The 57671-nt window shown below is 38.9% G+C and carries 50 protein-coding genes (1 of these 50 running past the window's edge); 27 read left to right on the top strand and 23 right to left on the bottom strand.

Annotated features, from left to right (window positions below; translation table 11 throughout):
* Both tdh and C9J45_RS18275 read right to left on the bottom strand, forming a co-directional pair.
* Window positions 1-988, bottom strand: partial view of an L-threonine 3-dehydrogenase gene (gene tdh, locus C9J45_RS18280; RefSeq protein ID WP_107292845.1) — the 5' portion only. It extends 44 nt beyond the left edge of the window; 988 of the gene's 1032 nt are visible here — the first part of the coding sequence; its start codon is at window positions 986-988; the stop codon falls past the left edge of the window.
* A gap of 135 nt (window positions 989-1123) precedes the next feature.
* Entirely contained in the window at window positions 1124-2317 is a 1194-nt protein-coding gene (locus tag C9J45_RS18275; protein WP_107205912.1) for a glycine C-acetyltransferase, read from the bottom strand.
* A 265-nt stretch (window positions 2318-2582) separates the two neighbouring features.
* On the opposite strand from C9J45_RS18275, the gene C9J45_RS18270 reads away from it, so the two are divergent.
* The 5 genes from C9J45_RS18270 to C9J45_RS18250 all read left to right on the top strand — a co-directional run bounded on the left by C9J45_RS18270 (window position 2583) and on the right by C9J45_RS18250 (window position 8318).
* Entirely contained in the window at window positions 2583-3494 is a 912-nt protein-coding gene (locus C9J45_RS18270) for a LysR family transcriptional regulator (RefSeq protein WP_107205911.1), read from the top strand.
* Between the two features lie 187 nt (window positions 3495-3681).
* Window positions 3682-3969, top strand: a complete 288-nt coding sequence (locus C9J45_RS18265) for a hypothetical protein (RefSeq protein WP_107205910.1) — start codon at window positions 3682-3684, stop codon at window positions 3967-3969.
* 166 nt (window positions 3970-4135) lie between these two features.
* A complete protein-coding gene (locus C9J45_RS18260; protein ID WP_107292844.1) occupies window positions 4136-5896 on the top strand; it encodes an ABC transporter ATP-binding protein/permease in 1761 nt (586 codons plus the stop codon).
* A 218-nt stretch (window positions 5897-6114) separates the two neighbouring features.
* On the top strand, window positions 6115-7230 hold the full coding sequence (locus tag C9J45_RS18255; RefSeq protein WP_107205906.1) for an anhydro-N-acetylmuramic acid kinase: 1116 nt from the start codon (window positions 6115-6117) through the stop codon (window positions 7228-7230).
* A 119-nt stretch (window positions 7231-7349) separates the two neighbouring features.
* On the top strand, window positions 7350-8318 hold the full coding sequence (locus C9J45_RS18250; RefSeq protein ID WP_107292843.1) for an LD-carboxypeptidase: 969 nt from the start codon (window positions 7350-7352) through the stop codon (window positions 8316-8318).
* Between the two features lie 60 nt (window positions 8319-8378).
* Here C9J45_RS18250 and def read toward each other — a convergent pair whose 3' ends face one another.
* From def to C9J45_RS18235, 3 genes are all read right to left on the bottom strand, one after another.
* On the bottom strand, window positions 8379-8891 hold the full coding sequence (gene def, locus C9J45_RS18245; RefSeq protein ID WP_005367524.1) for a peptide deformylase: 513 nt from the start codon (window positions 8889-8891) through the stop codon (window positions 8379-8381).
* Between the two features lie 187 nt (window positions 8892-9078).
* Window positions 9079-11088, bottom strand: a complete 2010-nt coding sequence (locus tag C9J45_RS18240; RefSeq protein WP_107292842.1) for an ATP-binding protein — start codon at window positions 11086-11088, stop codon at window positions 9079-9081.
* Window positions 11089-11108: 20 nt separating this feature from the next.
* Entirely contained in the window at window positions 11109-11999 is an 891-nt protein-coding gene (locus C9J45_RS18235; protein ID WP_233217601.1) for a sulfurtransferase, read from the bottom strand.
* Between the two features lie 342 nt (window positions 12000-12341).
* On the opposite strand from C9J45_RS18235, the gene C9J45_RS18230 reads away from it, so the two are divergent.
* Complete coding sequence (locus tag C9J45_RS18230; RefSeq protein WP_173425657.1) at window positions 12342-12623, top strand: hypothetical protein; 282 nt, start codon at window positions 12342-12344, stop codon at window positions 12621-12623.
* Between the two features lie 121 nt (window positions 12624-12744).
* Window positions 12745-14112 carry a DEAD/DEAH box helicase gene (locus C9J45_RS18225; RefSeq protein ID WP_107245295.1) on the top strand — a complete coding sequence of 456 codons (1368 nt, stop codon included), beginning with the start codon at window positions 12745-12747 and terminating at the stop codon, window positions 14110-14112.
* Window positions 14113-14215: 103 nt separating this feature from the next.
* Here the strand turns inward: C9J45_RS18225 and fruA are convergent, their stop codons facing one another.
* Genes fruA through fruB form a run of 3 tightly spaced genes read right to left on the bottom strand, consistent with a single transcriptional unit; the run spans window position 14216 to window position 18076 of the window.
* A complete protein-coding gene (fruA, locus tag C9J45_RS18220) occupies window positions 14216-15955 on the bottom strand; it encodes a PTS fructose transporter subunit IIBC (protein ID WP_107292841.1) in 1740 nt (579 codons plus the stop codon).
* Window positions 15956-15995: 40 nt separating this feature from the next.
* A complete protein-coding gene (gene pfkB, locus C9J45_RS18215) occupies window positions 15996-16946 on the bottom strand; it encodes a 1-phosphofructokinase (RefSeq protein WP_107292840.1) in 951 nt (316 codons plus the stop codon).
* Window positions 16947-16957: 11 nt separating this feature from the next.
* Window positions 16958-18076: a fused PTS fructose transporter subunit IIA/HPr protein gene (gene fruB, locus C9J45_RS18210; protein ID WP_107205899.1), complete on the bottom strand. Its 1119-nt coding sequence runs from the start codon at window positions 18074-18076 to the stop codon at window positions 16958-16960.
* A gap of 306 nt (window positions 18077-18382) precedes the next feature.
* Here fruB and cra point away from each other — a divergent pair, with 306 nt between their 5' ends.
* From cra to C9J45_RS18195, 3 genes are all read left to right on the top strand, one after another.
* Window positions 18383-19366, top strand: coding sequence for a catabolite repressor/activator (gene cra / locus C9J45_RS18205; RefSeq protein ID WP_107261542.1), 984 nt, complete (start codon window positions 18383-18385; stop codon window positions 19364-19366).
* Between the two features lie 140 nt (window positions 19367-19506).
* A complete protein-coding gene (locus C9J45_RS18200) occupies window positions 19507-20556 on the top strand; it encodes an FUSC family protein (RefSeq protein WP_107205897.1) in 1050 nt (349 codons plus the stop codon).
* Window positions 20557-20674: 118 nt separating this feature from the next.
* Window positions 20675-21049 (top strand): hypothetical protein, encoded by a 375-nt coding sequence (locus C9J45_RS18195; protein ID WP_107205896.1) that lies wholly within the window; start codon window positions 20675-20677, stop codon window positions 21047-21049.
* A 97-nt stretch (window positions 21050-21146) separates the two neighbouring features.
* On the opposite strand, the gene C9J45_RS18190 is transcribed toward C9J45_RS18195, so the two are convergent.
* A complete protein-coding gene (locus C9J45_RS18190; protein WP_107205895.1) occupies window positions 21147-22031 on the bottom strand; it encodes a putative PEP-binding protein in 885 nt (294 codons plus the stop codon).
* 339 nt (window positions 22032-22370) lie between these two features.
* Here C9J45_RS18190 and C9J45_RS18185 point away from each other — a divergent pair, with 339 nt between their 5' ends.
* The 5 genes from C9J45_RS18185 (at window position 22371) to C9J45_RS18165 (ending at window position 27574) form a co-directional block, all read left to right on the top strand.
* Window positions 22371-23429: a 3-deoxy-7-phosphoheptulonate synthase gene (locus tag C9J45_RS18185; protein WP_107205894.1), complete on the top strand. Its 1059-nt coding sequence runs from the start codon at window positions 22371-22373 to the stop codon at window positions 23427-23429.
* Window positions 23430-23576: 147 nt separating this feature from the next.
* Window positions 23577-24059 carry a YajQ family cyclic di-GMP-binding protein gene (locus tag C9J45_RS18180; RefSeq protein WP_005367504.1) on the top strand — a complete coding sequence of 161 codons (483 nt, stop codon included), beginning with the start codon at window positions 23577-23579 and terminating at the stop codon, window positions 24057-24059.
* A gap of 593 nt (window positions 24060-24652) precedes the next feature.
* Window positions 24653-25942, top strand: a complete 1290-nt coding sequence (locus C9J45_RS18175) for an HAAAP family serine/threonine permease (RefSeq protein WP_107292839.1) — start codon at window positions 24653-24655, stop codon at window positions 25940-25942.
* A 138-nt stretch (window positions 25943-26080) separates the two neighbouring features.
* The gene (locus C9J45_RS18170; RefSeq protein ID WP_107205892.1) at window positions 26081-26707 is read left to right on the top strand and encodes a DNA-J related domain-containing protein; all 627 of its coding nucleotides are present in this window, start codon (window positions 26081-26083) and stop codon (window positions 26705-26707) included.
* Between the two features lie 114 nt (window positions 26708-26821).
* Entirely contained in the window at window positions 26822-27574 is a 753-nt protein-coding gene (locus C9J45_RS18165) for a YdiY family protein (RefSeq protein ID WP_107205891.1), read from the top strand.
* Window positions 27575-27676: 102 nt separating this feature from the next.
* Here the strand turns inward: C9J45_RS18165 and lpxL are convergent, their stop codons facing one another.
* The gene (gene lpxL / locus C9J45_RS18160) at window positions 27677-28609 is read right to left on the bottom strand and encodes an LpxL/LpxP family Kdo(2)-lipid IV(A) lauroyl/palmitoleoyl acyltransferase (RefSeq protein WP_107205890.1); all 933 of its coding nucleotides are present in this window, start codon (window positions 28607-28609) and stop codon (window positions 27677-27679) included.
* A 227-nt stretch (window positions 28610-28836) separates the two neighbouring features.
* A complete protein-coding gene (locus C9J45_RS18155; RefSeq protein WP_107261550.1) occupies window positions 28837-29763 on the bottom strand; it encodes an LpxL/LpxP family Kdo(2)-lipid IV(A) lauroyl/palmitoleoyl acyltransferase in 927 nt (308 codons plus the stop codon).
* Between the two features lie 364 nt (window positions 29764-30127).
* Between C9J45_RS18155 and C9J45_RS18150 the strand changes: the two genes are divergently transcribed.
* Together C9J45_RS18150 and C9J45_RS18145 are read left to right on the top strand one after the other, a co-directional pair.
* On the top strand, window positions 30128-30421 hold the full coding sequence (locus tag C9J45_RS18150) for a helix-turn-helix domain-containing protein (RefSeq protein ID WP_107205888.1): 294 nt from the start codon (window positions 30128-30130) through the stop codon (window positions 30419-30421).
* A 79-nt stretch (window positions 30422-30500) separates the two neighbouring features.
* The gene (locus tag C9J45_RS18145) at window positions 30501-31586 is read left to right on the top strand and encodes a site-2 protease family protein (RefSeq protein WP_107205887.1); all 1086 of its coding nucleotides are present in this window, start codon (window positions 30501-30503) and stop codon (window positions 31584-31586) included.
* A gap of 79 nt (window positions 31587-31665) precedes the next feature.
* Here C9J45_RS18145 and C9J45_RS18140 read toward each other — a convergent pair whose 3' ends face one another.
* On the bottom strand, window positions 31666-32022 hold the full coding sequence (locus C9J45_RS18140; RefSeq protein ID WP_005367488.1) for a YajD family HNH nuclease: 357 nt from the start codon (window positions 32020-32022) through the stop codon (window positions 31666-31668).
* 455 nt (window positions 32023-32477) lie between these two features.
* On the opposite strand from C9J45_RS18140, the gene C9J45_RS18135 reads away from it, so the two are divergent.
* The 4 genes from C9J45_RS18135 (at window position 32478) to C9J45_RS18120 (ending at window position 38516) form a co-directional block, all read left to right on the top strand.
* Window positions 32478-33146: a DUF2760 domain-containing protein gene (locus C9J45_RS18135; RefSeq protein ID WP_045127347.1), complete on the top strand. Its 669-nt coding sequence runs from the start codon at window positions 32478-32480 to the stop codon at window positions 33144-33146.
* Window positions 33146-34981, top strand: a complete 1836-nt coding sequence (locus C9J45_RS18130; RefSeq protein ID WP_107261554.1) for an Hsp70 family protein — start codon at window positions 33146-33148, stop codon at window positions 34979-34981. Before C9J45_RS18135 ends, C9J45_RS18130 begins: the two co-directional genes overlap by 1 nt.
* Before the next feature lie 151 nt (window positions 34982-35132).
* Window positions 35133-37985 carry an Hsp70 family protein gene (locus tag C9J45_RS18125; RefSeq protein ID WP_107292838.1) on the top strand — a complete coding sequence of 951 codons (2853 nt, stop codon included), beginning with the start codon at window positions 35133-35135 and terminating at the stop codon, window positions 37983-37985.
* Between the two features lie 327 nt (window positions 37986-38312).
* Window positions 38313-38516: a hypothetical protein gene (locus tag C9J45_RS18120; RefSeq protein ID WP_005367479.1), complete on the top strand. Its 204-nt coding sequence runs from the start codon at window positions 38313-38315 to the stop codon at window positions 38514-38516.
* A gap of 126 nt (window positions 38517-38642) precedes the next feature.
* On the opposite strand, the gene C9J45_RS18115 is transcribed toward C9J45_RS18120, so the two are convergent.
* From C9J45_RS18115 to C9J45_RS18105, 3 genes are all read right to left on the bottom strand, one after another.
* A complete protein-coding gene (locus tag C9J45_RS18115) occupies window positions 38643-39476 on the bottom strand; it encodes an ABC transporter (RefSeq protein WP_107245310.1) in 834 nt (277 codons plus the stop codon).
* Complete coding sequence (locus tag C9J45_RS18110) at window positions 39473-40345, bottom strand: ABC transporter ATP-binding protein (RefSeq protein WP_107205882.1); 873 nt, start codon at window positions 40343-40345, stop codon at window positions 39473-39475. Before C9J45_RS18110 ends, C9J45_RS18115 begins: the two co-directional genes overlap by 4 nt.
* Window positions 40346-40910: 565 nt before the next feature.
* Complete coding sequence (locus tag C9J45_RS18105; RefSeq protein WP_107205881.1) at window positions 40911-41216, bottom strand: hypothetical protein; 306 nt, start codon at window positions 41214-41216, stop codon at window positions 40911-40913.
* 555 nt (window positions 41217-41771) lie between these two features.
* Here C9J45_RS18105 and C9J45_RS18100 point away from each other — a divergent pair.
* Window positions 41772-42785, top strand: a complete 1014-nt coding sequence (locus tag C9J45_RS18100) for a ribonuclease T2 (protein ID WP_107290348.1) — start codon at window positions 41772-41774, stop codon at window positions 42783-42785.
* A gap of 564 nt (window positions 42786-43349) precedes the next feature.
* Window positions 43350-44852 (top strand): sodium:alanine symporter family protein, encoded by a 1503-nt coding sequence (locus C9J45_RS18095; RefSeq protein WP_107261560.1) that lies wholly within the window; start codon window positions 43350-43352, stop codon window positions 44850-44852.
* Window positions 44853-44920: 68 nt separating this feature from the next.
* On the opposite strand, the gene C9J45_RS18090 is transcribed toward C9J45_RS18095, so the two are convergent.
* Both C9J45_RS18090 and C9J45_RS18085 read right to left on the bottom strand, forming a co-directional pair.
* A complete protein-coding gene (locus tag C9J45_RS18090) occupies window positions 44921-45502 on the bottom strand; it encodes a glutathione peroxidase (RefSeq protein WP_107261562.1) in 582 nt (193 codons plus the stop codon).
* Window positions 45503-45610: 108 nt separating this feature from the next.
* Window positions 45611-45892, bottom strand: coding sequence for a hypothetical protein (locus C9J45_RS18085; RefSeq protein WP_005367462.1), 282 nt, complete (start codon window positions 45890-45892; stop codon window positions 45611-45613).
* Window positions 45893-46182: 290 nt separating this feature from the next.
* Between C9J45_RS18085 and C9J45_RS18080 the strand changes: the two genes are divergently transcribed.
* A complete protein-coding gene (locus C9J45_RS18080; RefSeq protein WP_107205877.1) occupies window positions 46183-46548 on the top strand; it encodes a hypothetical protein in 366 nt (121 codons plus the stop codon).
* A gap of 221 nt (window positions 46549-46769) precedes the next feature.
* Window positions 46770-48710 (top strand): FUSC family protein, encoded by a 1941-nt coding sequence (locus C9J45_RS18075; RefSeq protein WP_107205876.1) that lies wholly within the window; start codon window positions 46770-46772, stop codon window positions 48708-48710.
* Window positions 48711-48740: 30 nt separating this feature from the next.
* Here C9J45_RS18075 and C9J45_RS18070 read toward each other — a convergent pair whose 3' ends face one another.
* The 4 genes from C9J45_RS18070 to C9J45_RS18055 all read right to left on the bottom strand — a co-directional run bounded on the left by C9J45_RS18070 (window position 48741) and on the right by C9J45_RS18055 (window position 51297).
* A complete protein-coding gene (locus tag C9J45_RS18070) occupies window positions 48741-49439 on the bottom strand; it encodes a hypothetical protein (protein WP_107205875.1) in 699 nt (232 codons plus the stop codon).
* Between the two features lie 95 nt (window positions 49440-49534).
* Window positions 49535-50002: a hypothetical protein gene (locus C9J45_RS18065; RefSeq protein ID WP_107205874.1), complete on the bottom strand. Its 468-nt coding sequence runs from the start codon at window positions 50000-50002 to the stop codon at window positions 49535-49537.
* 54 nt (window positions 50003-50056) lie between these two features.
* Entirely contained in the window at window positions 50057-50659 is a 603-nt protein-coding gene (locus C9J45_RS18060) for an HAD family phosphatase (protein ID WP_107245317.1), read from the bottom strand.
* Between the two features lie 29 nt (window positions 50660-50688).
* Window positions 50689-51297, bottom strand: coding sequence for a TetR/AcrR family transcriptional regulator (locus tag C9J45_RS18055; protein ID WP_107205872.1), 609 nt, complete (start codon window positions 51295-51297; stop codon window positions 50689-50691).
* 134 nt (window positions 51298-51431) lie between these two features.
* Here C9J45_RS18055 and C9J45_RS18050 point away from each other — a divergent pair, with 134 nt between their 5' ends.
* Both C9J45_RS18050 and C9J45_RS18045 read left to right on the top strand, forming a co-directional pair.
* A complete protein-coding gene (locus C9J45_RS18050) occupies window positions 51432-52583 on the top strand; it encodes an efflux RND transporter periplasmic adaptor subunit (RefSeq protein WP_107292837.1) in 1152 nt (383 codons plus the stop codon).
* A 1-nt stretch (window position 52584) separates the two neighbouring features.
* The gene (locus C9J45_RS18045) at window positions 52585-55677 is read left to right on the top strand and encodes an efflux RND transporter permease subunit (protein WP_107292836.1); all 3093 of its coding nucleotides are present in this window, start codon (window positions 52585-52587) and stop codon (window positions 55675-55677) included.
* Window positions 55678-55727: 50 nt separating this feature from the next.
* Here the strand turns inward: C9J45_RS18045 and C9J45_RS18040 are convergent, their stop codons facing one another.
* Together C9J45_RS18040 and C9J45_RS18035 are read right to left on the bottom strand one after the other, a co-directional pair.
* Window positions 55728-56711, bottom strand: coding sequence for a DnaJ domain-containing protein (locus C9J45_RS18040; RefSeq protein ID WP_233217828.1), 984 nt, complete (start codon window positions 56709-56711; stop codon window positions 55728-55730).
* An 87-nt stretch (window positions 56712-56798) separates the two neighbouring features.
* Window positions 56799-57500, bottom strand: coding sequence for a DNA-binding response regulator (locus C9J45_RS18035; protein ID WP_107205868.1), 702 nt, complete (start codon window positions 57498-57500; stop codon window positions 56799-56801).
* Window positions 57501-57671 lie beyond the last annotated feature (171 nt).

Genomic DNA, 57671 nt, shown 5'->3' with positions numbered 1-57671 from the left:
TAACATCAAAGCCCTGTTGGAAATCATCAATCTTGTAATGGTGAGTAATGATTGGTGATAGATCTAAACCTGATTGGATCAAGGTTGCCATCTTGTACCATGTTTCAAACATTTCACGGCCATAGATACCTTTGATGATCAAACCTTTGAAGATCACTTGGTTCCAATCGATTGCCATGTCTGATGGTGGAATACCTAACAGGGAAATTTTACCGCCGTGGTTCATGCTTGATAGCATGCTGTTAAATGCCGCAGGGTTACCCGACATTTCCATGCCCACGTCAAAGCCTTCTTTCATGCCAAGCTCTGCCATCACATCCGTCAGGCTTTCTTTAGCTACGTTAACCGCACGGGTCACGCCCATTTTACGAGCAAGCTCTAAGCGGTATTCGTTCACATCCGTGATCACAACATAACGCGCACCCACATGTTTTGCTACAGCCGCAGCCATAATACCAATTGGGCCTGCACCTGTGATCAGCACATCTTCACCCACTAAGTCGAACGACAGTGCGGTGTGAACAGCATTACCAAACGGGTCGAAAATAGACGCAACATCATCTGAAATATCATCAGGAATTTTGAATGCGTTAAATGCCGGGATCACTAAGTATTCCGCAAATGCACCTTCACGGTTTACACCCACACCAATGGTGTTACGGCATAAGTGAGTACGGCCACCACGACAGTTTCGGCAGTGACCACACGTGATATGGCCTTCACCCGAAACGCGATCGCCAAGAGCAAAGCCACGCACTTCCTGCCCCATCCCAACCACTTCACCGACATACTCATGACCAACAACCATAGGTACAGGGATCGTTTTTTGTGACCACTCATCCCAGTTGTAGATATGAACGTCAGTACCACAAATTGCTGTTTTCTTGATGCGGATAAGCAGATCGTTATGACCGACCTCAGGCTTATCTACTTCAGTCATCCAGATGCCTTCTTCAGGCTTTAATTTAGAAAGAGCTTTGATTTTCATTATATTAATCGCTTATTTCTTTAGGATACAACATGCTTTTCAGCGTCCATCTACCACTGCATGTTATTTAACCTTTGCCTTACCATGCAGTAGTAGCAATATGTTTTCGTCACATTGAATAACGTAAAGCTTTAATTAGATAATGCCCATCTCTTTACCCACTTCGATAAAGGCATCAATCGCTTTATCCAGTTGTTCTGGTGTGTGTGCTGCTGACATTTGCGTACGAATACGTGCTTTGCCTTTTGGTACAACAGGGAATGAGAAACCAACCACGTAAATGCCTTTTTCTAGGGCGCGCTCGGCAAACTCTGCCGCAATTTTTGCATCACCTAACATGATAGGAATGATCGCGTGATCAGCCCCTGCCATCGTAAAGCCAGCTTCTGTCATGCGAGTACGGAAATGCGCCGAGTTTTCCCATAAACGATCGCGAAGTTCGCCGCTTTCCGCTAATAAATCAATAACGCGATTTGAAGCAGAAACAATTGCAGGTGCTACTGAGTTAGAGAACAGGTATGGACGTGAACGTTGACGTAACCAGTCAATCACTTCTTTCTTACCTGCGGTATAACCGCCTGATGCACCACCCATCGCTTTACCTAATGTGCCGGTAATAATGTCGATACGATCCATAACGTTATGGTATTCATGCGTACCACGACCATTTTCACCCATAAAGCCAACTGCGTGAGAGTCATCAACCATCACTAGTGCGCCGTATTTATCCGCTAAATCACAAATCGCAGGTAGGTTCGCTACAACACCGTCCATTGAGAACACGCCATCAGTTACGATTAATGTATTACGCGCACCTGCTTCTTTTGCTGCAATTAATTGTTGCTCTAATTCTGCCATATCATTGTTGGCATAACGGAAACGCATCGCTTTACATAAACGTACACCGTCAATGATTGACGCGTGATTTAATGCATCAGAAATAATCGCATCTTCTGCACCTAAAATCGTTTCAAATAAACCCGTATTTGCATCAAAGCATGAGGTATAAAGAATCGTATCTTCCATACCAAGGAAATCAGACAGCTTACGCTCTAACTCTTTGTGCGCATCTTGCGTACCACAAATAAAACGTACAGACGCCATACCAAAACCGTGCTCATCCATCCCCTCTTTAGCCGCTTTGATCAACTCAGGGTGGTTGGCTAAACCAAGGTAATTGTTGGCACAGAAATTTAAGACTTCTTGACCCGATTGGATATATACCGCTGCTTTTTGCGGTGATGTGATCACACGCTCAGATTTGTATAACCCTTCACTTTTTACATCTTCAATTTGTTTTTGGATTTGGGTATAGAATGCAGAAGTCATGATGTCCCTCACAGTATTATTATGGTTAATGTTGGTTAGCGAAAATTAGCTCACAACATTCTCGTCACATGATATAAACAACTATCATAGCAACTATATCTGAATAAAAATCGTAGCTAGACCTTGTTTTAAGCTATTTGTATTCCTAAATCACAATTAATCCAATACAGATAACTACAAGCTAATATTGCCATTCTAAATCATGCTAAAAACAACTATTATCCCCTGCGATGGAAAATGATTAATGAACTGTAGGCACAAATAAATGGATACACATAAGCTCATCGCACTAATGCCAGATTTAGCCACCTTCATCGTTATTGTAGATGAAGGCAGTTATACTGCCGCTTCACGCAAATTAGGTGTTACGCCATCCGCACTCAGTAAACAAATCGCACGGTTAGAAAAAGCCTTATCGGTAAAGCTGTTAGAACGTACAACACGCAAATTGATGATCAGTGAGTCGGGTAATCGTATTTATAAACAATGTACTCAGATGATTGATGCGGCTAAACAAGCAATTGAAATATCAAGCTCTGAGCATACTGTGCCCTCTGGGACTGTCACAATTGCAGCACCAAAAGCCTTTATGAACATTCTTCTTCAACCTTTAGTTAAACCTTTCTTAACACAATATCCGGAAGTAAATTTAAAACTAAAAGCCTGTGATGGTGATATTGATATTATCGCTGAAGGTATTGATGTGGTATTTCGTTTAACAGAAAGACCCTCTGAAGGCTTAGTACTAAAGAAAATTGGCAAAGTGAATCTGACGTTGTGTGCCAGCCCTAACTATATTGCCCAGCGTGGGATGCCAATACATCCGCGCGATTTGAAACATCACGATTGTTTATACCTTGGTGAAAATAACATCGATCACATATGGGATTTTGATAAGAACGGAGAACAAATAACCGTTGCTGTTTCTGGTCGATATGCCGTCAATCACTCTCAAATGCGATTGAAAGGCGTAATAGATGATTTGGGTATTGGGATATTTCCTGACTTTGTGATTAAACACGATCTTGTTGCTGGTAAGGTGATCCAAGTGTTACCAGATTGGACTATTCGAGGCAATTATCACGGTGATATTGCACTGCAATACGCGCAAAGTAAGTTTATGCCAGCAAGAATTCGTGCAGTCATTGACTATTTTACGGCTCATTTGACTCTTTAATGAAAATTGAAGTTGAGTAATTTGCTCAATCTCTCCTTTTTGGCGTTAGAGTAATTATTTTAATAACAATTCATCGATTATTTTTTCGTGATGGTTGATACTCTATCATCACTAAGTAATTATAAATAAAAGCATTTTTATACAATTAGACGTTAGAAAATGCACTAATACATCAAGGATAGAGCATATGAATGCTAAAATTATCGAAAACCACGATGAGTTGATGTACTGGATGAATTTAGTTGAAAAAGAGTATGGACACTCAATTTTGATTAATACTTCGATTCATTTTGTATCTGGTACATATGAAGATGGCACGACAGGCCATGCGATTGAAATCACTAATGATCAAGAAGAGCTGATTGCACGCTCTCCAGTTAGCCTTGAACTAATGAATTTTGCCAATAAGATGCAATCAGTCGTTTCGGATCAAGGCGTACAAAGTTTAAAAGGCAATACGACTAGATTACATTAAAGATAAAATCCTATTTCCTTTTCTAAAGAATTCTAAAAAGCCACTAACCCAGTGGCTTTTTTGTTAGATGTAAAGCATGATTCAATGACTGATATAAAGTGATTACGATCTTTCAATTAGAAAAGTACGTATTAAGTGATTTGTAGCAAGGGGTCTTTCCAACACTATGAGTAAGAATAACAACAAAAGGCTCAGTATCCTTTTAAAGCTTAAGACCTACATTACACCGTATAAGTGGCGTGTGGTTGCTGCTTTAGCTTCTCTTCTCACCACAGCCAGTCTTACACTTTCAATTGGTTACGGGGTTCGTATTTTGATTGATCAGGGGTTTGCCCAACAATCACTGACCGACCTTAGCCATGCCATTCAATTTATTATTGGCGTGACTATCTGTATCTCAGTTGGCACATATTTTCGTTTTTATCTCGTCTCTTCCGTTGGTGAGAGAGTGAGTGCTGATATCCGTCTTGCCGTATTTAACCATGTTATCTCACTACACCCTAGTTACTTTGAAACTAACAGTAGTGGCGACATTATGTCACGACTAACGACTGATACCACTTTATTGCAAAATATAATTGGCTCCTCATTTTCAATGGCCATGCGCAGTGCATTATTATGTTTCGGCGCCATAATCATGTTATTTGCGACCAACTTTAAACTGACATTTATCGTTCTTGCTTCTGTTCCTTTTATCTTGATACCTATTTTATTTTTCGGACGACGTGTACGCGCATTATCAAGAAAAAGCCAAGATACGATGGCTGATATTGGTAGCTATGCAGGAGAAGCCATTGAGCATATTAAAACAGTACAAAGTTTTAGTGCTGAGCAATATGAAAAGCAAGCTTTTGCGCAGGAAGTAGAAAAAGCCTATGAGGTGGGCCGACAACGAGTAAAACAACGCGCTATTTTAATAGCCGGTGTCATTGCCATCGTTTTTAGCGCAATTGCAGGCATGCTATATGTTGGTGGCAGTGATGTAATAAAGGGTGAAATGTCAGCTGGTGATTTAGGGGCTTTCGTTTTTTATGCCATCATGGCTGCATCTTCAATGGCAAATATCTCAGAAGTGCTTGGTGAGTTACAAAGAGCAGCTGGCGCAACGGAAAGACTCATAGAAATCCTGCAAGTAAAAAGTGATATTTGTACGCCACATGATCACGAATCAATTGACTGTTCTCAGCCATCAGACATTCGTTTTAACAATGTGAGCTTTCACTATCCTTCTCGCTTAAATCATCCTGCTATCAATCAATTAAACTTAGTTGCTGAACAGGGTAAAGTGTTAGCTCTTGTAGGGCCTTCAGGTGCCGGTAAAACAACGCTTTTTGAATTACTTCAACGCTTTTACGATCCACAACAAGGTCAAGTTTTAATTGGTAATAAAGATATTCGTCAATTTGCTCCAAATGAACTTCGTCAACACATGGCACTCGTTCCTCAGCAACCTGCATTATTTAGTAATGATGTATTCCATAACATTCGTTACGGCAACCCAGATGCAACAGATGAAGAAGTGATTGAAGCGGCAAAAAAAGCCCATGCCCATGCGTTTATTGAAAAACTACCTAATGGTTATCATAGCTTCTTAGGCGAGCGAGGCGTGCGTTTATCTGGTGGTCAAAAACAAAGAATTGCGATTGCACGGGCTATCCTTAAAAACCCTAAAATTCTTCTACTTGATGAAGCAACCAGTGCGCTAGACAGTGAGAGCGAACACTATGTACAGCAAGCACTTGAAGAACTAATGAAAGATCGTACTACATTAATCATTGCTCACCGACTATCAACGATACAGCACGCAGATAAAATCGCTGTATTAGAGGGTGGCGAACTTATTGATGAAGGCGATCATGAATCATTACTTAAAAGCTGCGAACTCTACCAGCGCTTAGTCCATCTTCAGTTCAAGCATTTAAAATAAGACTATCTCGATATTACTTATTCACTCGTAATATCACTTCAATAGCCGACACTCCGTCGGCTGTTTCTTAGATCAATTTCAAAACCTTTTGGGCTATTCGCCTATATTTTGGCTTCACTTTTAAAATATATGCAAAGCACTTCGTTAAAATCTATTTAATTATGAAACAGTAAGCTCTAAAGTATGGCTACAGCCTTGTAATATGTATGGAATTTGCGATGGAAAAGTATATTGGCCTAATGTCTGGCACTAGCATGGACGGTGTTGATGCTGTGTTGGTTGAAATAGATAACACTAAAATCACCCTATTAGGCAATTATGACCACCCAATGCCGAGTGATTTAAAGCAAGCATTACTCGACGTTTGTATTGGACAGTCAACCAATCTCCTAGCCATTGGCGAGCTTGATCACCGTTTAGGCCATTTATTTGCAGATGCAGTAAATGGATTACTTGAGAAAACAGCTACCTCAGCAGAGAGTATCAAAGCCGTTGCCAGTCACGGTCAAACCGTTTTCCATGCTCCCGATTCACCCTATCCTTTTACCATGCAATTAGGTGACGCCAATATCATCGCTGCTAACACAGGGATTACTACCGTTGCTGATTTTCGCCGTAAAGACATGGCATTTGGCGGTCAAGGTGCGCCATTAGTGCCTGCATTCCACCAGCAACTATTTAGCGATAAAAACATTAATCGTGTCATTTTAAACATTGGCGGTATTTCCAATATAACCGTTCTGACACCGAATAAACCCGTAATAGGTTTTGATACTGGTGTTGGCAACATGTTAATGGATGCATGGATCAACCTACACCTTCAACAAAGCTATGATAAAAATGCACAGTGGGCATTATCAGGAAAGGTTAACTCAAAGCTATTAGCTAACCTACTCAGCGAACCTTACCTATCACTATCTGCACCGAAAAGTACTGGACGAGAATTGTTTAACTTGCCTTGGTTAGAGCAACATTTATCAGGTTTAACCATTAAGCCTGAAGATGTACAGGCAACCTTAGCGGAATACACTGCAGTAACCATTGCCAACGATGTAAGAAAAACAGCGCAAGATACGCCCGATAACATGCCTAATGAGTTATTAGTGTGTGGTGGCGGAGCCCATAACCCATTAATAATGCGTCGTTTAACAGAACTGCTAATTGATTGGACAGTGACGACCACCAATGAGCGTGGTGTCGATAGCGATAACATGGAAGCAATGGCATTTGCATGGCTTGGCTATCGCACGCTACATGGATTATCAGGTAATTTACCCGAAGTAACTGGCGCATCACGATTAACCACATTAGGTGCAATTTACCCTGCGCCGTGATTTCTGACGCTGACCTAAAATAACGAAGAAACAATCTGTTATACTCATTGCCATCTTTAAAAACCACGCTTTTCAGTGGTTTTTAACATGGCACACGCTAAATTGAAGACAGATCTAATATGAATACAATGAACAATAATGCGTTAGATTCCGATCATATTTGCGCAAAAGATTTGAACCAAATCGCCCTAATTTCATGTTCAACTCAATATGATGAACAAAGCGTCAATAACGTGGTTGATACTTTTATTGCCCATGGTTACATGGTTACCACCAAATATTTAAACCAAGTGATTTCCGACATCGGTTATGTGAATACAGATCAAGAACGAGCAAATAACCTTATTGCCGCTTTACTGGATCCTACGATTGATGTCCTATGGTTCTTCCGTGGTGGTGGTGGCGCGTTAAACCTCTTGCCCTTTTTGCACGCTTACAAGACACAGTTGCAGGAAATAAAACCAAAAATGATTGTTGGTTTTAGCGATGTTACAGCTATCCATAGTTTTATTAATAACGAATTAGGCTGGCAATCAGTCCATGCTGTGAACGCCTCAACCAATCAAGCGACTAACAACGGTAATGAGCAACCTATTCCTGATTTAAAAACCTTAATAAATGACGGGGTGAGCTACAACAACGTATTGCCTCTCAATGATTTAGCTAAGAGCGCATCTGTATCGGGTCAGCTTATCGGTGGTAATCACACATTAGTTTCAGCCACCTTTGGCACACATTACCAACCTGATTTTTCAAATAAAGTCTTACTGCTGGAAGATATTGGCGTTACTTACCGCCAGCTTGATCGCTATCTTCAGCAATTACTGTTCTTAAAAGACTTTGACGTTAATGCGATTGTGTTTGGTCAGTACTACAACATGGATCCTAACGATCAAGACCGTCTAATGTATAAACATGTGCTTGAACAATTTGCTAAACAACTTGGCAAACCCGTGTATTACTTCCCTTTTATCGGTCACGGTAAATATAACCAACCGGTTATTTTTGGTCGTCAAGTTTCGTTACAGCGTCACGAATTAAACGAGCATGGTATGCCATCTGATTACTGTAATTTGACGCAAAATTAAGACATAAAAAAACGGTGAGAGGCTATCAACCTTTCACCGTTTTTTTTAAGCGAGAATGAATTACTTCGCTTGTGCCTTCAAGAATTTCTTCACTTTCTTCATTGCCATTTGGCGCTTAAGAGGTGATAGATAATCAATGAAAAGAATACCTTTCAGGTGATCAATTTCATGCTGTAATGCAATAGCAAGGAAATCATCACGCTCAAGGTGAATATCATTACCATCACGATCAAGCGCTGTTAATTCGATTTTTTCAAAACGCTCTACATCTGCGTAGTAATCAGGAACAGATAGACAACCTTCTTGACCAACAACAGGATTTTCACCACGAACAATCTTAGGGTTTACGAATACCTGTGGCTCGTTGCGCTCTTCAGATAAGTCGATAACAATGATAGATTCTTTACGGCCAACTTGAGGTGCCGCTAAACCGATACCATTACCCGTTTCGTACATGGTATGAAGCATGTCATCAATCAGCGTTTGAATGTGCTCAGCTTTCACGTCTACAACATCTTCTGCTTGAACGCGTAGCTTTGGATTTGGTTCGGTTAAAATTTCTAAAACTGCCATTTTCTCTCTACTTACTTAATGGTGTTAAATACCTTGCTGGGTCGTAACTTATCAGATAGGCGCTAACTCTCAAAGTGATAATTCATATCGATACTTTATGACTAATAAATTACAGAAAATAGCGTGTAAAAAACAATCGTTTTTTTCAATTAGACTGATAGGCAGTATTAATAGGTAGGATAATTTTTTAAATATTGGCAGCCCAATATTCACCATGTTCATTATCAAATGCACGTAGTAAGCTTTTATAAAGCATGATTTTTTCAATCGGTTTCGATACATAATCATCCATACCGACACTTAAACAACGTTTCTTCTCTTCCTCCATGACGTTTGCTGTTAAGGCTATGATGATAGGTCGAGACATTGACGGCATCTTTCTAATTAATTCTGTCGCCTCTAATCCCCCCATATTAGGCATTTGACAATCCATTAATATCACATCGGCGGTATTTTCTATCATATACTCAACCGCCTGTACCCCGTCATTAACAATGGTGATGTTTTTCAAACCAAATGCGGTTAAAAATGCCTTAATTAATTGTTGATTAACCATACTGTCTTCAACTACTAAAATCTTACGATCTTCATACATGCTAAGATTAGTGATTAATGCATGATCTTCGCCATTTTCATTTCTCTGAATATCCGATTGTTTTAGTGGAATATCGAACCAAAACTCTGTGCCATTACCAATCGTACTTTCAACCTGTAATTTTGCTGACATTAATCGACATAAGCTGTTAGATATAGATAAACCAAGCCCTGTTCCACCAAATTGGCGAGAAATAGAGCCATCAGCTTGGGTATAAGAATCAAAGATAAATGCGAGTTTTTCTTCAGCAATGCCAATCCCCGTATCTTTCACTTTAAAGCGCAGCCATTGAATATGTTTATCGTTATATTTTTTTAATTCTTCGCACTGCTGCTCAGGCGGTTCTCGCTTTTCAACCACTAATGTCACAGAGCCTGTATGGGTAAATTTAACCGCATTACCAATAAGATTAATCAGAATTTGTCTTAATCGACCTTCATCTGCAGTATAGCTATCTGCCAACCCCTCACCTATTTCTGTTGATAATTGTATTTTTTTTATCTTGGCTTGATGGATAAATGGAGTCGCACAGCTATGCACAAACGGCTTTAAATTAAATGGCGTCATGTGTAATTCCACATTACCCGACTCTAGTTTAGAGTAATCCAATATTTCATTAATAATAACTAACAATGAATAAGCCGACTCTTTGATATAACCAATCTGCCGTTGTGATTCTTGATCTAAATTTCGCTCTTCTAAGCATTGTACAAAGCCAAGGACTCCATTCATTGGCGTTCTTATTTCATGGCTCATATTCGCCATAAATTCGGCTTTTATTTTTATTGCTTCGCTTAAATCGTTGGCCTGCTCTCGTAATTTTCTATTTAAGCCTTGTAGCTTGCTTTCCGTATTGTAAATACACTCATCAGCTTTTTTTAATTCACTGGCTAATAATGACACCTCCCCTTCTGCATCTTCAACTTCCGCAATATTCACACCACCCGAACCAATTTTAGGAAGTTGACCAATCAAAAACGTTAGTGGTCTTGTCACTTTGCGGTACATGTACACTAAAATAAAGATAATAAAAAACAAGAACGGGAGAATAAAAACAAAAAGCTGTATTAATATCGTCCGAATAATGTCAGCCGAACTGTAATATATAACGTAATTAAAAATATTATCGCCATTAAAAGATACTGGATAAGTAAGGGTATAGTTCCCATCATAAATAGATAAACCAGGGGCTTGTGCTAATGGTGTATAAGTGTTGCCATCATTCTTCTCATAAAAATGGATTAAATCCCCATCTAAATCATACAATGATAAAGAGAGTATTTTTTTATGGGTTTCCAATGAGCGATTTAATTCTATCGACGTTTCTGTATCTTTATAAATAGCGGCATCAATCATTAATGGTGAAAAGGTATTCATCATTACTTTAATGTCTTTGACGACTCGCTGGGTATTGTTGTAATAACTAATATATAGCGCGGTTAACATCACACACAGTAGAACACTGCTCATTACCAGCGCTATTTTACTGAATAAACTCGTTTTATGGTACAAATGATGCACATCAATATCATGTGATATCTTGGCGTTTAATCGCTCATTCTTTCCATTTTTAAGACAATTATCGTCCAATTTATTTTTCATCATTAACCCTTTAGATAATATTACTTCTCTATGGGTAGTCCTTTTGCAGACCAATCTAACCATGAACCATCATAATGAGCGACATTAAATCCAGCTTGTTTAAATAAGAAATAAGATAACGTTGAAGCCGTACCTTTATTACAGTATGTAATTGTTTTCTTGTTATTATCTAATTTACTTAATATGTCAGACAATTCTGATTTAGGTTTTAAGATTTTTTGACCATCTGCATTAGTCGTAAAAAACTCATTCAACTCGATATATTTAGCTTTAGGTATTCGACCATATTTATCAGTCACGGATTTTTTCCCTAAATATTCATCATATGTGCGGCTATCATAAAGCTCATAATTAGGGTTATGGACAGCGACTTTTGCTACTGTCGTACTCGCATAAATATTCGATTTTAAGACAGGAACAAAATCAGACTTAGGTAATCTATTTGCTGTTTGGGACAAAGCATTATGTTGTTGCCATGCATTCAGTCCGCCATTGAGTATGGCGACATTTTTCACGCCATATAGCTCTAATACCCAAAATAAGCGTGACGCATGCATAAGCTCACCTTGATCATAAACAATTATCTTGGTGTCTTTTGTTACCCCTTTTTTACGTAAAAGAGGGGCAATAGTGACCTTATTTTTAACGTAATAAACACCGTCTTTGATAACGTAAGTATCATCCACAGGAAAACTGATTGCGGTAGGTATATGGCCTTTATCATAATCTTCTTTCGCACGGGCATCGAAAATCACAACAGGCTGTTTATCTGCAATCTGCGCTTTTAACCAATCAGGCTCTGCGACCATATCTTGCTGTGCAAAGGCATTACTACTCAATAACGCCCAAGTCATAAACATAAAAGATGCTACGAATTTCGAGAGATCTCGCCTTTGAATCATTCTTGCCATCCTTATCACCCTGCAATACTGAATTTTATCAACACACAATCAAGTGACTTACCTAAAAACAGAGCAATTAACCAGCCAACTTATCAAACAGGCAACTTATTGATTTATCAGGCAATTAAGTCTTATTAATTAAAACTGTTATTCTCAAAATGCATTTTGCAAAGCATATTTGCGCTTTATGGCTAATTTTTTAGACATGATCATTGAATAAAAATAGTGTTTTATATCAATATGATATTTATCTATATTTTCGTTTTATTACCTTTCATAAGTATAGGATGATTACCAATAGATATTTGTTTTATGCTGTTTTAGAATATTATTTTATCGGAAGTCTTTATGATGAATAAGAAGCCCGACCGTAAAACGGCGATGTTGAGTATAATCAGCCAAGTAAAAGAACAATTTCCTCTTTATGATGAAAGTACGTTTGTCTGTGGCCCTGATAACAAATGCGTCGGTTGTCCTAAAAAATTGTTAGAGCTCGTTGATACTGATTTAACCTATTGGGAATCCGCTATTTCACGAGGTGAAACACCGCAATTTGATGAGATCCGTCGATTTGGCAAACTTTGTAATAATGTCCGCCGCGCATTAGTGAGAAACAACATCATTAGTAACTAGTTGCTTTTGTCTTCTCTGCCTGACTACATACAGCTGATTGTTAAGCGTGGTATAATATGTACGTATTTGCGTTAGTTAGTGCGCCGCATTAGCTATTTAATGATTTATTTTGAGATTCTACATGCCATTCTCTAAGCTTGGATTAAACGATTCTATCGTTAAAGCCGTAACCGAAATGGGTTACACCTCTCCTACTCCTATTCAAGAAAAAGCCATTCCTGTTGCACTAACCGGTAAAAACTTGATGGCAGCAGCACAAACAGGTACGGGTAAAACCGCCAGTTTTGTACTGCCTATTCTACAAATGCTAGATGATGGCACCAAAGTTCGCGCAAAACGTATACGTGCGCTCATTCTTGCGCCTACACGTGAATTAGCCGTTCAAGTAGAAGACAATATTAAGCAATACAGTAAGCACTTAAATTTAACGTCAATGGCAATGTACGGTGGTGTTGATTACGAACCACAGAAACGTCGCTTAATTGAAGGTGTTGATATTCTTGTCGCCACTCCCGGTCGTCTATTAGATATGTACACTAAGCGTGCAATCCACTTTGATGCCATTGAAATTCTTGTACTTGATGAAGCTGACCGTATGTTAGATATGGGCTTTATTGAAGACATTAATAAGATTGTTGAGCGTTTACCTGTTGATCGTCAAAACATGCTGTTCTCTGCAACGCTTTCTGATCAAGTACGCTTTCTTGCAAAAACAGCGGTGCGTAATCCCATTGAAATCTCAGTTGCAAAAGATGCTTCTGCTGATCCAAAAATCGATCAATGGCTTGTTACTGTTGATAAAGACATGAAATCAGCACTGCTGAGCCATTTGATCCAAGAACAAAAATGGGATCAAGCATTAATCTTTATCGAAACTAAACATGGTGCAGCAAAACTGGTTACCCAATTAGAAAAGCGTGGCATTTCCGCTGAGTCTTTCCACAGTGGTCGTAGCCAAGCCGTACGTTCTCAATTACTGGAAGATTTTAAAAACGGTAAATTGCAATATCTTATTGCCACTGGCGTCGCTTCGCGTGGTATCGATATTGAGCAACTGACTCGTGTTGTTAACTACGATCTGCCGTTCCCACCAGAAGAATATGTTCACCGTATTGGTCGTACGGGTCGTGCAGGAGCATCGGGTGAAGCGATTTCATTTGTTTCACGCGATAACTTTAAAAATCTATGCATGATTGAAAGCCTACTTGGTCATTTGATCACACGTAAAGAAATCGAAGGTTTTGTACCGAAAAAAGACGTACCGGTTTCGGTTTTAAACTATAAGCCTAAGTTTAAAAAACCAATGACATCTCGTGACGGTGATAGCGAAAATTCTGAGCGTAAACCTCGTCGCGATACACGCTCGAAAAACAATGCGCCACGTGGTGAAAATACAAAATCAACTAAGCCTAAACGTCGTAAACCAATTACTGATCGTGATACGGGCATTCCACGTAACCCACGAAATAAAGCGAAACCTGCTCAGTAAACACAACGTTAAACTTTAAGCAAAAAAATGGCGAGATGGACTGAATATACTTTCTAATAAAGTGTATTCAATACATCCCGCCATTTTTATATCTGTCGTTATATTACGCTTTTGCTGTATCTAGTTCTGTTGCCGAGCTTTGCTCTGGACGCTTTAATATCGCGTAAGAAATACCCGTTACTAATGTACCTGCAATAATTGCAACAAGGTAAAGTAGTGGCGGTGTGATGGCGTTAGGGATCAACAGTACAAACAGACCACCATGTGGAGCCATTAGTTTTGCACCAAATAACATAGACAATGCGCCTGTTAATGCGCCACCTAGCATACAGCATGGAATCACACGCATAGGATCGCGCGCTGCAAATGGAATCGCACCTTCAGAGATAAAGCATAAACCTAATACGAAAGAGGCTTTACCCGCTTCATTTTCACTTGCTGCAAATTTACGTTTTGCAAGGAACGTTGCTAAACCCATGCCCATTGCTGGTACCATACCTGCAGCCATTACCGCAGCCATTGGCGCATAAGTATGTGACGCTAATAAACCCACACCAAAGGTGTAAGCTGCTTTATTCACTGGCCCACCAAGGTCAAAACACATCATACAACCTAAAATCACACCTAAAAGCACAGCATTTGCAGAGCCCATTGTATTTAGGAAGTGGGTTAATCCTTCCATTGCTGCCGATACTGGACCACCAACAATGTAGATCATTACAAGACCGGTAATTAAACTCGCCACCAGCGGAATGATTAAAATAGGTTTTAATGCATCCATTGATTGTGGCAGTTTCACTTTTTCGGCTAAGAATTTTGCACTGTAACCTGCGAGGAAACCTGCAACAATACCGCCTAAGAATCCCGCACCTGTCGCACTTGCTAACATACCGCCAATTAAGCCAGGTGCTAGACCCGGGCGATCTGCAATGGAGAAAGCGATAAAGCCAGCTAATACAGGAACCATCAATGCAAAGGCAGATTCACCACCAATTTTCATTAAGGCCGCCGCTAATGTGCCCTGCTCTTTAAATGCCTCGATACCAAAAACAAACGACAGTGCAATAGACAAACCACCGGCAACAACTAATGGCAACATGTAAGATACACCTGTCATTAAGTGTTTATAAACGCCTGCTTTTTCTTCTTTCTTCTCGCTATTTTCTTTAACGGTATGTGTATAAGGCGTTGCTTGTTCAAACGCTTTCTCTATTTCTTGGGCTGTTTTCTTTAGTGCCAATCCAGTACTGGTTTTATACAGTGCTTTGCCATTAAAACGTGATAAGTCGACATCAATGTCGGCGGCGATAATCACTAAGTCAGCAGCTTCAATTTCCTCGACTGTTAACTGGTTTTTAGCACCAACTGAACCACGTGTTTCAACTTTAATCTCATAACCTTGACGTTTAGCTTCGGTCTCTAGCGCTTCAGCTGCCATAAACGTATGCGCAACACCTGTTGGGCACGCGGTGATTGCGACAATCTTTTTCTTGGTCGATATCGCTTGAGTTGCCACACTTTCAACCGTCAGTTCTGATGCCAATTCAACCGCTTTTTGTAGCCACGCGGTTGGGTTTTCCATGCAAGCGGTAACATCTGCACGAAAGACTCGCTTACCAACAAAACGTTGCTCATCAATGGCGAGATTTTCATTAGCGGCAATCACAATACAGTCAGCTTGTTCGATCTGTAGTTGTGTCAGCATATTGGTTGCTTTTAACGATGTATGGCGCTCAATATTGGCTTGCCATTTTAATTCGGCGGCGGCTTTTTCAAGTAAACCGGCAGCAATTAAGCTTGTTGCGATACCGCTTGGACATGCGGTAATAATACTAATATTCATTATTCGACCTCTGCACTTTTCACGTTATATTTTTATGTTGTTATGAAAGCTGAACGTTTTCTTCGATTGCTTTGACTGCGTTTATATCATCAACGCCAACACCCACTTGTGTGACCGCATACGCTGATAGCGCCGTTGCAAAACGTAATGTCTCTGATTTTGTCCAATGCTGTAGATGCCCCCAACACATACCTGCAACTAAGGTATCACCTGCACCAACAGTACTAACTACCGTCATTTTAGGCGGCTCGGCACGTAACCAACCTTCATGATTGCGCCACATCACTCCTTTCGCACCCAGTGACACCACTACATTTTCAATGCCTTTAGTAGCAAGCTGCTCTGCTACTTCAATGATTTCTTCATCGCTGTGTAATTCGCATTTTGCCCAGTCCGCTAATTCTTCATCATTCGGTTTAACCAGCCATGGTTTTGCGTCTAACCCTTCAGCAAAAGCCGCTTTACTGCTATCAAACAACACTTGCTTACCTTGCTGTTGAAGTTGCTCGATCCATTTCGCACATTGCTGGGTTGAAATTCCACGGGGTAAACTACCTGCGATAACAAAAACGTCATGGCTATTTGCCAGTTCAAATAATGTCGCTTCAAATTTCGCAATGTCAGTGGCATTTACTTCAACACCGGGGAAGTTTATGTCGCTTACTCGCCCATCTTGCTCAACCAATTTAACGTTAATACGTGTTGCGCCTGATACCCTGACAAATTTATCAATAACACCGATCTGTTCAAATAACTGACAAAAACCGTCTTGATTTTCACGGCCTAATAATCCCGTTACCGTTACTTCCGCACCTAATTCCGCGAGTACTTTTGCAACATTAACGCCTTTACCTGCTGGATGAAGTGAACCTGAATCCACCACATTTACCGTACCGGCAGTAAGAGATGATAGGTGCCCAGTTAGATCCAAGGCAGGATTTAACGTCACGGCGACAACTTTAAGTGACGGTTTAATTTCTGTTTCGCTCATTATTTTCACCCTTAAAGTTTCTCGCCTAAACCATCGGCAATAGCTTGTCCGATCGCCGTTAGTGCTTGTTCAGCATCACTACCACTGGCTGTAAATTTCAATTCGTTACCACATTTAACACCAAGCCCAATCACTTTCATTAAGCTCTTTGCATTAACCGCTTTGCTGCCGCCAGAAACATTAACGACTTGTATATCTGCATCAAACTTCTTGGTGGTATTAACCAGCATTGCCCCCGGACGAGCATGTAAGCCATGCGGGTTTTTAATCGTAAATATTGCGCTATTGCCTTCTAATTGAGTTTGAGAAAGCACTGCACACATTTGCTCTGGGCTTGATGACAAAAACGCATCAACCGTTTGGCTATAAATCAGCTGAGTGAGTCGTTCAATATTGGCAATATAGCTACTGTTTTTCGCCGCAATAACAATTACCCCTTTAACTGGATGATTGTGCTCTTCAAAGATTACTGATGGTGTCACAATAGCAATCGCTGTTCGCTCAACCTCTTGATTGCAACTTATTAACCACAATCCCTGACCTAAGTAACTCGGCTCTTTTGCGACAACATCCGCCACCATTTGCTTGCTCGCAAAGCCTTGATGCTTTATTAAACCGGCAGCAACCGCACTTAGCTGTAATAAATCAGTTGCTGGAAAATCTTTTAAAACAAGTTGAGCATTGCATTCTGCTTCCGATTGCTCTGAACCCATTAAAATCGTAATAACTTCATCTGCTGAATCACAACGCTTTAATTTCTCATCGATACCATCTGCTGACAGCACTTTGGTTAATTGCTTTAAAATCTCAAGGTGCTCATCGGATTTAGCAGCGATCCCAATGGCTAAATAAACAGTTTGCCCCTCGCCCCAGTCTACGCCTTGAGGAAAATGATGAACCTTTACACCGGTTTTATTAACAAGATTTCGCGTCTCTGTTGTACCGTGTGGGATCGCTATACCATTACCAAGATAGGTTGAGTTTTGGGCTTCACGCGCCAACATACCATTGACGTATCCCGTTTTAACTAAGCCTTCTGACTCTAACTCTGATGCCAGTACTTTGATTGCATCTTGTTTATTGTTTGCTGATTTACGCAAAGCAATATCGTGTTTTGATAATGACAACATCTCTAACTCCGATAGTATCGAATCTTATTCATATTGGCTGAATCGTTTCAGCAAATGGGCAAATTAAAAGTTTCAGTCGAATTATGGGAACATTTTATACCTATAGATTCTGCTGAAACCTTTCAGCTTGAATACTGAATCGTTTCAGCTTAAATTACAATTGATCAACGCATAGCGATTATTAGATCTATGATGAGACGCACAAATTGGCCTTAAATCTATATCTAGTGTTATGAAATAAGGATAGGAATTGCTATTTATAGCAAAACGCGCTGAGAAAACAGCTTTAAATGGAAGTATCAACTGATGACATTGAATGAAATTGCCAAGCTTGCTGGTGTATCAAGAACCACAGCTAGCTATATTATTAACGGTAAAGCTGAGCAATATCGAATCAGTAACAAGACACAACAAAAAGTCCTCGCTGTGGTTAATGCGCACAATTATCGCCCCAATCACGCGGCGTCTTCCCTTCGTGCAGGAAGTAGTCAATCGCTAGGTTTGATCATCCCCGATCTCGACAATACGAGCTATGCAAAGATTGCTAAGTTACTAGAGTTGAATGCTAGAACTGCAGGTTATCAAGTTATTATCTCGTGTAGTGATGATGATCCTGTCACTGAAGTAGACGTCGCAAATCTATTATTAAGTCGTAAATTAGACGCACTTATTGTTGCGAGTGCCCTTCCTGCTGATAATGAGTTTTACAAAAAAGTACAGGCAAAAGGTACCCCTGTTATCGCCATTGATCGCGCGTTAGATGACGAATACTTTGCATCCGTTATCAGTGAAGATCTTGATGGTGCCTATGCATTAACGAACGCATTGTTAGATCAACCTATTTCATCGATCGGCTTAATTGGCGCCGTTGCGGAACTGGGTGTTTCTATTGAGCGAGAGCAAGGTTTTCAAGCTGCAATCAACAATCACCCTAAAACAATGAATGTTAGCCTTGCCTATGGTGAGCAATTTAGCCAACACCATGGTGCACTAATTGCTCAACAATGGATTGATGAAAACTGTTTTCCTGAAGCTATCCTTGCCACTTCTTATACCTTGTTTGAGGGTATTCTAGATTGTTTGTTAAAGTATCCCGATGTAATGGCAAAAACATACTTGGCAACCTTTGGTGATAATCGATTACTTGATTTTTTACCCAATAAAATCCAATCACTCCCACAGCAATTCGATTTAATTGCTGATCATGCGCTACAACTCGCCCTCTCTGCAGTTCAAGGTCATTATCAGCAAGGCGTTGAAGTCGTACCAAGAAAAGTGATCCGCCGATAAATAAATATCCATTACAAAATAACAGCATAATTTTTAGTAACCCGTTAGATACCCGATACCTACAACACATAAATAGGTGGATAGACTATGATTTTAATCGCATAATCACAGCAAGTAATTACCTAACTTTATGGCACGCTATGTATCTTCGTTTTAAAAATTTGCTGTTAACGCACGCACAATTTTCTCATGCCCTTCGTGTCACTATGGCTATCGCATTTAGCTTGGTCTTTTATCACTTTATTCCAGTACCTCATTCAATGTGGGGACCAGTCACAGTCGCAGTGGTGTTAATGCAGCCTTATGCAGGCGTGATCAAACAAAAAGGCTTTCAACGTGTAGGTGGAACATTACTCGGCGCCATTTTAGGTTTAGTTACTGTCTTTTTTCCACAAAACCTCGTTGCATTTATTCCTATTTGGATACTAACCTGGTGTTTTTTACTGTCGCTTAAGTCACATGGTAAAAATACATATATCTTTTTCTTAGCCGTAATGACGCTGATCATCGTGGCATATCAAGGTAACAGTGCCCAAGAAGTCTCTGTTGCATTATGGCGAGTCACTAATATCATTATTGGTAGTTTGATCGCGATGTCTTTTTCAATGCTCTTCCCTATTCGCGCTAAATATTCATGGGATATGCTATTTAATCAAAACATGCATGATTTACGTCAGCTTTATCAAGCACATGCATCAGCCCATATACCAAGTATTAAGATCCTAGCGCGGATCAAAAACCAAGTGAATGAACGCCAAATAAAAATGATTAGTTTGCTGGCGAATGTACAAAAAGAAAACCCAAAGTCAACAGGACACTATAAAGCGATTGTAACGATTCAAAGTTCAATGATTAGCTTAATTGAACAACTCATCGAAACCCATTGGAGCTCAGATATCGGTCGCCGTAAGTTATTAGAGCAAACAGGATTGAAAAACTATCAGCAGCAAATTGTGTTGATTTTAAATCAATTAGCCGATGATAAAGATCTTAATATTGAACTGCCGGACATTCATCAACTAAAACAGATGGCATTACAAATATCACAACCAAAAGACTCGATTTTATTGGGCCCTTATGGTTATCTATGGCTAACACGTCAATTGGTTTATCGTTTAGATGAGTTAATTGTGCAATTGAAATTAATTAAGAATACAAAACCTTATCATGATGATACGAATGGTGAATAATCGGTTTTGATAACAATTTTGACACTTGCATTATGTCTAAATAAAGAAATGCCAAACGTTAAACAACAACGTAAACTGACTCAATAATATATTTACAGCTATGTCGGGAGAATCAGCAATGACTCATAAAACGAAAACAATGGAAGTACCTGTAGCCATCGCCGATCGAGTACAGGCTTTAATTGATGCTTTTGAAGCCAAACAAAAGTTTAATGCTAAGCAGAAAGAAATAGTAAACAACTTCCTTGCTATGGATGGTTTGAGTTGTGAAATGGCCGTTTATAGCCTACCTCAAGCAGAATTAATGGATACATTACGCTTTGCTTATGAGCTCTCAGGTACGAACAGTAAATTTGTCACCAGTATTTTGACGCTAACCCGTGAAAACCCGAAAAAAGTTTTATCTGACGCTCAACGCGCTTCGGCAAAAAGCTTGTTATTTAACCTAATCAACGATCCTTCTGTTGTTTCTGCTATGCAAGAAATGGATTAATTCAGCCTATTCTCTTTATAAAATACAAAATATAACGGCATGGTTAAAATTAACCATGCCGTTTTTAATTCTATAGCACTAGCTATTTAGCATTAGCTCAACATATAACGTGAGTGACACCTTGCTCTTGTAACCATGAACTAAAACGTGGTGAGTCTTCAATAAAACGACTGTATACCAAGCACGGCTTATTCGAGTTTCCAACCGAGGTTAATAACATTTTCACTAACAAAAGTAGCGCGTCGTTTTGTGCATCCGACATGTAGTTTAGCGATGTATTCTCAATATCTTGACCAAGAGTAAATTGCGCTAATTGCTCAACATCAACAATAAAACCATCAAAATACTGCAAGAATGTTTCTGCTAATAATGCATTAGAAGGGACACTACACATCATAAAGACTTTTAAATCATCAGCACCGCGACATAATCCTTGCTCAGCCAATAAATCAATCACTGTTGCCGCTTCACTGAACGTACGAACAAACGGTACAACAAGTTCGATATTTTTCGCATCAAGGCGTGCGCGTTTAATCGCTTCACATTCTAGCTCAAACTCTTTTCGGTAATCGGCATGACCTAGTCGAGATGCACCACGTAATCCCATTGCTGGGTTAATTTCGTCTGGCTCTACTTCCGCACCTAATAAATGGCTACGAGAATATGAGTTATCACTGGTTAAACATACTTTTAACGGCGCATCACCTTGTGTGGCTGCCGCTGCAATTAATAACTGGCTAAGTTTGGTTACAAATAACTCAGCGACAGGCGTTTGATTATCGGCTTCTAGCGCATCAAAAATAGCCGCTGTCGTTTCAGTAGAAAGTGATTCAGGCTTTGTAACAGCACAAGGGTGAACACCAATATCATGAGCAATAAGATCATCGAGTGAGACAATCCCCACCTCACCACTTTCAAGTCCAGTTAACTGCACTGATGACGTCAACATTGCAGTTAACGTTAATTCATTTTCAGTTGTCATAAAACACCAATACTTCCTTGTTAATAAGACGAGTATTTAAATAAATCGTCATCTAAACCCTGTGTATTCAAAAATACATTAAACACCATTACTGTATATCGACCTTACTTTGTGTTGAATTATGAGGCAAGAACTAAAGCTAATTACTGATAACTTATTCATATCAATCAAACTTTAAAGTTCGATCTTTTCTTGATTACAAAATCATCATTAGTTTTCAATCGTAGTCATAGGATGGTTAGAAAGCTAAGTGATATCACAAGTTTGGTTTATTAAAATCGATTTTTGGGATATCTTAGCGATGTTATTACAGAGATCCCCAAGGTAGGCAAACATATTATGCCAATGAAAACAGATGAACTTCGCACCGTGAGTTTAGGCTTGATGCCAACTCCTGCTGAAATTGAAGCAACATCACCAATGACTGATGAAATTGCGGCGCATGTAGACCACTCTCGCAAACAGATTGAAGCAATTTTAACGGGTCAAGATTCCCGTTTACTGGTGATTGTTGGGCCATGTTCTATACATGATACCGATGCCGCAGTTGATTATGCGAAACGCCTTGTTGCTGTACAAGAAACATATAAAGACCAATTGTTTATCGTAATGCGTACCTATTTCGAAAAGCCACGCACTGTTGTTGGCTGGAAGGGTTTAGTTACTGATCCACATTTAGATGGCAGTTTAGATTTAGCAACTGGTTTAAAAAAAGCACGCAAACTATTAATTGATATTAACTCGCTAGGCTTACCTACTGCGACTGAATTCCTCGATATGATCACTGGTCAATACCTTGCTGATCTTATCAGTTGGGGAGCCATTGGTGCGCGTACTACCGAATCTCAGATCCACCGTGAAATGGCATCAGCACTGTCGTGTCCAGTTGGCTTTAAAAACGGCACTGACGGTAATACCAAAATTGCGATTGATGCTATTCGCGCCACACGTGAATCTCACCTTTTCTGCTCACCGGCAAAAAATGGACAAATGACAATTTACCGTACTTCCGGTAATCCTTACGGTCATATTATTTTACGTGGCGGTAAAATGCCAAACTACCACGCTGAAGACATCGCAACAGCATGTGAGGCATTAGCCGAGTTTGAATTACCACAGCGATTAATTGTCGATTTTAGTCATGGTAATTGCCAAAAACAGCATAAACGTCAATTAGATGTTGCTGCTGAAATTTGTGAACAATTGAAAAATGGTAGCCATTCAATTGCGGGCATCATGGCAGAAAGCTTTATTGAAGAAGGGAATCAAGCGGTTATTGAAAACAAACTTGATGAGCTTGTTTACGGTAAATCTATTACTGACCCTTGTATTCATTGGAAAGACACGCTTAAGATGCTCGATATGCTAGCGGATGCTGTTAAAACAGCACAACGCTAAAATATCAATAAAAACAATTTGATGATATATAATACCGAGATAGAAAGAGAGGCATAGATTGCTTCTCCTTCATTAATAAACGGTATACTATTCGTGTTAATGTAGATGGGAAATATTCCCTTAGACTTATGATAAGAGGCCATAAACATGCCATCTTTTGATATTGTTTCAGAAGTAGATTCCGTAGAAATCAAGAATGCGGTAGACAACTCAAAGCGTGAATTAGACACGCGTTTCGACTTCCGTAATGTTGAATCAAGCATTGAATTAAATAAAGAAATCGTAAAAATCACATCTGAGTCTGAATTCCAAGTAGACCAAATTGTTGCAATTTTACGTAGTAACCTTGCTAAACGTGGTGTTGATGCTAATGCGCTTGAGCGTAAAGCAGTCACTTTCTCAGGTAAAACTGCGTCTCAAAATATTGAATTTAAGCAAGGCGTAGAAACCACAAACGCGAAGAAATTAGTGAAAGCGATTAAAGACGCTAAACTGAAAGTTCAAGTTTCTATCCAAGGTGAGAAACTGCGCGTAACGGGTAAGAAGCGTGATGATCTACAAGCGACTATGTCACTGGTGCGTGAACAAGAGTTAGGCCAACCATTCCAGTTTGATAATTTCCGCGACTGATTTTATCCAAATAGTTAAAAAAGGAAGGCTCTTTGCCTTCCTTTTTTTAAACTTTTTTTGCATGGATTAAAATAATATTGTAAAAAATATACTCAAGACGCATTATTCAAAAATATAGTTTAAAAGTCATTTTAATCATACAAATTGCATATTTTATCCAATATATACACTCTTATGACATAAAACCCCTACCATTATCACTACATAATAATGTTATTAATATAACGTTAACGCACTTGCATGCTTTTTAAGCAAACGTAAATTTTTTCTCTGCAAAATTTGTTGAACCCAAGTTTTTTCCCCTATAATGCGCGCTCTTCGATAAGGGGACTATTTACAAGGTTATTATAAGAGAGAATCACAGCAGACATTGTTTATAACTTGCTTGATGTAAGTATGGAAACACAAGATCGACAACGGACCCGTCACTGAATATAGAGTATATATCCTATATTTCACCATCAAATCGCACGTTCACTACTTCTTATTTTTTGAAGCTTTATCTGTTGCTCTTCGCGTATGCGACCAAGGAAGATCAGAATAACTCAGCCCTTTGAAAGTTAAACATAATACTTATAAAGGAGATGTCCATTATGGACACCGCACAAAATTTAACGGCGACGACTTCTGCACAAAACAAAAAATTAGGGTGGAGCAAAAGTGATACATTATGGATGCTTGGCCTATACGGTACCGCCGTGGGTGCAGGTACTCTATTTTTACCCATTAATGCGGGTGTTGGCGGTTTAATTCCATTACTTGTAATGGCCGCTCTTGCATTTCCAATGACATTCTTTGCCCACCGTGCGATGACACGTTTTGTGTTATCAAGTTCGAATCCGGGTGCTGATATTACTGAAGTAGTAGAAGAGCACTTTGGTAAGGGCATGGGCAAAGTGATCACATTACTTTATTTCTTTGCTATCTACCCCATTCTATTAGTTTATAGTGTTGCACTAACAAATACAGTTGAAAGCTTTATGCTTAACCAGTTAGGTATAGAGCCACCAGCACGTGCAATTTTAGCGTTAGTATTGATCCTTGGTTTAATGGCAATTGTTCGTTTAGGTGAGCAATTAATTGTTAAGGCTATGAGTATCTTAGTATTCCCATTCGTTGCTGTATTATTAATGTTGGCACTGTTTCTTGTACCGTACTGGAATGACTCTATCTTCCATAACATCATCCCAGCAGATGGTGGCTTAAACTCAGTAATGCTTGCTGTATGGCTAATCTTACCGGTAATGGTTTTTTCGTTTAACCACTCACCTGTTATCTCATCATTTGCTGTCGCTAAGCAAAAAGAATACGGCGAAAACGCAGAGCGTCAAAGTTCACGTATTCTAGCCCGTGCACACATTATGATGGTATTAACCGTAATGTTCTTCGTTTTCAGCTGCGTATTAAGCTTATCACCTGAAAATCTAGCAGAAGCTAAAGCAAATAACGTATCGATTCTAACTTACTTAGCGAACCACTTTGATACACCGATCATTGCTTACGTTGCGCCGATTGTAGCAATTATTGCAATTACTAAGTCTTTCCTTGGCCACTACTTAGGCGCCAGTGAAGGCCTAAATGGTTTAGTGATCAAAGTTACTCGTGATAAGAATAAAGAGATCTCAAAAAAAGCACTAAACCGCTTTACAGCAATCTTTATGCTAGTAACAACATGGGCTGTAGCGACACTAAACCCAAGTATTCTCGGTATGATTGAAAGCTTAGGTGGCCCTATTATTGCGATGTTGCTTTTTATTATGCCAATGTACGCAATCAAAAAAGTACCATCCATGAAGAAATACTCAGGCGCAATCAGCAATGTATTTGTGACGGTTATCGGCCTTGTTTCTATCTCTGCAATCTTCTACTCATTATTTATGTAATGTATAAACAATGAGTTAAAAGGCTAGCTTAGTGCTAGCCTTTTTTATTTTTAACTCTTACCACTCTCAATATTGTTAAAAATTTGCTACATTAATCATAACGTATGCCATTTTTTATGCTTAAATATTGGGAAGCCAATGACTAATCAGCCAATTGATTTTCAACTCGAACACGAGAACCCGCTTATTTGGCCGATCCTGTCCTTACTGCAACACCAACCAAAAAACTGGATGATCCACACCCTTAGCCAAGCATTACGTGAAAAAGAAATGTTAGATACGCTTGATAGTGACAGCAATAAGGATCTCTTCAAACGTAATTTCTTATTAATGAATGCACTCTACCAACTGCAGATTTTATTGTTTCCAAAACAGTGGCTACAAGTTCAAGCAATGGATATTCAATTGCTTAATATTGTTTATCAGACCCATCATATAGAACAAGAAGATCCGCTACGGGAGTATTATTTAGACTGGAAGAACTATCATGCTAATGGCGATGCGATAGAGCAACTACTGAGCTCTTTTTGGCGACGATACCAGCAACATATTAATAACCAGCCAATTAATATTACCACGACATCCATTGATGATGATTTTGATTTATTTTCTTTATCCAATACAGCATCACTAGCGGAAGTCAGAAAACAATGGCGTCGTTTAGCATTACAATGGCACCCTGATCGTGAAAATGGTGATAGTGAGAAATTCAAACTACTTTATAACGCTAACCAACGATTAATTAATTACTTAAAGAATAGATAGCGACACTGATAATCATACGGCTGATATTTCACACATAGCTATCACACAGTTCTGACAGCACATTAACCTTCATCACCTATATTGTCCGCGACATTTATTTTTGGCTGCGAGACAATGAAACGATACTCTATATTGCTACTTTCCCCCCTTTTGTGTCAGATGGCTTTCGCAACAACGTCATCCAATACAGCACAAAGTACCCCAACCCCAGCCTTTGATGGTTCAGCAAAGCTGGGCTTTATCTATTCAAAAACGACCAACACTTCTATGTCGTTAAATTCCGGTACTGATTTTAATTACGATAAAAATAATTGGTCGAATAAATTATCATTAAGCTCTTTTTATACCGATAGCACTAAAGAAGAAGATGGTGTTAATAAATACCAAATAGCACTAAAAAATGAATATGCCATCGGGCCTCATTCTTTTACTTATTTAAGTAATACCTATAACCACGATCAATTTGGCACATACCACAGTGAATATATTGTCTCGACCGGTTTAGGCTACAAATTTTATAACACCAAAACAACAAAACTAACGGTTGGTGGTGGTCCGGGTTATCGTCATAGTCGTCGCCAAAAAAATGATCCCGATTATCCAAATCAAACTGAAAAAAACATGATTGCCAATGTATTCTTGCGTGCAAAAAAACAGTTCACTCCGACTTTTTCTGCTGGGCTTGAAAGTAATATTGACTATGGTCGTTCAAATACAACCTATGATGTAAAAGCCTTTGTAAAGAACCGATTAATTGATCATATTGCACTCATGTTAGATACCCAATATATCTACAATACAGAAGTAGCAAGTGATAAAAGTAACGATGAGATATACAGTACGGTCAGTATTACTTACGACTTTTAATATTTTCCCTGATAGAAAATATTAGGTTAGATATAAAAAAGCCGAAGATAATAACCTTCGGCATTTCTATTCTCTCTTTATATATTCGCTATCTTTGTCTAACTACTTATATAAACATGGTTCACCCTCTGGGCGAGTTTTAAAGCGGTGATGTAACCACATATATTGCGAAGGTGCTGCCAAAATAGAGTGCTCTACCGCTTTATTAATATAAGCCGCAGCGGCATCTGGGTCGTTGTGTGGAAACGCTTCCAAAGGTGGAAATATTTTCAACGTATATTGACCGCTATCAGTATCACGGATCATCGCAAAAGGTAATGGCACCGCATCAGTATTATCAATCAATAAACTGGTACCTGTCGTTGTACACGCTTGCTCTACCGCAAATAAAGGTGCGAATGTGGAATTTCGGCCACGACCATAATCATGATCGGGTGCATACCACAGCATTTCACCCTGTCTTAAATCCTGAAACATGCCTTTTAAATCTTTACGATCACGCATATGTTTATTTGAACGGACACGCCCTTTAAATTGAAAGAAATCAAAACATGGATTGTTATTAGGACGATATACGCCGACACCTGGCGTATGTAAACCAAAAGCACGCGCACCTAATTCAAGGTTCAGTGAATGAACAGCAATTAACAAGATCCCTTTTCCTTGTTCTTGCAGCTTATAAACATGCTCTAAACCTTCAACCTTAACGTGGCGCTCAACCCGTAAGTCAGGCCAAAACCATGCCATACTGGTTTCAAATAACGCTAGGCCAGTATTATCGATATTTTGTTTAATAAGCTTATTACGCTCATTAATATCCATATCTGGAAAGCACAACTCTAAATTACGCTCAATCGTTTTACGTCGGTCACGCATAAAATGCATTACTAAACGTCCAACATTTTGACCTAAGCGAAATTGTATAAAATAAGGCAACCAACTAATTAAATACATCACTGCCATAGATATCAGAACAGGCCAATATCTAGGATGTAAAAAAGATGAAGTAAACGTTGGAGCTGTGAACTTTCTCATAGCGACGATAATCCCGTTACAATGTATGTCTGCTTAGTGAAGTATAAATTTCTAATTATATTGATAGTATTTCTAAGCAGTTAGTAACAGTATTTTATGTTGAGTTGTGGAATAGTTGCAAGCTCAAGTGTGATCATCATCGCAAATAGACAGCTTGCGTTAAGATTTTGAAAAATAAAAAGCCTGCAATATTTGCAGGCTTCAAAGTATTAATCAGATAGCTTAGGTTATTTATACAAGCATTCTTGCCCTTCTGGGCGAGTTTTAAAGCGACGATGTAGCCACATATATTGGCTAGGCGCAGCCATAATTGATTCTTCAACAATTTTATTGATGAAGGCTGCAGCTGCATCAGGATCTTTTTTCGGAAACCCTTCAACCGCTTTACGTAAGGTTAGTGTGTAATGCCCTTTATCGTCTCTTACCATAGTAAAGGGTACGATAACGCAATCAGTATTATCAACTAACAAACTTGTACCTGTTGTTGTACACGCTTGCTCTACTGCAAATAATGGCGCAAATGTTGAACGACGACGACCATAATCATGATCGGGTGCATACCATACTCGCTCACCCGTTTTTAATGCCTGCAACATTGATTTTACGTCTTTACGATCAATCAAAGTACGGTTTGAGCGTGAACGACCTAAATACTGAAAGTAATCAAAACAAGGGTTACTATTAGGACGATAAACCCCCATACCTGACATTTTAATGCCAAACGCACGCGCACCTAATTCAAGATTCATTGAATGCACAGCAACCATTAATGCGCCTTTGCCTTCTTTGGCAAGTTGTTCCATTTGTTCAAGACCCACAATTGTCACATGGCGATTCACGCGTTCATCAGACCAAAACCATGCCATGCCAGTTTCAAACAGGCCCATACCTGTATTATCGATATTTTCTGCAATTAAACGTTGTTTGTCTTCTTCCAGCATCGTAGGAAAACATAGCTCTAAATTACGCTCAATTGTACGGCGACGTTTTTTCATCAATTTAATCGCTAGGCGACCGATGTTTTTACCCATCATTAATTGCCATGAGTACGGAAGACAACTCAGCAGATACATTACGCCAACGAGAATAAGCGTCCCCCAATAACGGGGATGAAGAAGAGATAGGGTAAATTTTGGAGTGTTATTTTTTGTCATATTTATAGCCTTCTGCCTCCTATCGTGCAAAAAGACAACAGAACGCATAATCATGTAGACGGACATAATAAGCGGTTAACAACTAATGAGGTAGTAAAATATTGTAAATAAATTATTTCCCCTAATTCATTTGATATACATCTCAATATTTACTCATAACATCGTACTAAAAGAATCATTATTGTAAGTTGGTTTTATTTAAAAATTCGTTAACCAATTAAAAAATAAATGTTTATTATTTAAAATTAGCTCATAATTAAAGGTATTAGTTCATTTTGTAATAAGTTTAAATTTTTACAAAAATAGAACATAAGTTTATTGACTTATCCCCCAGGATAATTTTTCAACTCAACGGAATCTGTATATGGAATTAAGCAAAACAAAATCGAGTTTTTATCGTCGTCTTTATATCGCTTATTTAATCGAAAATGGCATTAATAATGTCCCTAAAATTATTGCCTTTTCAGGTATGCCTCGCCGTACTGCACAAGATACTATCAAGAGCTTGATTGAACTTGATATTATTTGTCAATTTACCCAAACCAAGGGTGAGCGACATCAAACAGGCCATTACAGCATTGAACAATGGGGAGCGATTAATAAAGACTGGCTTAACCAGAATATTGAACAGATAAAAGTAGCACTAGATTATCCATAACTCGTTACACATTTACGCTATAACATTGTGCTTTTTTCCGTATAATTTTCTCACTCACCTTAGATAGACAGGTAACGCATTGGAACTGCTTCAACTAGATGACTTTTTAGGTAAACCGCTTCGTTTAGAAGGTTCACTTGCAGGCTGGCAACAGTTGTTCTGGGACAACACGCTAGTTTCACAAAAAGATGCTTCAGCATCAGATAATAACAATTTTCATCACCAATTTGCGCTTCAAAATGGCGATGAAACCATTGAATGCCAGCTATCAGGTAATCTTTCATGGCAACCTTTTTTGATCAGTTACCAAGCGCAAGTGAATAACCAAGTTATCGCGCAGGGTGAGCGTAACGAAAAAGACATAGAGCGCCAAACGCCTCATACACCAATTGTTGCTGAAAGAAGATTCAGCATAATTGGTCTAGTCTCGCTCGGTATGAAGGCATTAAAAAGTGCCAAGCTGATCAAAGTGGTATTAGCGTCAGCCAGCCTTGCTGCCTATTCTTGGCTTTTCTCATTTCAGTTTGCTTTAGCACTTATCGCTTGTTTAGTTTTTCATGAATACGGTCACGTCCGTGCCATGAAATATTTTGGTATGAAAACCAAAGGTATTTATCTTGTGCCTTTTCTTGGTGGGCTTGCGCTAAGTGATGAGAAAATAAATACTCGCTGGCAAGATGTGGTTATCTCTATTATGGGACCACTCTTTGGTTTGATCATGTCTTTGATCTGTATGGTTGCCTATTGGATCACAGGCGAGATGTTCTTTGCAGGTCTCGCGGTATTTAATGCTTTACTGAATTTATTCAATCTACTGCCTATTTTACCGTTAGATGGTGGACATGTACTGAAAAGTATCAGCTTTTCTATGAACAGTAAGCTTGGCATTATTCTATGTGCCGGCGCGGCTATTGGTGGTGTCATTCTCAGCTATAAACTAGGATTAACCCTCTTTGGTTTTTTACTTATCATGGGCTGTATTGAAATCGTTTTTGAATGGAAACAGCGCCATCATAGTCATTTGCTTCCACTTGATCGCTATGGACAGATTTTCTCTTTCGTTTGGTATGTCGGCCTTGTTTCCTCGCTAATGGCAATTATTTGGTACTTTGCAAGTATGGGCGATACCTTACTGAGCCTGCCATTACAGATTCTAGGCACCTAATAGATATTTCAAAACGACAGAAACAAAAAAGGGACGAATTATCGTCCCTTTTATCTTTCTAGCTGGCATAAGCAAGTTATTACTTTTTGCCTTTTTCCATCATTGCTTTTAAATCTGCAAATGGGTTGAACGTAGCAGCTTCATGCTCATTTTCACCAGCACGGATAACACTACTTTGACCGTTATCCGCATCAGTATATTTCTCATGCTCATGGTCGTGACAGAATAAACAAAGTAGTTCCCAGTTACTGCCATCTTCTGGATTATTAGTATGATCATGATCTACGTGGTGAACGGTTAATTCACGGAGATTTGAATATACAAATTCACGAGAACAACGACCACATACCCACGGGTAAATTTTTAATGCTTTTTCACGGTAACCCGCTTCTTTACGTGCATAAGCGGCACTGGTGCCGTAGAAATCAGATGACATATCTTGACCTATCTTCTAACACAACAGCCCATACACTTAAGAACTATTATGCTTTAGTACTAATTTTGCTGTATTGAACCACCACCAAAGTGGTTATATCAAGCAATTCTTTTAAGATTAATGACCTTGTTATCGAATTTTAAGCCATATCTTTTTAATACAATCAGTTAGCTTGAAAACGTCACCCTCCATCCCCATTTTAGCTACATGTCAGAACATCGATGTGTCAAATACGCTAAATACACTAGTATTTAACGTAATATATTGATTGCAAATTAGGCTAAGAAACCGTTTGTTCTCGCTTTTAAGCAAAAAAACACGCTCTAGTAGGCATCTTTTGCATACGTCTATGTTAATATTCGACTAATTATTTGAAGCTGATTCACACTTAATATTTAACCGAATCGCCCTTTAACCGCTAAGAGTAAACAAATATGGCTTTTGATTTTTCTAAGATGCACGTTGATTTGTCGGCAGTGCCAACTACTATCGACATGGGTCACGCATGGTTAGGCGCTCTAGTTCTAATTCTATTGGTTATGTACCTGACGAAAAAAGGCAAGCCAGTCGAAGTTGAAAAGATTATCGAAAAAGAAATCGAAGTAGAGAAGATCGTCGAAGTTGAAAAACCGGTTGAGAAAATCGTAGAAAAGATTATCGAAAAACCTGTCGAAAAAATTGTCGAAGTTGAAAAAGTTGTTGAAAAAATCGTTGAGGTTGAAGTTGAACCTAAGCTAAAAACATCGACCCCTGATGCTGCATTACAACTTCTTTCTCTGCTTCAACAAGAAGCGCGCTTTATCGACTTCATGCAAGAAGATCTTAAAGGCTATGCTGACGCCGATATCGGTGCCGCAGCACGTGTTATTCACGAAGGCGGTCATAAAGTATTAAATGAATACTTCAGTTTTGCGCCAGTTCGCACTGAAGAAGAAGAGACACGTATTACTCTGCCACAAGGCTTCAACGCATCTGAAGTTCGCCTAACAGGTAATGTGGTTGGTGAAGCACCATTTAACGGAACTTTGATCCACCGTGGCTGGAAAGTAACAGAAGTTAAATTGCCTAAATTGGCAGAAGGCCACGATGCACATATCATCGCAGCCGCTGAGGTAGAATTATAATGCAAGACACACAACAACACCGTTACAGCGTTGGTATCGATTTAGGTACAACACACTGCGTACTCTCTTATGTTGATCTTCAAGATGAGAACGCTGATGTTACGGTTATGCCCATCCCACAATTAACCAATCCGGGTAATGTGGAAGAAAAGAACCAGCTTCCATCGTTCATGTATCAAGCACATGAATCTGAACTGGCTGAAGGTGATACTGCACTTCCTTGGAATGCAAAACCGAATGCGATTGTGGGGGCAATGGCACGTTCATTAGGCAGTAAGACTCCTATCCGTCTTATCTCTAGTGCTAAAAGCTGGCTATGTCACGGCGGCGTCAACCGTCGTGATGCATTCTTACCATTAAATAGCCCAGAAGAAGTGGTCAAAGTATCACCTCTTGAAGCCACACAACAATATCTTGAGCACATGGCTGATGCATGGAACTTCCAGCATCCTGAAACGCCTATTTTTGATCAAGACGTAACGATTACTGTCCCAGCGTCGTTTGATCCCGCAGCGCGTGATTTAACCGCAGAAGCAGCACGTAATGTTGGCTTTAAGCACCTTACGTTGCTTGAAGAGCCGCAAGCGGCAGTATATAGCTGGATTAAAAACAACGATGAAAGCTGGCGTGATCAAGTGTCTGTTGGCGATATTATCCTTGTGGTTGATATCGGTGGTGGTACAACAGATTTATCGTTAGTCGCTGTCACTGAAGAAGACGGCAACCTTACTCTGAATCGTGTTGCTGTTGGCGATCATATCCTGCTGGGTGGCGACAACATGGACTTAGCTCTGGCTTATCGTTTAAAAATGAAGCTAGCGCAAGAAGGCAAACAGCTACAACCTTGGCAAGTATTAGCGATTACGCATGCATGTCGTGATGCTAAAGAAGCATTACTTAATGATGCTGAATTACAAGCAATGCCAATTGTTGTTCCTAGTCGTGGTTCTAAATTACTTGGCGGCACACTTCAAACTGAACTGACTCAAGAAGAAGTGCAACAGACACTTGTTGAAGGTTTCTTCCCACAAACATCTGTTGAAGAGCACCCAGTTCAAGCTCCACGTGGCGCATTAACCCAAATGGGCTTACCTTACGCACAAGATGCGGCGGTTTCTCGCCATGTGGCAAGTTTCCTTAGCCGTCAAAGCCAAGCAGTTGATGAGCTTTTTGAACAATTTGAACAAATGCACGACGGCTTCATCCGCCCAACTGCAATTTTGTTCAACGGTGGTGTTTTAAAATCAAATCTATTATCTGATCGCCTACTGGGTATCATTAATAGTTGGTTAACTACAGGTGGTTCAGAGCCAGCAAAATTACTTCAAGGTTTAGATCTTGATTTAGCGGTTGCAAGCGGCGCATCCTACTACGGCTCTGTTCGTCAAGGTAAAGGCGTTCGTATCCGTGGCGGTATCGCAAGTAGCTACTATGTCGGCATCGAAAGTGCTATGCCTGCAATCCCAGGTATGGAGCCGCCACTTGAAGCACTATGTGTCGCACCATTTGGTATGGAAGAAGGCTCTCAAGCTAACGTACCAAGCCAAGAATTCGGCTTAATCATTGGCCAACCCGTACAGTTCAAGTTCTTCGGTTCTACAGTACGCCGTGATGATGTTGCTGGTACTCATCTTGATTGGTGGCAACCGGAAGAGATGGAAGAATTACCATCGATTCAAATGACACTGCCAGTATCTGATGGCCGTACCGTAGGTGAAGTGGTTCCTGTTAAGTTAGCATCACGCGTAACAGAATTAGGGACACTTTGTCTTGAAGCGATTTCGACTGATAACGGTCAGAAATGGCAGGTAGAATTCGACGTTCGCGAAAGCTAATATCGAACTAACGGCGCATCTTTTGATGCGCCGTTTATCTATATACATACTCGTGGGTTTATAGTTATAACAATACACAATCATCTACCTTCTGTAGGGCTTTCATTTATTCCCACTTGTCAATTTTTCTATTTTACTTTGTGGAGTCGTCATGCCTTCATCTTCCCCTCGCTATTTAGTCGGTATCGATCTAGGGACAACGCACACCGTTGTAGCTTACGCTGAAATTACAGATGATCTTGAAAATAGCCCAATGCATATTTTCAATATCGATCAACTTATTGCACCGGGCGAAGTCGCTCGTAAACCTCTACTGCCCTCTTTCCGTTATCATCCCGCTCAAGGTGAAATGGATGCTACGCAACTTGTCTTACCCTGGAACCCTGAACCGGTTAACGGTGAAATTGATAACGTGATCATTGGTGAGTTAGCGCGTGAACTTGGCGCAAAGGTGGAAGGTCGTCAAGTGGTGAGTGCGAAAAGTTGGCTATCTCATCCCAACGTTGATCGTAACGAAGCGATTTTACCTTGGTCATCAACGGCATCTAAATCAGATGTTAAGAAAGTTTCTCCTGTTATTGCGAGTGCCAGCTACTTAAACCATGTTCGTCAATCTTGGGATTATCACCATAAAAATGCCAAGCTTGCCGATCAAGAAGTCGTTATTACTGTACCAGCTTCCTTTGATGAAGCCGCACGCGCGTTAACACTACAAGCGGCAGAACTTGCAGGCTTGAAGAAAGTCTTACTGCTAGAAGAGCCACAAGCGGTTTGTTACGACTGGTACGCACAAAATAAAGATAACGCAGATGAATTACTCAAAAACATACCACTATTAATGGTATGTGATGTCGGTGGTGGTACAACCGATTTAAGCTTAATAAAAGTCGGTAGCAAAGATAATAAACTCACCCTTGATCGTATCGGTGTTGGCGATCACTTAATGCTAGGTGGTGATAACCTTGATTTATCATTAGCTCATGTTGCAGAGCAGCGTTTAAATGGTGAATCAAAAAAACTCAGCCAAGCTGCGCTATCAAAACTTATACAGCAAACCCGCAAAGTGAAAGAAAGCTTGTTATCAGGTAATGCGCCAGATACCGCAAAAGTGACGATGCTTGGTAGCGGCTCACGATTGATTGGTGGTGCCAAAAGTATTGAGTTAAATCGTGACGAAGTGCATCGCATTGCGCTTGACGGTTTCTTCCCTATGACAGCATACAGCGAACAACCAAGCCAACGTCAAGCGGCTATGGTCGAATTTGGCCTACCCTATGCGGCAGATCCTGCTATTAGTAAACATATTGCACAATTTATCGATCTTCATGATCATGTGTGCCGTGATGCGTTCAAAGAAAATGGTATTGAAATCGATGACGATCAGCCAGCGATTCCTGTTGCCGTACTGCTAAATGGTGGTGTCTTTAACAGCCCATTACTGACTGAGCGCACACTTAACGTCATTTCATCATGGCGCGACGATAGCAGTATTACAGAGCTTAAAAACCTACATCCCGATCTTGCGGTTGCCTTTGGTGCGGTTGCTTATGCCAAAGCCCGTCATGGCGCACAACTAAAAATTGGCGGTGGCTCTGCCCGTTCTTTCTTCCTTGTTATTGGTCAAAATAAAGACGTAAAACAAGGTATCTGTTTATTACCAAAAGGTATTGAAGAAAGTACTGAAGTTAACTTAACTCATCGTAAATTTGCTTTAACCTTGGGTGAGCCCGTGCGTTTTAACCTTGTTTCTACCACTGATGAAAAATACTCAGAAGCCGGTGAACTGGTTGAAATTATTGGTGATGGTTTTGTTACTCTACCGCCATTTATTGCGACTCTTGATAGTGAACGAGATCGTAGCGAATTAGCGGCAAACCAGAAAGATCGTGAAGAGGTAACCTTAGCATGTCAGCTAACTGAAGTCGGCACCCTTCAGATCGAAGCGGTTAGCATAGCAGATCCCAAAAAACGCTGGAAAGTTGAATTTGCGATCCGAAAAGATCTCGCAAAATTACATCGTGGTGATGTCGACAGCACCCTTGCTGAAAGTGAGCTTCCTCCACGAATGAATGACGCCATTGATGCTATCAAAAAAGTTTATGGTGGCAGCAAGAATAGCGATAACAGTAAAGCGGCGAAAACGTTGCGTAACGATCTGGATAAGATGCTGGGAAAACGTGATAACTGGGAAACCCCCTGTTTACGTGAATTAGCTAACGCTCTGTTAGAAAGTAAAAAGCGTCGACGTCGTTCAGATCTTCATGAGCGTAACTGGTTAAAACTTATAGGCTTTACCATGCGTCCGGGTTTTGGCTACCCTGCTGATGATTTCCGTATGAATGAAATTTGGGCATTGTACCAACAAGGTATTCAATTTGAATCCAATACCCAAACTTGGTGTGACTGGTGGACCTTCTGGCGTCGTGTTGCCGGTGGTTTAACCCAAGAGCAACAATTAGTGATCTATAAAGACATTGCTAAATACATCACTCCTGGTGCTAGTCGTAATGCCAAACTGAATAAAGAGCTTCAAGAACGTAGCTATGAAGACATGGTACGTTTAGCCGCCTCACTTGAACATTTGCCTTTTGACAAAAAGCTTCAACTTATTGAGTGGTTATTTGGACGCTTACAGAAAACCCAATACGCACAAGCGCATTGGTGGGCGATTGGACGTATTGCTACACGTACGCCTTTCTATGGTTCAACTCATAATCTTCTCTCGGCAGAACATGTCTCTTTCTGTTTACCAGAGCTGATGGAGCTTGATTGGCGTAAAGAACCCTATATTGGCTTTGCGGCTGTTATGATGACGCGTAAAACGGGTGATCGTAACTTAGATATCAATGATGCTTTACGACAGCAAGTTATTGATAAACTTAAAGCAAGTCGTGCACCTGAAAGCTGGATTGAAATGGTATCAGAAATTAAAATATTAACTGAAGATGAAACCAAGCGCGTCTTTGGTGATGCTTTACCTAATGGTTTAAGATTAATTGGCTAATCTGCTAATTTATAAAAGTTAACCTTACTTTTAATTAAAAGGATGAGTTTTTACTCATCCTTTCATCATTTATGAAATATAACATCTGTATTTTATTACTTATCCGTTGATAAATATAAATAAACAAAGAGAATCTATTAAAATTATGAATCAATATCTACTTTTAATAACGAAAGCCTAATCTATTAATCTTCTGTTAAGGTTCATCTTGTTATTGTCTTATTAACAGCATTTGTTTGCTTGTTTTATTAACAAGTAAAGCTATTGGGGGACTCCCTTTAGCCCCTCAATAAAGACATTTAAATATATAGAAGAGTAGAAGTCGCTATGAATAATTCTCAATTCCACATCATCGCACAACGTATTTTTAAGTCAGAAAATCAACGTGTTGCAGTAGCAGCTGTTGTTTTTGATGGCCTATCAAGCTATGAGGCTGAAAAACGTTACGAACTTCCTAAAGGCACATTATCACGTAACGTGCGCAAATATAAAAATGAAGTAAAGTACATTGAATCTGTAACAGCAGCTTAATCTAAATTATAAAATAATAAGCTTTCCCATGCATATAACTGTATAGATAAAAAAACAAACGAAAGCTTAATACCGGTGCGTATAAAAAAAGGAGAGTTGATACTCTCCTTTTTTATTGTCTACTGTTTATTTTCCCGATCTAAATCTGACAGTGAGAATAAAGAAAATAACCGCAATAATGAATAATCCCATCAATGTTGGGCTACCTATTGCCATTAATGTCCCCCATGGGTGATCACTCATTAATATATTAATTGACAGATTGTTGACTTGACTTATCCAATCACCAATGGCACTTGAATTAAAAACAATAGATCCCATTATTTTAGTAAGTAAGATAATCACAAATATTGTAATTAATGGATGCTCATTAAATTGAGAAATAAAGAATATAATACAAGCGACAGGCAATAACGCTAAACTCATGGCTGCCATTGTCGATATAAATTCGCCATAATGCTGTCCCAATGCCACAAGATTAACTGAATAGTCCGTTAATAAACTTTGTGGAAGAAACCATTGTCCGACACACCAAACAGTAAGATCAGCAAACAACAATAGGAAAGAAGTAATAATCGGTATAATCACTAAGGCAAAAATAAGTTTTACAGCTATCGCTTTAGCATCCGATACTGGCATTGAATGCCAAAACGCTAAACTGCCCTCTTTTCTCTCTTTCGACAGTGTTCTCGCTGTATAGGTGAAAAAGCTCACTAATGTCACCAACCCTGCCAGCATGAAATTAATTAGCCCGGCAATACCCGCAAAAGAATCGCTATGAGTAAAATTTGGCGACCAATTTTCTAACCCTGATGATTGCACATTAAATGAGAAGTTCTGGCTATTACTCATAATTAATATGATGCAAATAATCGAAAAAGCAGCAAGAAACAGTGGTAAGCGAGTGACAAGCTTATGCTCAAGCAATTCTTTAGTTAACAATGCTTTTATTGGGTTCATAAAGCCTCCTGTTGCTTGGCAATAAATATATCAGCAAGACTTGGCTTAGTAACTGTACCTAACATTGCTAATTCAGTTGGTGAAATATTTTCAAACAATAAACGGTGTTGGCCTAAACCTACTTTACAACTAATCGGTTTTAACTTTTTCGCTTGATCAATATGTTGATCATCAACCGAAAGGATATTAAAACGCTCAGATAAATCGCTAAGTTGTCCTTGTAAAACAGTTCGCCCTTTTTTCAACACCAACACATTTGTCAGCATATGAGCTATTTCATCAACTTCATGACTTGCAATAATCAACGCTCTTTCGCCCTCATGAAACCATTCCATTAAATAACGATAGAAGGTTTCACGGTACATTAAATCAAGGCCTAGCGTAGGCTCATCAAGAATTAAAACATTCACATCTGTCGCCATCACAAGTGCAAGATGCAACTGTACTTTCATCCCTTTAGATAGCGCAGCAATTTTACTTTTTAATGAAATATTGGTTTGAGCTAAGTATGCTGTCATCTTCTGTTGATCATAGCGAGGATGTACACCTTGTACATATTTCATCACTTGCTTAACAGTCATCCATTCAGGTAATACTGCAACATCCGATATATAGCCAAGACGCTCTACAATTTTTTCCCGTTGTTTTTGTGGCTCTAGACCAAAAATAGTTAATTCACCACTATGGTTATGCATCCCCAGCATTGCTTTAATTAATGTCGACTTTCCTGCGCCATTATGCCCAAGTAAGCCTAAGACTTGTCCCGATTTTAACTCAAAATTAACATCACTTAATACTTCATTATTTTGGTACGCTTTACTGATGTGTTGGGCTGAGATAAATGTTAGATCTACAAAACTTTTATTCACGTCCGCTTCCTTTGGAAATACCTAATAACGGTTATTTATTGGCTTGCTTATAGTAAGAGTAACGAGAAGTTCGGCAATGAATCAACTGTTAATAAAAGAATGGCTTTGCATCGTTTGATTTTTATAATGAAAATCGACAAAATTTGAACGTCTTTGTATTTAGATGAAATATATGAAGATAAAAGTTAATCGTACTCAGCCTAGCAATAAAAGATCTCATTTATGCAAACGGATAAATAAGAAACGCCTTTATGAAGGTAAATAGCATTATAAATTTATTCTTCTCACGATTATTTAGCTAATGTCGAATTATCATTTCATTAAAAGAAACATCGTGGAAAATTGGACTATCAAGTAATATAGATAGGCTAATAGAAGGCATGAACAAGCGTACACAGAGCATTGAATAAGCATACGCTCTGCATACGACAGCAATTCGGAGTAATAAAGCAATCTATTATGAATGCGATATATAATTTACATATAAAAGACGATACAAACCTTGTTGTATATTCTATATATAATTATCATTCTTTTTATAAATCAATAAACTGCTTGTTACTGTTTAATCTTCATATTCATCATCTAACAGCTCATAAGGAGAAACATCATCTTTTTCCATCATGGCTAATATTTCAATCATACGCGTTTGGCGTGATTCTTGTTTAAATTCATGCAGAACAGCAATAAGGTTGTTTATTTTTTGGAGTGGTATTCTTTTAATCACTGCTTTTTGACGACCTGGGACTTCATCGGCAAAATCAATCAAAATTTGGCGGTAGTCGACACGTGTTTCTTTAACAACGCCCGTCTCTTCTACACTCTTTAACATTGCACTCAGCGCTTTTTCTGCAGCTGCGAAACTATCCATTAATTACCTCGAGGACACAAATTCGCTACGGTAAAAGTACCGTATCATTTATTCGTAAAATTACTAATACCAAGCTTGATTTTGCATTAGTTTCTACATATTTAGTCTTAATGATATTAACCTCCCAACAAAGGATCGTGGGATGATAACTGTAAACACTAATGAGTTGTTCACCAAGTAGGTCTTATGCTTTAATTATAATTGAAATTTACAATTTCGTATAACAGGGAGTGTTACTTAGACAGATATTACTCTCTGTTTTGATGATTGTGAATACATAATTAAGTAAAAATTTAATTCATAACTTAGAACACACTGGCCACTAATAGAATTGTACAAAAAAAAAGGGCACAATAATGACTCGTCATTCATATTTATAACCAGAATCACATATTGATTATTGTCACTATCATGATGTTTCAATTGAGATTTGTCTAGATAGAATGGTCGATAGCTAAAATCTAACTTTTACAACGACAAAAAGCCACAACTATTAAGGTTTATAAAATAATAGACTATAGTTAGCGCCATATCATCTTTGTTATAGGTTTTACTGTGCGTAAACATCAACAAACACTAACAGCGCTTTGCTTAGGTACACTTTTCTCTTTCTCTAGTTTTGGCTCTTATGCCTCTATTGCCACATCTGGTGGTTTTACAGCAACACAAAATTGCGAAGCCTTCCAATCCTTTCGTAAGCAAACGAACCCTGACGACACTCAACTTGTCGTCGGTAAACAATATCAAATAAAGGCACTCAATGAACGCGATTATCGCTGGGTTCATATACTTGTGCCAGATGCTAAACCTGCTGTTCGCTGGGTAAGTAAAGATTGCGGTACTGTGGATTTAAGCCAAAGCATCAGCGCCCCCGTCAAAAAGCATGACAACAAATATTCGAACTCTCGTAAAAGTTGCAGCACTGTGGGAGATTTTGATTCTTATGTCTTAGCACTTACTTGGCAGCCAGGTTTTTGTGAACACTTTCGCTATAAAGGTACAAAGCCTGAATGTAATGCAATTAACGATGGTAAGTTAAAAATCACCAACCTAACATTGCATGGCTTGTGGCCGAATAAAGCCAGTTGCGGAACCACCTATGGTTACTGTGATCGTTACGCTCGATTAGACCTTTCTCGTAATACCATAAACCAAATTGCACCGTGGATGCCTAACTTCTATTACCAAACAAAGTTTGGTGAATATGAGTGGAAGAAACATGGTACTTGTCAAACGCGTGATGCTAACGACTACTTCTTAACAGCAACAAAGCTGGTTGAAAAAGTAGACGCCTCTCCTATTGGCTTATTTATTAAAGACAATATAGGTCGTAACGTTTCTGTATCTAGTTTCAAGAAGAAACTCGTTGCCAGCTTTGGTAACAATGCCGTTGATCGTATCAGTCTATCTTGTACTCAGGGTAAATACCTCAATGAAGTACGCCTTAATTTAGGAAAAGATATCGATTTGAGTAAACCTATTGTTGATTTACTTAATGCTGGTCCAAAAGGCAGAGCGTTTTACGGAAACTGCCGTAAAATAATTTATATCGAAGATTCTGGTAAATAATATAAAAGGGATAAACATTGTTTATCCCTTACTCTTCACATGTATATTCTTATACAGTGTAAATGTCATTCAATATAATCATATATATGACTATTTATCTCCATTTACACTCCTCTCAATCTACTGTTAATTCTCTTATCTCGCGCGTTATAAAAAAATAAAATGCCACTTAAAAAGTTTAAATCGCTCGAATATTCTTAACCTGTGATAATGCACAGTGTTTATTTGAGTAAGTTCACTATCACCGCATACAAAAATATAACTAATTGATTAAAATAAATAAAACACTGTAACACACAGCGAAATGTAACGCGTTACATAGAATTGATTCTTTTTTTGTGATATAAACCCACTTGGATTTTTAGTGATTCGTGCTACCTTTCATCGCCTTTAGAGCAGCTAAGTCGGTGAGATGGTTGTGATATGTTCACTATAGAATATTCATTCATATTAATTATAAAAAATACCATCATACAAGCCGATAAATTAAGAACACTCACTAAATATGAATGTTCCTATTCACTTAATTATCTTGATGATTAAGTTTTATTTACAGGAAAAATTATGAATTCTACGAATGAAAATTTGCTTACAACTATTAACGATAGTCTGTTAGCAATCATTGGTTCAATCAATGGTGTACTGTGGGGACAGGTATTAGTGTATTTACTCGTAGGCGTGGGTATTTATTTCTCTATACGTTTAGGTTTTATACAAATCCGTCAATTCGGACATGCGATTAAGGTGCTTAGAAGTGGCCGTGAACTTGAAAATGGAATCAGTTCATACCAAGTATTTTGTACATCAATGGCGGCGCGTGTTGGTACCGGTAATATGGCAGGTATTGCAGTAGCCTTAAGCATTGGTGGACCTGGTGCTATTTTCTGGATGTGGGTTATAGCTTTATTTGGTATGGCAACCGCGTTTATTGAATCCACTCTTGCGCAAGTATACAAAGTAAAAGACGTTGATGGTCAATATCGTGGCGGCCCTGCTTATTATATGGAAAAGGGCTTAGGCAAGCGTTGGATGGGAACGCTATTTTCTATCTGCTTAATTATCGCGTTTGGCTTTGTATTTAACGCAGTTCAAGCAAATACGATTACAGATGCGCTTCACCACTCTTTTGGTTTTAATGAAACAACTCAAGGCATCGTACTCGTCATCTTTTCTGCTTTCTTTATTATGGGCGGTCTTCGCCGTGTTGCTTCAGCATCAGCTAAAATTGTTCCTGTGATGGCAATTGGTTACCTCGCTATTGCTGTTATCGTCGTAATAATGAATATCACAGAAATCCCTGCTGTTCTTTCTCTTATTGTGAAGAGTGCATTTGGCTGGCAAGAAGCGGCTGCAGGCGGTGTCGCATTTACAATTTCACAAGCAATGCAAACCGGTATTGCACGTGGTTTGTTCTCAAATGAAGCGGGTATGGGCTCGGCTGCTAATATCGCAGCAAGTGCAACACCAAACCCTAACCACCCTGCCTCACAAGGCTTTGTACAAATGCTAGGTGTATTTGTTGATACTATTGTTATCTGTACTGCATCTGCTGCGATGATCATGCTTTCTGGTGTGATGGATATGCCAAATGCGGGTCAAGGTATTAGCTTATTACAAACCGCACTGTCTAACGAATTAGGTAACTGGACAACATACTTTATTGCCGCAGCAATCTTGTTATTTTGTTTTTCATCAATTATTGCAAACTACTCATACGCTGAAACAAATATCATGTTCCTAAATGGTAATACCAAAAAAGGTCTGATGCTTTTCCGCTTGTGTGTACTAGGTATGGTGATGTTTGGCTCAGTCGCTTCTCTACCTGTGGTATGGAACTTAGCTGATGCATCCATGGGCTTAATGGCATTTGTTAATATCGTAGCGCTAATTTTCTTATCAAAATTAGCTATCCGCGTTATTAAAGATTACGAGCATCAGATAAAACAAGGAAAAACGCCTGAGTTTGACCGTTCTAAATTCCCAGAGCTTGAAGATCTTGACGGTGCATGGCACCCAGATACCATTGCGAAAGCGCGCCGTAAACACGGCAACCATTTCACTAAATAATCTATAAGCGTTTTTAAAAGCCAGTATTGATATTCAATACTGGCTTTTTTCTTTTCTAATCTCCGATATTACATCTTCAATTGTTGCGTAATTGCAGCAACCATTTCATCATTTGTTGGTGATAGACTTGATGGAAATACGCCGACTACTTGCCCTTGTTTATTTAATAAATACTTTTGGAAATTCCACCCAACCGACTTACCAGACTGTGCGATTAAATGTTTATAGAATGGATTGGCCTTACTTCCCTTAACACTTGTTTTTGTCATCATAGGAAACGTTACGCCATAATTGCTATAGCAGATATTAGCCGTTTGCTGATCGCTGCCTCTATCTTGCTTAAAGTCATTAGATGGAAAACCAATAACCACCAATCCCCTGTCTTTATACCTTTTATATAATTCTTCCAGCTGTTTAAATTGAGGTGTAAAACCACATTGGCTAGCCGTATTCACCACTAATACCACTTTGCCAGTCAATTGCTGGCAAAAATCATAATACTCATCGCTATTGAGTTTCTTTAAAGGATGTTGATAGAGCGTTGGGCAACTTGAAGCATTCGCTGATGTTGTAACAAGAGAAGTAAAAAGGATCGAACTTATTAATAAAATAAGTCGTAAAATAAAACGATTATTACTAACCACTTGCATGCTGTTTCCCTTCTATTTATCAATTAATTATTTAGCTAATTAGTCAACAATACGAAAAAGGGCTAAAGAAAGTTTATTTCTTTAGCCACTATTGAAGAGAATAAAACATTAGATATAACCGTTTTGAAATTTCCACGCCTCGCTCATCTTATCAATAACACAAGCAGGCAATGGTCGATGTGCTTTAGCTGGCTGCGTAGCAATATTTCGATAACCGCACCGTTTTAAGCGCAAATCAAACGCACGATCGATTTGCATTCCAGCACGAGCGAGATCCCAACGAAATACTCGGAGTGCTAAATATTCATGCTGCTCTAATTCACCTCCAAATGGGTATTTAAGCACTTTATTGTACGCCGTTTTTGCTAAATCGAAGTTCACTTGAATCATAAGTTCCTCCTTAGCTTTCAGCCATTAATATAAATTATCGGCTAACTTCAAGCTAAAACGTTACAGTGTCGCAAGCAAGCTTTTTCGCAATAGAAATGACAAGAAAGTGCAAATTTAGATAAATAATGTGATGTAAATCCGCTGATAATTGGTTGTTAATAGTAAATATGGCTAACAATCAAACAAAGCATAAAGAGATCTACCATCGATTTTGCTTTTCGGTAAGAAAGGCTTTTATCCGTAATTAAGCTGAATTATTATGCTTTATCGAACAACGCTAGGAACTCAATATGCAACAAATTAAAATCGCCGCTAATTCGCAGATTGCCGTTATTTTTAAGACTTGGTCATCTGAATGGGAATCGGAAGTGGAAGCAGATAAAAAAGATGCTGCGAACAAATTCCATACAGTTTATAACATTGCCGCTGAGTTGTTCGCAAAAGGCGGAGAAATTGAAATTTCTTTTATTTCTGCGCTATTTAATGATTGTAAGCAAAAGACTGAAATGGCAGAGCAAATGATCAGCAAGATCAAAGCTAGCCTAAAAGATGATCCAGAACGAGCAGAGAAATACATCGCTAAAGTTAATACCGCAGCGCAAGATGCTGCATTTTCGATGAACTACCTTGGCCAACTACTCTTAAAATCAGCTTAATGTCGCCACTTTCTAGAGCCCTTAACACAAGGGCTTTATTGCATTTATTTGCTGCTATATTCAGCAATATTTAACTAATAAGCACTAAATAAGCCTTATACTGAGAATCCTCTTGTAAAGCCTCTTTCATGGGCATACATTACGCTATAATATACCTCTTACGAATTCCGTTAGTTTTATACTAACTCATCTCTATATTTCTTGCGTTTGTACTGTAACTAATGAAAAAGCACTCTCTTCGCTCTCTATGGTCTCGTTGGTTTTCTAATGCGGCAGATATACCTGACTCTATTCGCATTACCATTCCTATGGTGATGTCACTCGGCTTATTCTATTTTTTTGGTTTTACCGCTGCTGGAATATCAGGACTCATCACCGCTTGGCTACTCGGCACTCAAGCGCGCGATCTCCCCTATTTAAAGCGCTTACAAATCTTATTGATCTCAGTGCTTTTAACCGCTTTATCAACCTACCTCGCTTTTAGTGTCTTTGATAACTTATGGCTTAGCGCCATTACATTATGTAGCATTGCAATTGTATATGGCTTGATGTCTAACCAACGTCCGCATATTCGTTCGTTTGGTTATAATTTTGGTTTCACTTACATTATGTCCATTCATTTTGCGAGCACCGAAAATTCCTTTTTCATCATTCTGTTCGCGAACCTGTTTGCCGCAGGCAGTGTAATACTAACGTCACTGATCTTATGGCCTTTTTTCAAAGGACGTATTTTACAAAACCATATACACTCAGTGACGTTTACTCTTGCTGACTGGCTAAATACAGTCCGTTTAACCGATGATGAATCTGTTCTAGAAGAGAAACGACAGCAATTTTATTTATGCGCGCACAAAGTCGCTTACTACAGCAATTCAATTACTTCAGTTAAACGAACTGAACAAGTGCGTATGGATTTACAACGTTCACTTGAAGTTGCTGAATATGTAATTAGTCTTGAGCGTATTTTAAGTTTCAATTTACAAGAAAATACGCGCAGCCGTTTATCTAATTGGATTGAGCAAGCTGCGAGAGAAATCAAACACCACCAGCAAATTACAGCGATCTTTGATGTCAACGAGCATAAAAACAACCAATACATTGTCGATTTATTAGAACAACTTAAGCGCTGTTATAATTTCTCAACCTTTTCTACACTCGATTACAGTAAAAATATTTATCTTTTCACCTCAGATACGGTGTCCTTTTTACGTAATTTTAAGCATGCTTTACATCTTAAATCTAAAGAATGGCGACACGGTGGTAAAATAGCCATTACATTAGCGATTACGCAATTTTTAACGATTTTCTATCAAATCCCTCAAGGTTATTGGATTTCATTAACAGCCTTTATTGTATTACTCACCTCGTCAATAGGTGTAACTAACCACCGCATTTGGCATCGTTTTTATGGTACTGCATTAGGCGGTTTATATAGCTTTGTATGCTTATATTTTTTTCCAAATCAACACTTGATTATACTAACTAGCATCTCTGTCTTTTTTGCTTTTACGACATACCATAAAGAGCGCTATGACATTCACGTATTCTGGTTAACATCGATGATTGTATTCTCTATCAGCTTACTCTCACCGGATAATACCTATGTGACGTTTTATCGTATTATTGATACCTTATTTGGTGTAACCATTGCCTTTTCTATTAATTATTTTGTCGCGCCGAGTTGGACAATGCGTTGGTTAGATCTCTATATTGCACGCATGATACGCTCACAGATTTTGTATGTAACAGTACTCAATAAGCCACTGTTTGAGCAGAAACTAAACCTGTACAAAGCACAGGATAATTATTATGCCCTTAAAGCTGAGATATTTAATTTACTAAAAGAACCAAATCTTAGCCCTCGTACCTCTCAAGATTGGAAGAGTTTGTTGGTTATCTTACGCCGTTTAAGTGATTCACTTTTATTAGCAACCAAGCTTGGACTGAATACTCCTGATGATAATAACTATACCCAGAAGTGGATTAAACAGCTTTCTGACATTGAAAAACGATTCCCACAACGATATGAGATAGATCAACCTATTGATATTGATACGGATAATTATGAACATTCGGCTGATATGCTATGTTCATTAATTGAAGAAGATATTAATCAATTAGAATTGTGGCTATGTTATCAACAAGCATTTCCATTAAAATAAGCTAGGTTTACCGTTCAGAAAAATCTACTTTCACTGTTTATTTTGAGAGTCATTCACCCTTCTAACACTGCCAGTCGCAACATTCACTGCTAAGTAATGTTGCTGACTGTTAGCATTATCAAGTTCTTCATAACTAAATAAATAGCAGGTTTGACAATCAAAAATCGGCTGGTTGTAATCAAGCTCTAAATTCGTCCCGTTCGCTTGATAATATTCACTGTTTATTGCTAATCCTACGGCTTCTAATGCTTGTGCTTTATCCGTATGTTTAGCAGCTGTCGTTATATTTTCATTATAGGTTTTATCTACATATTTAATGAGATACGTTTGATTGTCAGATGTTAATAAAATATCTTTCCAACCGTTACTCATATCATTACCCACCAATACGGGTTGCTGAATTTTTTCCCACTTTGCCATTAATTGATATTGGTCATCAAATAAATAGGCCTTACACTCATCTTTCTCACAATAACGTTCGCTCTGCATAAGTACAAAGGTTTCGTCTTTACCGTTATTATTTAAATCCGCTCGCCCATAGAGGTAATAAGGTAGTTTCTGGTCAGTATTAGGTAAGGTTTTATCTGAGGGTAAGATCTGTTTTTTTATCGCGGAGGCTAACTTTTCTTCCATACTTTGTTGATGTACTTCTTGTTCCCTTAACGCAAACACAACAAGAGCAATTATAGTGATGACAATAGAATAAAATACAATGTGGCGTTGTCCCATAATGCCTTCCTATTGATAACAACACACTCGCTCCTATTAGTGTAAGTCTAATTCAGCATCCTTGCTTTTATTGCTATAAGAACAGTTGTAATAATCTATCCATTCAACTGTTTTTTCTCATCAATGCGTTTACGGTGCCAGATAGAATAATGACGTAATCCCGCTGGACCATGGGCAATAAATACTGAAAGTAAAATCACTGCTATATAGATATGTGCTTGATGTGCTGGAAGCCAAATAATAGATAACAACATGAATAATTTAACAAAGGTTAAAATACCTTTAAGCTGAATGAGCCATAGTTTTGAACGATAAATTTCTAGCGACATCATGGTAACACCGCTCATCATGGCTAAAACCCACCAATTGATCCAAAGTGCTTTATCAACAGCGAACATAAAACCAGCACTAGATACTGCAACCCCTAAAATATGTAGTGCTCTGATGGTTGTTTTTGCTAAACGCTGGCACCAAAATCGCGTTTCAGAAATAGTGTAAGGCTGGCCTTTATTCGGGTGTGGTTTATGTGTTCCACGTTGATGCGTTGATTTTTTATCGGTCATAATCGTCGGTATTAAGCGAGTAGGCGCGCAAGCATAACTGATCTTCAGTTAACACTACATATTTGCAGGGCGGAATTCTTTCATTTCTCCACCAGCGACTAAATAACAGTCCATGCCTGCCGATTTAGCTGCTTGGCAACCTAATTCGGTATCTTCAAACACCACACAATCTTGTACTGCAATACCTAATTTTTGTGCCGCTAATAAGAACGTTTCAGGAAGCGGTTTATGCTGTGTAACATCATTGGCAGTGACAATAGCATCAAGATACGGCATTAAGCCTGCACTGGTTAAAATTTCTTCAGTGTGGCGACGCTGACATCCCGTCCCTATTGCAGTTGGAATACCTTTCGATTTTGCTTGTTTCAATACCTCGAAAGTCCCCGTTATCACCTCACCTTTATGTGTAATATCATCAAAGTGATGGAGTTTTGATTCAGCAAGATAAACAGGATCTACATCTAACTGATATTTTTCAATGAGAGCTTTTGCCGTATTTAAGGTTGGTGAACCGCCCATGGTATAAAACCAATCGTGATCAAAAGGAATATTGTGCGCTTCACACGTGAGTTGCCAAGCATAAATATGAGCTGGCATAGAGTCCACTAAGGTTCCATCCATATCAAAAATGACTGCTTTGTATTTACTAATATCCATTGATTAAATCCCTTCTCAATCGTTTATCGTTACTTTTTTGCGGCGTAACCTGTCATAAATAAATCAACACAGCTTTCAATATAAGCATCATTTTCTTGCTCTGTCATATCACAAGGTTGACCTAGTTGCGCTAAAAATACCATTCGACCATGCAACATTAATAATAACTGCATCGCTGCGTCAGAGGCTGAAATTGAAAAATTCAACACACCTTGTTGCTGTTGAACAGATAAGTATTGAGCCAACATTTCAATAGTCGTTTCAGGTCCGGCAGAAACAAACACTTTAGCCAGATCAGGATGCGATTCTAACTGACGAATCGCTGTTCTATAGGTCAAAATAGCTTCTTCTGTTCGTAAAATCGTTTGAAAACGTTTAGCAAAATCACACAATACATCTCGTGGCTTTCTTCTATCATCTAATGGCAATTTATCCATCTGGCTTTCCATGCATTTAGCACGAATACACGTTTCAAACAGATCATCTTTAGTTTTGAAATGCGCATAAACCGTTTGTTTAGAAACATTCGCAGCCAATGCAATGCTATCCATAGAAATCGCATAACCATGTTGAGTAAAGAGCTCAGTCGCCGCATCTAATATTTGTTGTTTCTTTAATTGACTTCTTGCTGTTAGCAATTTTCCACCTACGAGCACATAAATGCTAATTATTTACATAAATACACGCATTCAAACTAGACAGTCTAGTTTGAATGGTATACTTTTTAGTCATATGGACTTGCCAGTCTAGTTTAATATTAGGATAGCCATTAATGCAACGGATAACCAAATCTTCTTTAGCGTTATATGTGATAATGAGCACTGCTACGCTAACTGGGTGTGATGCGCCAGCAAAAGAAGAAAATAAAGCATCATTACAACTGCTTAGTGTAGACACTCATCAACTCAAGCAACAACAAGAGTTTGCGATTGAGCGTGAATACGTTGGATTTGTTCAAGCAGGTCAACAGGCAAACCTTGGCTTTGAACTCGGCGGTAAAATTGACAGTATTTATGTCAATGTGGGTGACACAGTTCAGCAAGGTGATCCTCTTTTAGCGCTCGATACTTTATTACTTGCCACTGAAGCCGACCAATTAAAAGCCCAACAAGCTCAAATATCAGCGCAACTTGAGTTAGTTAATGCTAATTTAAAACGCCAAAAATCACTCAAATCCAAAGGCTTTAGCGCGGCATCAGACATAGATAGCCTGACAAGCCAACGTAAAGAGCTTCAAGCGAACTATCGTCAACTCTCAGCGACCCTTGCAGCAAACCAACTACGGTTAGTGAAATCCACCATTATTGCTCCCTACAGTGGGGTCATCAGCGCCCGTCATGTTTCCCATGGCGATGTTGTAAACGCGGGCTCCCCTACTGTTACTCTGCTGGCGAATAAAAACAAAGAAGTACATATCGGTATTCCTATCGACAAGGTACAAGGCGTGACCCAACAAAAATCATGGACAGTACGAGTAGGTAAAGATACTTACCCTGTCACCTTGCTCAATCCGGGCGCTACCGTGAACCTTAATAGTCGTGCAATTACTTTCCGTTTTTCATTGCCAACGAATGCCAATGTTATTAACGGTCAATTAGCCTATCTCAATTACAACGATACACAACAGCAAGCAGGATTTTGGGTTCCCTTATCAGCGTTAACTGATGGTATTCGCGGTACATGGAATATTTTTGCGGTTGTTGAAAATGGTGCGGGGCCGGAAGTTGAACGACGCTCAGTACAACTCCTCTATGCGGCAAATGATAAAGCCTATATCCAAGGTGCCATTGATGAAGGCGAACAGATTGCCGCAACAGGATTACATCGTTTAGTACCGGGCCAAATCGTAACAATAAACCCAAACGTAACACCGAAACAAAAAACAGCCACCAAGCCAGCATTAACTGACGATAATGGGGCTTAAGATGAAACGTATTCTTTCTAATACTCGCCTACTGGTTTTGGCTGTTGCTTTATTGATCGTGAGTGGTCTTTCTGCCTTATCTTCGTTACCAAGAGCTGAAGATCCAATTATTAACAATCGTAACGCTTCGATTATTACCCATTACCCAGGGGCTACGGCTGAACGTGTTGAAGCGCTCGTTACCGAGAAAATTGAAAATAAACTACGACAAATAGATGATATTAATTATATTACATCGGTTTCTCGCCCGGGAATCTCGCTGGTTAGTATCGAGCTAAAAGACAGCGTTACCGATTCAGAGCCAGTATGGTCTGATGCGAGAGATAAACTCGCAGATATCACACCGAATTTACCAGACGGCGCTTCTGTACCTAATCTAGACAGCGATCATTCCTATGCCTTTACCATTATTACCGCGCTGACATGGCAAGGTCGCTCTCCCACAGATTTACTCACTCTACGCCGTTATGCCATTGAATTAGGTAACCGCCTACGTGCACTCAACGGTACCGAGTTTGTTGATGAATATGGCTTACCAGAAGAAGAAGTGGTGGTAAAAATTGATCCTGTTGCCGTTAGTGCATTAGGACGCTCAGCCATTTCGATTTCTTCTGCCATACAAGGTGCAGATGCAAAAAATGCTGCCGGTGAACTGGTCAATGGACAAAGCCGATTTAGTCTAGAAATAGCCGATTCTTTAGATTCACTTGATCGTATAAGACAAGTCCCTATTACGATTGATAGTAACGGCCATTTAGTGCGGTTAGAAAATATTGCCACCATTCAACGTCAGCAAACAAACCCAGCTGCTGAGATAGCTGTTATCGATGGCAAGCTCGCTATTATCGTTGCTGCGCGTATGCAGCCTCATCTACGCGTTGATCAATGGACAAAGAGCGTTAATCACTTTCTGACTCAATTTGAACAAGAGCTTCCGAGTAATATAAAACTCAATCGTATCTTTGAGCAGCAAGGTTATACCCAAGTTCGACTTACTGACTTAGCCCACAATTTATTGCTCGGCTTCTCGCTCATCTTAATCGTATTATTTATTACGCTTGGGATCCGATCTGCGTTTATTGTTGCACTATCATTACCACTTACTTGTTTATTCACCCTCGCTTTAATGCATTTTACTGGGTTACCGATGAACCAAATGTCGGTAACGGGGTTGATTGTTGCGCTTGGGATCATGGTCGATAATGCGATTGTAATGGTAGATACTATTCAACATTATCGTAAGAAAGGTCTTGAACGAATCGATGCAGCCTTAAAAGCTATTCAGCATTTATGGATACCATTACTCGGTTCAACACTAACAACCATTCTTGCCTTTGCCCCTATTTTCCTAATGCCAGGTCCTGCCGGTGAATTTGTAGGTGCTATTGCTATCACCGTATCTTTTTCTCTGATCGGTTCCTATCTTATTGCTCATACTCTGGTTGCAGGATTCGCAGCACGTTGGCTTCCTAAACAAACCCAACATAATGCATGGTACCAAACAGGCTTAACCCTACCTTGGCTTGCGAATGTATTTGGCCATACCGTAAAAATGGCAATTAAGCGTCCGTTATTAGCGCTCATTACAATGTCAGTATTACCTTTTGTTGGTATCTGGAGTGCATCTCAGTTAACCGAACAATTTTTCCCACCTTCTGATCGTGATATGTTCGAGATCCAAGTGTTTTTACCGCCACAAGCGAGTATCAATGCAACAGAAGCAACCACGAAAAAAATCGATCACTTACTTAAAGAATATAAGGATATCGAACAAGTTAATTGGTTAATTGGGACTAATTTTCCCTCGTTTTACTACAACATGGTCGCCAACCAACAAGGCACACCTAACTTTGCTCAAGCGATGATCAAAACCACTAACTTTAAAGTTGCTAATACGCTGATCCCTAAACTGCAAAAGCAATTAGATAAAGCGATCCCAGAGGCGCAAATTTTAATACGTAAGTTAGAACAAGGCCCTCCGTTTAATGCGCCACTTGAAGTACGTTTATACGGCAATAACCTTGATATGTTGAAAACCATTGGTGAAGATATCCGCTTATTGATGGCGAGTACGCCAAATGTCACGCATACCCGTGAAACATTATTATCAGGTTTACCGAAAGTCAGTGTGGATGTGAATGAACAAGCCAGCCAATTAAGTGGTTTAAACCTCTCTCAAATCGCAGATCTCTTGCAAGCATCACTGATTGGGATCACTAACGGCAATATTATCGAAGGTGCAGAAGCAATCCCTATTCGTGTTCGTGTGGATAACCTCTCTCGCGAAAATATGACGAACTTAGCAAACCTTCATATTCCAGTGGTTAATAACCATGCAAGTGAGCAGTTTTCAGGTATTGCTATTTCATCCATTGCAGATCTATCACTGACCCCAACACGTGGCGCAATACCGCATCGAAATGGTCAACGAATTAATGTTATTGAAGGTTATTTAGAAGCAGGTGTTTTGCCGCAAACAGCATTGAATGCATTTAAAGTAAAGCTCAATCAATACATGACGACATTACCTGCTGGATATACTGTTGAAATTGGGGGGGAATCTGCACAACGAAATAAATCTGTAGGCAACCTCATCACCAATTTATCCATGGTATTTACACTCATGATCATGGTGGTTGTGATTTCATTTAATTCCTTTAGATTAAGTTTGATCATTTTCACCGTTGGCTTTATGGCATCAGGGTTAGGGCTGCTCTCAGTATGGCTGTTTAATTATCCGTTTGGCTTTACGGTCATTATTGGTTTACTGGGTTTAATTGGTTTGGCAATAAATGCCGCTATTGTCATCCTTTCCGAGCTAAAAGCAGATCCTAATGCGTTAAATGGCGATAAACAGGCCATTCATATTGCCGTAATGAGTTGCACGCGACATATAACCTCAACCACGATTACAACCGTTGGTGGTTTTATTCCTCTGATGTTAGAAGGTGGTGGTTTTTGGCCTCCATTTGCCGTCACCATTGCTGGCGGTACAGTATTGACCACATTACTTTCTTTCTACTTTGTGCCTGCAGCTTTTACACTATTGATGAAACCTAAACAGCAACATGTAATGCCATTACAAACAGCCTAATAAAAACAAAGCCCAATGCTTATCACTTCAAGTGAGGCATTGGGCTTTATTTATAAGCCGTTATCACAACGCTGTTGCAGTATTTTATTAGTATTTAAAAAAGAGGTATTAGAAAAATACTCTCTATTAATTTTAATACTTTGACTATTTACCCAGTGATCCCGTTCTGAACCTATCCCATATGCAATGTTATAAACCAAAAAATTCTGCTGCTGGTACATAAAACGTAAATTAGCGGGCAATGCCGTTCGTTGCTGAGTCATATTGACATAATAATAAAAATGACGATCACAGCGCTGCACAATGTAAGAACCTACTTGATTACGTATTGCAATGTAAGGTGGTTGATCTGTTGGTTGGAATAAAGTCCATTCTCCGACTACTCGCGTTAGCTCTATTGGTCGATGTGTCGTTAATTCTTGCTTAGGGGAAATAAGCTCTTCAACAGCGACTTTTTGTGGAACTACCGATGGCTCTATCAACCTATTTTCTCTTTTGAAAATTACACGATCAACAACATTAGACTTGGTAAGTGTTATTGCAGCAACTGCTAATCCAACATTTAATACAACAGAAGATATAACTAATCCATATTTAATTATTCGATATCTTTTTTCCCACGTCTTATTTTCATAAGGCAGCACTGTACTAACAATCTTTTTTCTTTGTTTCTTTTCTAACGTTTCCGTTAATCGTTTATTCTCACACGATTGATGTTCTAATTTTTTTCTTAATTCTAAGACTTGTTGTTCTAACTCAACATTCTTTCTTTTTTGCAGTGCTAACTCTTGCTTTACTTTTTCTGCATACTTCTTTGTTAATAATATTTTTTCATGATTAATATGGGTTAATTCGCAATGCCTATTACCATTACCACATAATACTTCATTATAAGCATGCGAGATTAATTGCATTAAAATAACAGAACCTGATTTATCAGGATGCAATCGATGAGATAACAATTTATAACGTTTTTTGATATCACTTCTTGTGAAGTCTTCTGTTGTTCCCAGCAGTTCATGGTATGTTGTCATTGTGAATATTAGTAACGGTGACGTTAAAATACTCTGCAATGAAGATGTTCGTTAGGCAACTATTAATTAAATTTACTACAAAAAAATTCATTTTTTTTGACGACTGGCACGAAATTCACCAGGGGAACAACCAATATGCTTTTTAAATACTCTTGAAAAGTAAGACACGTCTTTAAATCCAGCAGATGAGGCAACGGCTGATATTTTTTCTTGATCTGAACTTAAGAGGCCACAAGCTAAATCTAACCGCTTTTTAATAATGTACTGCTTGAGTGTCACTCCCATTATGTTGTGAAATAAACGAGAGAAATACGTCGATGAAAATTGACACGCACTTGCTAACTCTTCTTCCCGCAAGGGGGCACTGATATCTTTATCGATAATTGTTAAAGCAGGAAGGATCGAAAGTTCTCGCTGAGAAATATCTTCAACATTTATCATATTATCGTCATGGGTATGTAAGCGCGTTAAGCAGGCATCAACTTTTTGACGGATTGCATTACTCGATAAAATATCTTCAGCACCAGATCGCAAAGCAGACACAGCCAATTCAGCGTCTAAATCATGATAAACAATAACAATCTTCACATCAGGAAAGCGCTGCTTTATGGTACGTAATAATTTAAAGCCATTTGATTGTGAGTCTTGTATTTCAATGAAAATTAATTCAAAACCAGTCATTGTTGATAGTATTTCAAATGGCGATACATCAACGAGATTGTGATACTGCAGTAGAATATCTTTAGTGCTGGTATGTTTTTCTTTATGACAACAATTTACCCAAATCACATCATCACCTGTTTGGTTATTCTCTTAATAAAATTCTTTAATGATCATCCTTTATCAAAAAATAATATTGTTCCTAATTTACTCAGATATTAATTATTAGATACTTATTAATATGGCTAATAATGGTTATAAACACTAATTTATCCAGTCATATTACATATTCTTAATTAT

Origin of the sequence: Photobacterium sp. GB-1 (genome assembly GCF_003026165.1) — a bacterium.
GTDB lineage: Bacteria > Pseudomonadota > Gammaproteobacteria > Enterobacterales > Vibrionaceae > Photobacterium.
This window is presented reverse-complemented; position numbering and strand designations above follow the sequence as displayed.

Excerpts from the sequence above, each read along its gene's own strand:
- C9J45_RS18275 (WP_107205912.1), bottom strand. The coding sequence starts at position 2,317 with ATGACTTCTGCATTCTATACCCAAATCCAAAAACAAATTGAAGATGTA.
- C9J45_RS18270 (WP_107205911.1), top strand. The coding sequence starts at position 2,583 with ATGGATACACATAAGCTCATCGCACTAATGCCAGATTTAGCCACCTTC.
- C9J45_RS18265 (WP_107205910.1), top strand. The coding sequence starts at position 3,682 with ATGAATGCTAAAATTATCGAAAACCACGATGAGTTGATGTACTGGATG.
- C9J45_RS18260 (WP_107292844.1), top strand. The coding sequence starts at position 4,136 with ATGAGTAAGAATAACAACAAAAGGCTCAGTATCCTTTTAAAGCTTAAG.
- C9J45_RS18255 (WP_107205906.1), top strand. The coding sequence starts at position 6,115 with ATGGAAAAGTATATTGGCCTAATGTCTGGCACTAGCATGGACGGTGTT.
- C9J45_RS18250 (WP_107292843.1), top strand. The coding sequence starts at position 7,350 with ATGAATACAATGAACAATAATGCGTTAGATTCCGATCATATTTGCGCA.
- def (WP_005367524.1), bottom strand. The coding sequence starts at position 8,891 with ATGGCAGTTTTAGAAATTTTAACCGAACCAAATCCAAAGCTACGCGTT.
- C9J45_RS18240 (WP_107292842.1), bottom strand. The coding sequence starts at position 11,088 with ATGAAAAATAAATTGGACGATAATTGTCTTAAAAATGGAAAGAATGAG.
- C9J45_RS18235 (WP_233217601.1), bottom strand. The coding sequence starts at position 11,999 with ATGGCAAGAATGATTCAAAGGCGAGATCTCTCGAAATTCGTAGCATCT.
- C9J45_RS18230 (WP_173425657.1), top strand. The coding sequence starts at position 12,342 with ATGAATAAGAAGCCCGACCGTAAAACGGCGATGTTGAGTATAATCAGC.
- C9J45_RS18225 (WP_107245295.1), top strand. The coding sequence starts at position 12,745 with ATGCCATTCTCTAAGCTTGGATTAAACGATTCTATCGTTAAAGCCGTA.
- fruA (WP_107292841.1), bottom strand. The coding sequence starts at position 15,955 with ATGAATATTAGTATTATTACCGCATGTCCAAGCGGTATCGCAACAAGC.
- pfkB (WP_107292840.1), bottom strand. The coding sequence starts at position 16,946 with ATGAGCGAAACAGAAATTAAACCGTCACTTAAAGTTGTCGCCGTGACG.
- fruB (WP_107205899.1), bottom strand. The coding sequence starts at position 18,076 with ATGTTGTCATTATCAAAACACGATATTGCTTTGCGTAAATCAGCAAAC.
- cra (WP_107261542.1), top strand. The coding sequence starts at position 18,383 with ATGACATTGAATGAAATTGCCAAGCTTGCTGGTGTATCAAGAACCACA.
- C9J45_RS18200 (WP_107205897.1), top strand. The coding sequence starts at position 19,507 with ATGTATCTTCGTTTTAAAAATTTGCTGTTAACGCACGCACAATTTTCT.
- C9J45_RS18195 (WP_107205896.1), top strand. The coding sequence starts at position 20,675 with ATGACTCATAAAACGAAAACAATGGAAGTACCTGTAGCCATCGCCGAT.
- C9J45_RS18190 (WP_107205895.1), bottom strand. The coding sequence starts at position 22,031 with ATGACAACTGAAAATGAATTAACGTTAACTGCAATGTTGACGTCATCA.
- C9J45_RS18185 (WP_107205894.1), top strand. The coding sequence starts at position 22,371 with ATGCCAATGAAAACAGATGAACTTCGCACCGTGAGTTTAGGCTTGATG.
- C9J45_RS18180 (WP_005367504.1), top strand. The coding sequence starts at position 23,577 with ATGCCATCTTTTGATATTGTTTCAGAAGTAGATTCCGTAGAAATCAAG.
- C9J45_RS18175 (WP_107292839.1), top strand. The coding sequence starts at position 24,653 with ATGGACACCGCACAAAATTTAACGGCGACGACTTCTGCACAAAACAAA.
- C9J45_RS18170 (WP_107205892.1), top strand. The coding sequence starts at position 26,081 with ATGACTAATCAGCCAATTGATTTTCAACTCGAACACGAGAACCCGCTT.
- C9J45_RS18165 (WP_107205891.1), top strand. The coding sequence starts at position 26,822 with ATGAAACGATACTCTATATTGCTACTTTCCCCCCTTTTGTGTCAGATG.
- lpxL (WP_107205890.1), bottom strand. The coding sequence starts at position 28,609 with ATGAGAAAGTTCACAGCTCCAACGTTTACTTCATCTTTTTTACATCCT.
- C9J45_RS18155 (WP_107261550.1), bottom strand. The coding sequence starts at position 29,763 with ATGACAAAAAATAACACTCCAAAATTTACCCTATCTCTTCTTCATCCC.
- C9J45_RS18150 (WP_107205888.1), top strand. The coding sequence starts at position 30,128 with ATGGAATTAAGCAAAACAAAATCGAGTTTTTATCGTCGTCTTTATATC.
- C9J45_RS18140 (WP_005367488.1), bottom strand. The coding sequence starts at position 32,022 with ATGTCATCTGATTTCTACGGCACCAGTGCCGCTTATGCACGTAAAGAA.
- C9J45_RS18135 (WP_045127347.1), top strand. The coding sequence starts at position 32,478 with ATGCACGTTGATTTGTCGGCAGTGCCAACTACTATCGACATGGGTCAC.
- C9J45_RS18130 (WP_107261554.1), top strand. The coding sequence starts at position 33,146 with ATGCAAGACACACAACAACACCGTTACAGCGTTGGTATCGATTTAGGT.
- C9J45_RS18125 (WP_107292838.1), top strand. The coding sequence starts at position 35,133 with ATGCCTTCATCTTCCCCTCGCTATTTAGTCGGTATCGATCTAGGGACA.
- C9J45_RS18120 (WP_005367479.1), top strand. The coding sequence starts at position 38,313 with ATGAATAATTCTCAATTCCACATCATCGCACAACGTATTTTTAAGTCA.
- C9J45_RS18115 (WP_107245310.1), bottom strand. The coding sequence starts at position 39,476 with ATGAACCCAATAAAAGCATTGTTAACTAAAGAATTGCTTGAGCATAAG.
- C9J45_RS18105 (WP_107205881.1), bottom strand. The coding sequence starts at position 41,216 with ATGGATAGTTTCGCAGCTGCAGAAAAAGCGCTGAGTGCAATGTTAAAG.
- C9J45_RS18095 (WP_107261560.1), top strand. The coding sequence starts at position 43,350 with ATGAATTCTACGAATGAAAATTTGCTTACAACTATTAACGATAGTCTG.
- C9J45_RS18090 (WP_107261562.1), bottom strand. The coding sequence starts at position 45,502 with ATGCAAGTGGTTAGTAATAATCGTTTTATTTTACGACTTATTTTATTA.
- C9J45_RS18085 (WP_005367462.1), bottom strand. The coding sequence starts at position 45,892 with ATGATTCAAGTGAACTTCGATTTAGCAAAAACGGCGTACAATAAAGTG.
- C9J45_RS18080 (WP_107205877.1), top strand. The coding sequence starts at position 46,183 with ATGCAACAAATTAAAATCGCCGCTAATTCGCAGATTGCCGTTATTTTT.
- C9J45_RS18075 (WP_107205876.1), top strand. The coding sequence starts at position 46,770 with ATGAAAAAGCACTCTCTTCGCTCTCTATGGTCTCGTTGGTTTTCTAAT.
- C9J45_RS18070 (WP_107205875.1), bottom strand. The coding sequence starts at position 49,439 with ATGGGACAACGCCACATTGTATTTTATTCTATTGTCATCACTATAATT.
- C9J45_RS18065 (WP_107205874.1), bottom strand. The coding sequence starts at position 50,002 with ATGACCGATAAAAAATCAACGCATCAACGTGGAACACATAAACCACAC.
- C9J45_RS18060 (WP_107245317.1), bottom strand. The coding sequence starts at position 50,659 with ATGGATATTAGTAAATACAAAGCAGTCATTTTTGATATGGATGGAACC.
- C9J45_RS18050 (WP_107292837.1), top strand. The coding sequence starts at position 51,432 with ATGCAACGGATAACCAAATCTTCTTTAGCGTTATATGTGATAATGAGC.
- C9J45_RS18045 (WP_107292836.1), top strand. The coding sequence starts at position 52,585 with ATGAAACGTATTCTTTCTAATACTCGCCTACTGGTTTTGGCTGTTGCT.
- C9J45_RS18040 (WP_233217828.1), bottom strand. The coding sequence starts at position 56,711 with ATGACAACATACCATGAACTGCTGGGAACAACAGAAGACTTCACAAGA.